This is a genomic window from Deinococcus sp. AJ005, assembly GCF_009017495.1.
In the GTDB taxonomy this organism is placed as follows: Bacteria; Deinococcota; Deinococci; order Deinococcales; family Deinococcaceae; genus Deinococcus.
Window position 1 is genome coordinate 2,168,234 of record NZ_CP044990.1, and the last position, 54,607, is coordinate 2,222,840.

The 54,607-nt window shown below is 64.2% G+C and carries 55 protein-coding genes and 1 pseudogene (2 of these 56 cut by a window edge); 25 read left to right on the forward strand and 31 right to left on the reverse strand.

The genetic code is table 11. The features are described 5' to 3' along the window. From DAAJ005_RS12415 to DAAJ005_RS12445, 7 genes are all read right to left on the reverse strand, one after another. Positions 1–515, reverse strand: the beginning of a protein-coding gene (locus DAAJ005_RS12415; RefSeq protein ID WP_151847381.1) for a phenylacetate--CoA ligase family protein. 640 nt of this gene lie to the left of the window's left edge; the window shows 515 of its 1,155 coding nt (coding positions 1–515); the start codon lies at positions 513–515; its stop codon lies beyond the left edge, outside the window. Positions 516–648: 133 nt separating this feature from the next. Next, entirely contained in the window at positions 649–1,497 is an 849-nt protein-coding gene (locus DAAJ005_RS12420; RefSeq protein ID WP_226342407.1) for an ABC transporter ATP-binding protein, read from the reverse strand. 160 nt (positions 1,498–1,657) lie between these two features. Next, positions 1,658–2,845, reverse strand: coding sequence for an ABC transporter substrate-binding protein (locus DAAJ005_RS12425; protein ID WP_151847382.1), 1,188 nt, complete (start codon positions 2,843–2,845; stop codon positions 1,658–1,660). Positions 2,846–2,933: 88 nt separating this feature from the next. After that, on the reverse strand, positions 2,934–4,007 hold the full coding sequence (locus DAAJ005_RS12430) for a branched-chain amino acid ABC transporter permease (protein WP_151847383.1): 1,074 nt from the start codon (positions 4,005–4,007) through the stop codon (positions 2,934–2,936). Positions 4,008–4,061: 54 nt separating this feature from the next. Further along, entirely contained in the window at positions 4,062–4,958 is an 897-nt protein-coding gene (locus DAAJ005_RS12435) for a branched-chain amino acid ABC transporter permease (RefSeq protein WP_151847384.1), read from the reverse strand. 160 nt (positions 4,959–5,118) lie between these two features. Next, a complete protein-coding gene (locus tag DAAJ005_RS12440) occupies positions 5,119–7,083 on the reverse strand; it encodes an AMP-binding protein (protein ID WP_151847385.1) in 1,965 nt (654 codons plus the stop codon). Further along, positions 7,080–7,880, reverse strand: coding sequence for an ABC transporter ATP-binding protein (locus DAAJ005_RS12445; RefSeq protein WP_151847386.1), 801 nt, complete (start codon positions 7,878–7,880; stop codon positions 7,080–7,082). The genes DAAJ005_RS12440 and DAAJ005_RS12445 overlap by 4 nt, the downstream gene beginning before the upstream one ends. 244 nt (positions 7,881–8,124) lie before the next feature. On the opposite strand from DAAJ005_RS12445, the gene DAAJ005_RS12450 reads away from it, so the two are divergent. Beyond that, positions 8,125–9,678, forward strand: a complete 1,554-nt coding sequence (locus DAAJ005_RS12450; protein ID WP_151847387.1) for an AMP-binding protein — start codon at positions 8,125–8,127, stop codon at positions 9,676–9,678. A gap of 14 nt (positions 9,679–9,692) precedes the next feature. Here DAAJ005_RS12450 and DAAJ005_RS12455 read toward each other — a convergent pair whose 3' ends face one another. After that, positions 9,693–10,352, reverse strand: coding sequence for a 1-acyl-sn-glycerol-3-phosphate acyltransferase (locus DAAJ005_RS12455; protein ID WP_151847388.1), 660 nt, complete (start codon positions 10,350–10,352; stop codon positions 9,693–9,695). 70 nt (positions 10,353–10,422) lie between these two features. On the opposite strand from DAAJ005_RS12455, the gene DAAJ005_RS12460 reads away from it, so the two are divergent. Then, positions 10,423–11,046, forward strand: coding sequence for an SDR family oxidoreductase (locus DAAJ005_RS12460; protein ID WP_151847389.1), 624 nt, complete (start codon positions 10,423–10,425; stop codon positions 11,044–11,046). A gap of 3 nt (positions 11,047–11,049) precedes the next feature. Here DAAJ005_RS12460 and DAAJ005_RS12465 read toward each other — a convergent pair whose 3' ends face one another. Then, on the reverse strand, positions 11,050–12,141 hold the full coding sequence (locus DAAJ005_RS12465) for an alpha/beta hydrolase (RefSeq protein ID WP_151847390.1): 1,092 nt from the start codon (positions 12,139–12,141) through the stop codon (positions 11,050–11,052). Positions 12,142–12,485: 344 nt separating this feature from the next. On the opposite strand from DAAJ005_RS12465, the gene lon reads away from it, so the two are divergent. Further along, the gene (gene lon / locus DAAJ005_RS12470) at positions 12,486–14,957 is read left to right on the forward strand and encodes an endopeptidase La (protein WP_151847391.1); all 2,472 of its coding nucleotides are present in this window, start codon (positions 12,486–12,488) and stop codon (positions 14,955–14,957) included. Between the two features lie 92 nt (positions 14,958–15,049). Next, on the forward strand, positions 15,050–15,577 hold the full coding sequence (locus tag DAAJ005_RS12475; RefSeq protein ID WP_151847392.1) for a YqgE/AlgH family protein: 528 nt from the start codon (positions 15,050–15,052) through the stop codon (positions 15,575–15,577). Positions 15,578–15,689: 112 nt separating this feature from the next. Here the strand turns inward: DAAJ005_RS12475 and murA are convergent, their stop codons facing one another. After that, positions 15,690–16,967, reverse strand: coding sequence for a UDP-N-acetylglucosamine 1-carboxyvinyltransferase (gene murA, locus DAAJ005_RS12480; protein WP_151847393.1), 1,278 nt, complete (start codon positions 16,965–16,967; stop codon positions 15,690–15,692). A gap of 297 nt (positions 16,968–17,264) precedes the next feature. Between murA and DAAJ005_RS12485 the strand changes: the two genes are divergently transcribed. The 3 genes from DAAJ005_RS12485 to DAAJ005_RS12490 all read left to right on the forward strand — a co-directional run bounded on the left by DAAJ005_RS12485 (position 17,265) and on the right by DAAJ005_RS12490 (position 18,238). Beyond that, complete coding sequence (locus tag DAAJ005_RS12485; RefSeq protein WP_151847394.1) at positions 17,265–17,498, forward strand: transcriptional regulator; 234 nt, start codon at positions 17,265–17,267, stop codon at positions 17,496–17,498. 84 nt (positions 17,499–17,582) lie between these two features. Then, a complete protein-coding gene (locus DAAJ005_RS19200) occupies positions 17,583–17,804 on the forward strand; it encodes a hypothetical protein (protein WP_226342408.1) in 222 nt (73 codons plus the stop codon). After that, entirely contained in the window at positions 17,792–18,238 is a 447-nt protein-coding gene (locus DAAJ005_RS12490; protein ID WP_226342409.1) for a hypothetical protein, read from the forward strand. Before DAAJ005_RS19200 ends, DAAJ005_RS12490 begins: the two co-directional genes overlap by 13 nt. Positions 18,239–18,250: 12 nt before the next feature. Here the strand turns inward: DAAJ005_RS12490 and truA are convergent, their stop codons facing one another. Continuing rightward, on the reverse strand, positions 18,251–19,042 hold the full coding sequence (truA, locus tag DAAJ005_RS12495) for a tRNA pseudouridine(38-40) synthase TruA (RefSeq protein ID WP_151847395.1): 792 nt from the start codon (positions 19,040–19,042) through the stop codon (positions 18,251–18,253). A 63-nt stretch (positions 19,043–19,105) separates the two neighbouring features. Between truA and DAAJ005_RS12500 the strand changes: the two genes are divergently transcribed. Both DAAJ005_RS12500 and DAAJ005_RS12505 read left to right on the forward strand, forming a co-directional pair. Beyond that, positions 19,106–19,957 carry a M23 family metallopeptidase gene (locus DAAJ005_RS12500; RefSeq protein ID WP_226342410.1) on the forward strand — a complete coding sequence of 284 codons (852 nt, stop codon included), beginning with the start codon at positions 19,106–19,108 and terminating at the stop codon, positions 19,955–19,957. A gap of 27 nt (positions 19,958–19,984) precedes the next feature. Further along, on the forward strand, positions 19,985–20,230 hold the full coding sequence (locus DAAJ005_RS12505) for a hypothetical protein (protein WP_151847397.1): 246 nt from the start codon (positions 19,985–19,987) through the stop codon (positions 20,228–20,230). Between the two features lie 190 nt (positions 20,231–20,420). Here DAAJ005_RS12505 and surE read toward each other — a convergent pair whose 3' ends face one another. The 7 genes from surE to DAAJ005_RS12540 form a co-directional block, all read right to left on the reverse strand. Continuing rightward, positions 20,421–21,212, reverse strand: coding sequence for a 5'/3'-nucleotidase SurE (surE, locus tag DAAJ005_RS12510; protein WP_151847398.1), 792 nt, complete (start codon positions 21,210–21,212; stop codon positions 20,421–20,423). Positions 21,213–21,601: 389 nt separating this feature from the next. Then, entirely contained in the window at positions 21,602–22,804 is a 1,203-nt protein-coding gene (locus DAAJ005_RS12515; protein ID WP_226342411.1) for a tetratricopeptide repeat protein, read from the reverse strand. 160 nt (positions 22,805–22,964) lie between these two features. Further along, complete coding sequence (locus DAAJ005_RS12520) at positions 22,965–23,567, reverse strand: response regulator transcription factor (RefSeq protein WP_151847399.1); 603 nt, start codon at positions 23,565–23,567, stop codon at positions 22,965–22,967. Next, positions 23,564–24,694 (reverse strand): sensor histidine kinase, encoded by a 1,131-nt coding sequence (locus tag DAAJ005_RS12525; protein WP_151847400.1) that lies wholly within the window; start codon positions 24,692–24,694, stop codon positions 23,564–23,566. The genes DAAJ005_RS12520 and DAAJ005_RS12525 overlap by 4 nt, the downstream gene beginning before the upstream one ends. Then, complete coding sequence (locus tag DAAJ005_RS12530; RefSeq protein WP_151847401.1) at positions 24,691–25,296, reverse strand: DUF1349 domain-containing protein; 606 nt, start codon at positions 25,294–25,296, stop codon at positions 24,691–24,693. The genes DAAJ005_RS12525 and DAAJ005_RS12530 overlap by 4 nt, the downstream gene beginning before the upstream one ends. Positions 25,297–25,316: 20 nt before the next feature. Next, positions 25,317–26,138 (reverse strand): ABC transporter permease, encoded by an 822-nt coding sequence (locus DAAJ005_RS12535; RefSeq protein ID WP_151847402.1) that lies wholly within the window; start codon positions 26,136–26,138, stop codon positions 25,317–25,319. Positions 26,139–26,179: 41 nt separating this feature from the next. Then, positions 26,180–27,085: an ABC transporter ATP-binding protein gene (locus DAAJ005_RS12540; RefSeq protein WP_151847403.1), complete on the reverse strand. Its 906-nt coding sequence runs from the start codon at positions 27,083–27,085 to the stop codon at positions 26,180–26,182. Positions 27,086–27,222: 137 nt separating this feature from the next. On the opposite strand from DAAJ005_RS12540, the gene DAAJ005_RS12545 reads away from it, so the two are divergent. From DAAJ005_RS12545 to DAAJ005_RS12555, 3 genes are all read left to right on the forward strand, one after another. After that, complete coding sequence (locus DAAJ005_RS12545) at positions 27,223–28,014, forward strand: NTP transferase domain-containing protein (protein ID WP_151847404.1); 792 nt, start codon at positions 27,223–27,225, stop codon at positions 28,012–28,014. 119 nt (positions 28,015–28,133) lie between these two features. Next, entirely contained in the window at positions 28,134–28,370 is a 237-nt protein-coding gene (locus DAAJ005_RS12550) for a ferredoxin family protein (protein ID WP_151847405.1), read from the forward strand. A gap of 298 nt (positions 28,371–28,668) precedes the next feature. Continuing rightward, positions 28,669–30,501, forward strand: coding sequence for a DEAD/DEAH box helicase (locus DAAJ005_RS12555; protein WP_151847406.1), 1,833 nt, complete (start codon positions 28,669–28,671; stop codon positions 30,499–30,501). Between the two features lie 47 nt (positions 30,502–30,548). On the opposite strand, the gene DAAJ005_RS12560 is transcribed toward DAAJ005_RS12555, so the two are convergent. Both DAAJ005_RS12560 and DAAJ005_RS12565 read right to left on the reverse strand, forming a co-directional pair. Continuing rightward, the gene (locus DAAJ005_RS12560; protein ID WP_151847407.1) at positions 30,549–30,962 is read right to left on the reverse strand and encodes a type II toxin-antitoxin system VapC family toxin; all 414 of its coding nucleotides are present in this window, start codon (positions 30,960–30,962) and stop codon (positions 30,549–30,551) included. Further along, the gene (locus DAAJ005_RS12565; RefSeq protein ID WP_151847408.1) at positions 30,959–31,246 is read right to left on the reverse strand and encodes an AbrB/MazE/SpoVT family DNA-binding domain-containing protein; all 288 of its coding nucleotides are present in this window, start codon (positions 31,244–31,246) and stop codon (positions 30,959–30,961) included. Before DAAJ005_RS12565 ends, DAAJ005_RS12560 begins: the two co-directional genes overlap by 4 nt. A gap of 186 nt (positions 31,247–31,432) precedes the next feature. Here DAAJ005_RS12565 and ilvB point away from each other — a divergent pair, with 186 nt between their 5' ends. The 3 genes from ilvB (at position 31,433) to ilvC (ending at position 35,106) form a co-directional block, all read left to right on the forward strand. Continuing rightward, positions 31,433–33,205 carry a biosynthetic-type acetolactate synthase large subunit gene (gene ilvB, locus DAAJ005_RS12570; RefSeq protein ID WP_151847409.1) on the forward strand — a complete coding sequence of 591 codons (1,773 nt, stop codon included), beginning with the start codon at positions 31,433–31,435 and terminating at the stop codon, positions 33,203–33,205. Further along, positions 33,202–33,810 carry an acetolactate synthase small subunit gene (gene ilvN / locus DAAJ005_RS12575; protein WP_192930753.1) on the forward strand — a complete coding sequence of 203 codons (609 nt, stop codon included), beginning with the start codon at positions 33,202–33,204 and terminating at the stop codon, positions 33,808–33,810. The genes ilvB and ilvN overlap by 4 nt, the downstream gene beginning before the upstream one ends. 285 nt (positions 33,811–34,095) lie before the next feature. Continuing rightward, on the forward strand, positions 34,096–35,106 hold the full coding sequence (gene ilvC, locus DAAJ005_RS12580; protein WP_151847410.1) for a ketol-acid reductoisomerase: 1,011 nt from the start codon (positions 34,096–34,098) through the stop codon (positions 35,104–35,106). Between the two features lie 56 nt (positions 35,107–35,162). Here the strand turns inward: ilvC and priA are convergent, their stop codons facing one another. After that, positions 35,163–37,706 carry a primosomal protein N' gene (gene priA, locus DAAJ005_RS12585; RefSeq protein WP_151847411.1) on the reverse strand — a complete coding sequence of 848 codons (2,544 nt, stop codon included), beginning with the start codon at positions 37,704–37,706 and terminating at the stop codon, positions 35,163–35,165. Positions 37,707–37,794: 88 nt separating this feature from the next. On the opposite strand from priA, the gene DAAJ005_RS12590 reads away from it, so the two are divergent. After that, on the forward strand, positions 37,795–38,025 hold the full coding sequence (locus DAAJ005_RS12590; protein WP_151847412.1) for a hypothetical protein: 231 nt from the start codon (positions 37,795–37,797) through the stop codon (positions 38,023–38,025). Positions 38,026–38,068: 43 nt separating this feature from the next. Here DAAJ005_RS12590 and DAAJ005_RS12595 read toward each other — a convergent pair whose 3' ends face one another. The 5 genes and pseudogenes from DAAJ005_RS12595 to ligA all read right to left on the reverse strand — a co-directional run bounded on the left by DAAJ005_RS12595 (position 38,069) and on the right by ligA (position 42,637). Further along, on the reverse strand, positions 38,069–38,527 hold the full coding sequence (locus DAAJ005_RS12595; RefSeq protein WP_151847413.1) for a divergent PAP2 family protein: 459 nt from the start codon (positions 38,525–38,527) through the stop codon (positions 38,069–38,071). After that, positions 38,511–39,446, reverse strand: coding sequence for a bifunctional methylenetetrahydrofolate dehydrogenase/methenyltetrahydrofolate cyclohydrolase FolD (gene folD, locus DAAJ005_RS12600; protein ID WP_151847414.1), 936 nt, complete (start codon positions 39,444–39,446; stop codon positions 38,511–38,513). Before folD ends, DAAJ005_RS12595 begins: the two co-directional genes overlap by 17 nt. Positions 39,447–39,604: 158 nt before the next feature. Further along, positions 39,605–40,081 (reverse strand): annotated as a pseudogene (gene nusB / locus DAAJ005_RS12605) (transcription antitermination factor NusB); the annotation flags it as partial. Then, entirely contained in the window at positions 40,078–40,485 is a 408-nt protein-coding gene (locus DAAJ005_RS12610) for an Asp23/Gls24 family envelope stress response protein (RefSeq protein ID WP_151847416.1), read from the reverse strand. The gene DAAJ005_RS12610 and the pseudogene nusB, both read right to left, overlap by 4 nt. Positions 40,486–40,600: 115 nt before the next feature. Next, on the reverse strand, positions 40,601–42,637 hold the full coding sequence (gene ligA, locus DAAJ005_RS12615; protein WP_151847417.1) for an NAD-dependent DNA ligase LigA: 2,037 nt from the start codon (positions 42,635–42,637) through the stop codon (positions 40,601–40,603). A gap of 224 nt (positions 42,638–42,861) precedes the next feature. On the opposite strand from ligA, the gene DAAJ005_RS12620 reads away from it, so the two are divergent. The 5 genes from DAAJ005_RS12620 (at position 42,862) to DAAJ005_RS12640 (ending at position 47,637) form a co-directional block, all read left to right on the forward strand. Next, positions 42,862–43,971, forward strand: coding sequence for a BMP family protein (locus DAAJ005_RS12620; RefSeq protein WP_075830528.1), 1,110 nt, complete (start codon positions 42,862–42,864; stop codon positions 43,969–43,971). A 117-nt stretch (positions 43,972–44,088) separates the two neighbouring features. Continuing rightward, positions 44,089–44,892 carry an N-formylglutamate amidohydrolase gene (locus DAAJ005_RS12625; protein ID WP_151847418.1) on the forward strand — a complete coding sequence of 268 codons (804 nt, stop codon included), beginning with the start codon at positions 44,089–44,091 and terminating at the stop codon, positions 44,890–44,892. Positions 44,893–44,926: 34 nt separating this feature from the next. Beyond that, positions 44,927–46,444, forward strand: a complete 1,518-nt coding sequence (locus DAAJ005_RS12630; RefSeq protein ID WP_151847419.1) for a hypothetical protein — start codon at positions 44,927–44,929, stop codon at positions 46,442–46,444. 33 nt (positions 46,445–46,477) lie between these two features. After that, positions 46,478–46,858, forward strand: coding sequence for a RidA family protein (locus DAAJ005_RS12635; protein WP_151847420.1), 381 nt, complete (start codon positions 46,478–46,480; stop codon positions 46,856–46,858). Then, positions 46,855–47,637 carry a hypothetical protein gene (locus DAAJ005_RS12640; protein WP_151847421.1) on the forward strand — a complete coding sequence of 261 codons (783 nt, stop codon included), beginning with the start codon at positions 46,855–46,857 and terminating at the stop codon, positions 47,635–47,637. Before DAAJ005_RS12635 ends, DAAJ005_RS12640 begins: the two co-directional genes overlap by 4 nt. An 88-nt stretch (positions 47,638–47,725) precedes the next feature. On the opposite strand, the gene DAAJ005_RS12645 is transcribed toward DAAJ005_RS12640, so the two are convergent. Further along, the gene (locus DAAJ005_RS12645) at positions 47,726–47,920 is read right to left on the reverse strand and encodes a hypothetical protein (RefSeq protein ID WP_029483586.1); all 195 of its coding nucleotides are present in this window, start codon (positions 47,918–47,920) and stop codon (positions 47,726–47,728) included. A gap of 187 nt (positions 47,921–48,107) precedes the next feature. On the opposite strand from DAAJ005_RS12645, the gene DAAJ005_RS12650 reads away from it, so the two are divergent. Beyond that, complete coding sequence (locus DAAJ005_RS12650; protein WP_151847422.1) at positions 48,108–49,049, forward strand: aldo/keto reductase; 942 nt, start codon at positions 48,108–48,110, stop codon at positions 49,047–49,049. A 1-nt stretch (position 49,050) separates the two neighbouring features. On the opposite strand, the gene DAAJ005_RS12655 is transcribed toward DAAJ005_RS12650, so the two are convergent. After that, positions 49,051–49,746, reverse strand: coding sequence for a HepT-like ribonuclease domain-containing protein (locus DAAJ005_RS12655; protein WP_151847423.1), 696 nt, complete (start codon positions 49,744–49,746; stop codon positions 49,051–49,053). A 65-nt stretch (positions 49,747–49,811) separates the two neighbouring features. Between DAAJ005_RS12655 and DAAJ005_RS12660 the strand changes: the two genes are divergently transcribed. The 3 genes from DAAJ005_RS12660 to DAAJ005_RS12670 are packed head-to-tail and all read left to right on the forward strand — an operon-like array spanning position 49,812 to position 51,599. Continuing rightward, positions 49,812–50,195 (forward strand): 4'-phosphopantetheinyl transferase superfamily protein, encoded by a 384-nt coding sequence (locus tag DAAJ005_RS12660; protein ID WP_151847424.1) that lies wholly within the window; start codon positions 49,812–49,814, stop codon positions 50,193–50,195. A 10-nt stretch (positions 50,196–50,205) separates the two neighbouring features. Continuing rightward, positions 50,206–51,036, forward strand: a complete 831-nt coding sequence (locus DAAJ005_RS12665; RefSeq protein WP_151847425.1) for a Cof-type HAD-IIB family hydrolase — start codon at positions 50,206–50,208, stop codon at positions 51,034–51,036. A 56-nt stretch (positions 51,037–51,092) separates the two neighbouring features. Next, entirely contained in the window at positions 51,093–51,599 is a 507-nt protein-coding gene (locus tag DAAJ005_RS12670) for a hypothetical protein (protein ID WP_151847426.1), read from the forward strand. Between the two features lie 7 nt (positions 51,600–51,606). On the opposite strand, the gene DAAJ005_RS12675 is transcribed toward DAAJ005_RS12670, so the two are convergent. The 3 genes from DAAJ005_RS12675 to DAAJ005_RS12685 all read right to left on the reverse strand — a co-directional run. Further along, positions 51,607–52,017, reverse strand: coding sequence for a hypothetical protein (locus tag DAAJ005_RS12675; protein ID WP_226342413.1), 411 nt, complete (start codon positions 52,015–52,017; stop codon positions 51,607–51,609). Between the two features lie 93 nt (positions 52,018–52,110). Then, positions 52,111–53,466, reverse strand: a complete 1,356-nt coding sequence (locus DAAJ005_RS12680) for a DUF262 domain-containing protein (protein WP_151847428.1) — start codon at positions 53,464–53,466, stop codon at positions 52,111–52,113. A 126-nt stretch (positions 53,467–53,592) separates the two neighbouring features. Continuing rightward, a protein-coding gene (locus tag DAAJ005_RS12685; protein WP_151847429.1) for a class I SAM-dependent RNA methyltransferase crosses the window boundary here: on the reverse strand, positions 53,593–54,607 show its 3' portion. Its footprint extends 260 nt past the window's final position; the window shows 1,015 of its 1,275 coding nt (coding positions 261–1,275); its start codon lies beyond the right edge, outside the window; the stop codon is at positions 53,593–53,595.

Consider the following 54,607-nt stretch of genomic DNA (forward strand, 5'->3'; position numbering starts at 1 on the left):
TCGCCCAGCTTCTGCGCGAAACTGGGGGCGGACACGAGAACGCGCACACCCAGCTTCTGAATGGCGTCCAGTTGCGCTTCCGATTCACCGGGACCAAAGGGCAGGGTTTTTGCCCCCAATGACTCAAAGCCGTCCTGCATGATCCAGCCGCCCGCGAAACGGTGAAAGCCGAAGGCAATCTGAACGTGGTCTTCAGGGCGAACGCCTGCTCGTGCAAAGGCTGCCGCCGCCGCCTGCCCGTGCGCGTCAATGTCTGCCCGCGTCGCGTACTCAGGCAGCCAGCCCCCGCCCGGATGCGGCGTGAGGTGAACTCGGACGGCATCGGGGTGGGCCAGCTCGCCTGCCTCAAACGCCTCGGTCAGACGTTCACGGGTGAGGAAAGGGACGGCGGCCCAGTCCGTATTTTCAGGGAGATTCTGGAGTGCAGCGCGGTAGAGAGCATGGCCTTTGAGTCGGCCCAGTAACTCGGCGTGACTGGGCGGTGAAGTGGAACCCGGTTGGAGCGTGTCGGTCATTGGATGTCCTTAAAAAGAGGGCATGCGCTGCTTGCCACTCCCCTCTACTTAGTAGCTGTTCCAGTCCCAGCCTCCCATTCAAGGCGGGAGGGGCTAAAAGCTGAAAGCTCCGGCAACTTGCCTCATTCGCAAATCACATCCAGCGTTTGCGCCGCTTGTAACTTTTGACGTCCTTGAAGCTCTTGCGGACGCCGCCCTCGGTGACGCCCAGATAGAACTCCTTGACGTCAGGGTTGCTGGCAAGCTGGGCGCTGAGGCCCTCCATCACGATGCGCCCGCTCTCCATCACATAGCCGTAATCGCTGTTCCGCAGGGCGATATTGGCGTTCTGCTCCACCACCAGTACGCTCAGACCCTCCTCACGATTGATACGGCGCACGTTGTCAAAGATCTCGGCCACCAGCAGCGGCGCGAGGCCCAGGCTAGGTTCGTCCAGCAGTAGCACTTTCGGGTGGGCCATCAACGCGCGGCCAATGGCAATCATCTGCTGCTCGCCGCCGGAGGTGTACCCAGCCTGCTTGTGCCGCAGCGCGGGCAGCTTGGGAAAGTAGGTGTAGATGCGCTCCAGATCATCTTTCCAGTTACCACGGCCCAGAATCGCCCCGGCCCGCAGATTCTCTTCCACCGACAGGTGCTTGAACACGCGGCGGCCCTCCGGCACCTGCACCACGCCGGATTTGACGACATCGGTGCCGTTCAGGGCGCTGAGGGTCTTGCCGGCGAATGAAATGGTACCTTCCCTGATCTTGCCGTTCTCCGGTTTCAGCAAGCCCGAAATAGCCCGCAGCGTCGTCGTTTTCCCCGCGCCGTTGGTGCCGAGCAGCGAGGTGACCTGCCCGGCCCGCACGGTCAGGCTAACGCCGCGCAAGACCTGAATAATATCGTGGTAGACGACTTCCACGTTGTTGACGGTCAAGTCGTCCTTGCTGGCGGCCACCTGGGGCGGCGGGACGTTGGCAGGTTGGGGGGTGGAGAGGGTCATCTCAATTAATCTCCTGATTGCGATGCCGCGAAACACAGGCGAAGCCGCATCTCTTGACCCCTCTCCCGCAAGGGTAGAGGGGCGCTGCGTTGGCAGCGGGTGAGGGGGCCACCGGGCAGGCCACCGCTCTGGCAAGTTGCCCGGCCCCTTCCCACGTCTCTTACTTCATCGGGTGAATGAGCTGGAACAGCGCACTCCGTTGCGCCCCGGTGATCGCCTTGAAGTTGCCCGTCGCGTCGGCTTGCAGCAGGCGCAGGCTTTCGGCACCGATATGGTCCTTGGCGCTGAAGGTCACCGGGCCGACGGCGAACCCGGGGTTAAACGACTTGCTGCCGTTCATGCTGATCAGACCCTTGTAGATCCCGGCGGCGTCCGGGTTGGCCCCGGCGCGTTTCATGGCCTCGATGGCAATGGCCGACGCCAGCATCCCACTGGTGTAATGCACGCTGCGGATGGTGTCCGCATTGCGCTTGTACTGCGCCCCGATCTTCTTCGTCAGGATGATGCCGGGCTGGTTGCCCTCGTCATACAGGTAGTAACTGGTGGCCCAGATGAAGTCCTTGGCGGCGTCTCCAGCCAGCTTGGTCAGGTCCTCGCCCCCGGTGTAGTGCGCGCCCATGAACTGCATCTTGCCCAGCAGGCCCAGCCGCTTGGCATCCTTGAGGATGTTTGCCACCGGCCCGGCGGTGTTCTGGTTGATGATGTACTTTGCGCCCTGCGACTCCAGCCTCTTGAGCAGGGCCGTGTTGTCCAGATTGTTGCCGCCGACTTCCTGTACGTCGGTGATCTTGAGGCCCAGGCGTTCGGCGGCCTTGCGGGCGTCCACCACCGGATCACGACCAAAGGGACTGGGGTTGACGATCAGTGCCACCTTCGCGCCGCGCTCCTTCTTGGCCACGTATTCCAGCAGGGCCACGATGTTCTCGGAGTAGCTGCTGACGGGCAAGAAGGTGTAGGTGTTGTCGGGCGGATCGATGATACCGATGTGGTAGCTGGCCGTCAGCGTGGGAATCTTGGTTTCCTGAATCACGCTCTTGAGTTGTAATGCCCCGCCCGTCGCGTAGCCCAGGAAGACCGGGGCGTTCAGGTTCGCCACGAAATCCTCAAAGTTGCGCTGGGTGTTGGCGTTGTTGTACTGGTCGTCACGGATCACGCAGTTGAGAGTGATGCCCGGCAGCATTTTCTGCGCGTTGGCGTACTTGCAGTAGTCTTCCACGCCCGCCGCGTAGCTGGCCCCGGCGTCACTGGTTGGCCCAGTGATGGCCCCGGACCAGGGCAGCGTCACCGTCTTCTGTGCAGCGGCAAACGACAGGGAAACGAGGGCGGACAACATCAGGGTCTTTTTCATGGGTGGAACCTCCAGTCAGCGAGAGGGCGAGTAAGGATGTGCATTGACGTTGATATTGGAGGGTGGATTCGTTGCACTTCTAGGGCCGCTAGAACTTATAAGGCCACTTCTTGAAATAGAGCCGCGATAATCGCCACCAGTTGGCCAGCCCGCGCGGCTCGAACATCAGAAACAGCACGATGGCGAGGCCGAAGGACAGCGGACGCAGCGCCGTCGCCACATCCACCCCCGCCGGAAAGAGGTTCTGCGTCCCCAGCCACTGGCTGCCGTTGCCCACCAGACGGTCCAGCGTCACGATGAACAGCGGCCCCAGGAACGATCCCGGCAGGCTGCCCAGACCGCCCACAATCGCCATCGCCAGCAGTTGAATGGAGATGTGCAGACCGTAATCCTCGATCACCACGGCTTTCTGGAAGTACGCGAACAGCCCGCCTGCGATGCCGGCGTAGAACGAGCCGATCATGAACGCCATGATCTTGGCGGTGCCGGGGTTGATCCCCATCGCGGCGGCGGCCCGGTCATTGTCCCGCACGGCGATCAGCGAGCGCCCATGTTTGGTCCGCAGCACATTGCGCCACAGCAGCCCCATCACCACCAGCACAGGAAGAATCAGGTAGTACCACACGAAATTGTGGTTAAAGAAGGTGGCCTTGACCCCGAACACCTGCACCTGCGGCAGGCTGATTGCGCCCCCCTGCGCCAGCAGCGGCGTGTGCCCCACGCCCCACTCGAAGATGATCTGGAAGGCGAGGGTGGCAACCGCTAAATACAGGTACTTGAGACGGAGGCTGGGCAACCCGACGAACGTGCCGACGAGCGCCCCCGCCAATCCCCCAATCGGAATAGCAAGGAAGAAGGGGAGGTTGAGCCGCGTGGCCGCCAGCGCCGTGGCATACGCACCCACGCCCATGAACGCCGCCTGCCCGATATTGATCAGCCCCGTGTACCCGGTGGTGATGTTCAGCCCGATCACGGCCACCGCGTAGATCATGATCATGTTCACGTCGCGCAGCATGGTCTTGGGCAGGATCAGGGGCAGCAGCAGCAGCAGACCGATCAGCACGATCAGGCTGAGTTGCTCGGAGTAGGTGGCAAAGATGGTCTGGTCCTGCTGATACTTCGTGCGGTAATTGCCCGTCTGGGTAAAGCGGGAGGCGGGCATCAGCGCACGCCCCATACGGACTTAACCGTCAGGCCATTTGAGATCACGCAGCGATTAAACACGCTCGATCTCCTTCGTCCCGAATAGCCCGTAAGGCCGGATCAGCAGCACGATGATCAGGATGATGAAGGGAAACACTTCGCGGGTACCGCCCCCCGGCACGATGCCGTCCAGATAGCCCGCCGACAGGTTTTCCAGAATGCCGATCAGCATGCCGCCCACGATTGCGCCCACCACGCTGTCCAGGCCGCCCAGGATCACCACTGGAAAGACCTTGAGTCCAATTCCGGCCAGTCCGCCCAGGGTCAGTCCGCTCATCAGGCCCAGGATCACGCCCGCCGCCGCCGCCGTGAGGCCCGCCGCCGCCCAGGCCAGGGCAAACACGCGCTCCACGCTGGTGCCCACGCTCATGGCCGCCATCTGGTCATCGGCCACGGCGCGCATGGTGATGCCCAGGGTGCTTTTGTTGAAGAAGTAGGTAAAGCCTCCCAGCAGGCCCAGCGCCATCAACACGCCCGCGATCTGTGTTTTGGAGAGGGGCAGGCCAAACAGTTCAATGCCCTGTCCGGTCAGCAGCGCAGGCCGCTCAAAGGCGAAGGTTCCTGCGCCGTAGGGCGTCAGATGAATCAGACCGTCAATGACGCTGCTCAGGCCAATCGTGACCATGATGACCGCGATGATCGGCTGGCCCACCATACGCCGCAAAAACACCCGCTCAATCAGCATCCCCAGCAGAAACGTCGCCAGCATGGCGATCAGCCCAGCCAGCCAGAAGTTGACGCCCCGTTGTGTCAGCGCAAAGGCGATAAACGCCCCGGTGGCGATGATCTGCCCGTGTGCGAAGTTAATCACGCGGCTGGATTTGTAGATCAGCACAAAGCCCAGCGCGGCCAGGGCATAGACGCTGCCGATCACGACGCCCGCGATCAGCAGTTGCGGCAGTAATTCCATGTTGGCCTCCTTTGGGGGGTGAATGTTGGGGTGGAGGGCGGAAATAGTTCAATAGGTATATGGGGATGACCGCCAAAAGTGCCACGAAGGAACGGACTTGCAAAACTGCGGAGCAGAAAAATTGACCGTGGAGGCAATCGGCCAATACCGTGTGAAATCCTCACGCCCCTACCCGCGCCGCTGCCACTCCAGATCGCGGCACTTCCCGTTCCATCCCCGGCACCCGATAAACAACCACATCCGTCTCCACACGTTGCGTCTGCCCATCCTGATACTTGAACGTCGCCTCCACCCGCACGGATTCGGAGCCGTCGTAGAGAGCGGCGACAATCGGCGCGTATTTCTCGCGGATCAGCTTGCGCCGGACCTTGCCCGTGCGGGTCAACTCGTCGTCGTCGGCATCCAGCAGCTTGTACAGCAGCACGAAGCGGGCGACGCGCTCATGGGGTTCCAGCCGCCCGTTCGCCTCCTCCACCTCTTTCAGGATCAGTTCGGCCAGTTCCGGCTTGCTGCTCAGGTCCATGTACGTGCTGTACGCGATCTGGCGTTTCTCGGCCCATTGCCCGGCAGTCAGGGGATCGACGTTCAGGAAGGCGGTGACCTGCGTTTCTCCGTCGCCAAAGGCCACCGCCTCCTTGATATAGGGGCTGAACTTCAGGCGGTTCTCAATGAACTGCGGGCTGAAGGTCTCGCCGCCTGCCGTCTTCATCACGTCGCTCAGGCGGTCAATGACCTGAAGGTGGCCCTCGGGAGTCAGGCGTCCGGCGTCGCCGCTGTGCAGCCAGCCGTCGCGGATCGTCTCGGCGCTGGCGTCATCGCGCTTGTAATAGCCCACCACCACGGCGGGGCTGCGGCTGAGGATCTCGCCTTCCTCGGTGATCCTTACCTCGCCACCGGGGAGAATCTTGCCCACGGTGTCGAAGCGCACGTCACCGTCGCGGTGGACGTAGGCGATGCCGATGTTCTCGGTCTGGCCGTAGATCTGCTTCAGATTCACGCCCAGGCCGTGATAGAAGCGGAACACGTCCGGTCCCAGCGCTGCGCCACCGGTATAAGCGCGTTTGAGGCGCAGAAAGCCCAGCCCGTCCAGCAGTGGACGCGTCAGGCCCCAGTACGCCAGCCACTTCTTGAACCCTGCTGTGCCGCCCGCCTTTTTCCCGCTCAGGCTGGCGTCGGCGGCGTCGGTACTCCATTGCAGGAGCTTGCGGTACAGCGCCCGGTTGGGGCCGTAACTTTCCTGCATCCGGATGAACATATTGCTCTGAATGCCCTCCCACACGCGCGGCGGGGCAAACATGAAGTGCGGGCCGATCTCCACCAGATCACTCATGGCCGTCTCGTTGCTTTCGGGAAAGTTGACCGTCACGGCATTGGCGAGGGCCACCGCCACCGTCATCATCTGCTCGCCAATCCACGCCATCGGCAGGAAGGACAGGTAATCGTCGCCAGGATTCAGGGGGTCCACCTCACCCAGCGCCTTGCCCATGTACAACAGGTTGCGGTGAGACAGCATGGCCGCCTTGGGATTCCCGGTGGTGCCAGAGGTGAGGCTGAAGTGGCACACATCGTCGGGCTTGCCGAGTGCGGCCTCGCGGTCAAAAACGGTGACCGCATCTGCCTTCCCAAGTTCCAGCAACTCCGCGAAGGAGATTAACCAGTCGTCGCCCGCGTGCTTGCTCATGCCGCGCGGGTCCTCGTAAATCACCTTGCGGATGTGGGGAAGGCTGGCGCGGTGGTCCAGCAGCTTGTCCACCTGCTCCTCGTCCTCGGCCAGCACCAGCACGGCGTCGGTGTAGTCCAGCACGTAGCGGGCTTCCTCGGACGAACTGCTCTGGTAGACGCCCACGCTGACGGCCCCCAGCGCCTGCGCGCCGATTTCCATGAACACCCAGGCGGGAATGTTGTCGGCCATCACGGCGACTTTCTCCCCGCGCACAATGCCCAGCGCGTGCAACCCGGCAGCCACTTCCCGCGCCCGCATCAGGTACTCGGCATACGTCGTCTCGTTCCAGATGCCGTATTCCTTGTGGCGCAGGGCAACCGCTTTGGGCGTCTGGGCCGCGCGTTTCGCCAGCAGTTGGGGAATGGTCAGGGTGGTCACGTCGCCCACGTCGTAAGCAGTCATGCGCCCACCGCTTGCTGTTCCTCGGCCACACCCGTATACGCCTCAATCACGCGCGGATCGGCGCTGACTTCCTCGGGCCGCCCACCCGCGATCAACTGGCCGAAATCCAGCACGTACACACGGTCACTGATGTCCATGACCACGCCCATGTCGTGTTCAATTAAAACGATGGTGATGCCCTGCTCGCGCTGGATGTCGAGAATGAAGCGCACCATGTCTTCCTTTTCCTCCACATTCATGCCCGCCATCGGCTCGTCCAGCAGCAGCAACTGGGGCGCGAGGGTCAAGGCGCGGGCCACCTCTACCCGCTTCTGAATGCCGTAGGCCAGCGTGCCGACGGGATGCGAGCGGTGTTCCTCCAGCTCCATGAAATCAATGATGCGCTCCACGTAGGCGCGGTTCTCGGCCTCCTGGCGGCTGGCGCGGCCGTAGAAGATCAGGCTGTCCAGCAGGCTGTAACGCAGGTGGGTGTGACGGGCCAGCAGAAGGTTTTCCACAACGCTGAGGCCCCGGAACAGCTCTAGATTCTGAAAGGCGCGGGCGATGCCGTAACTGGTGACCACGTTGGGTGCGGCGCGGCTCAGGTCATGGCTACCGAAGGTAATGCGCCCGCGTGTGGGGTGGTAAAAGCCGCTGATGCAGTTCAGCAGACTGGTCTTTCCTGCCCCGTTCGGCCCGATGATGCTGACGATCTCGCCCGGCGGTACGGTCAGGCTCACGTCGGTCAGCGCGTTGAGGCCGCCGAATGTCAGGGTGACGCCCTGAACTTCGAGTTGGGGAGTTGAAGTCTGAGACATGACACCTCGCGCGAAGGAACCTGAGAACAGCGTCTGACAAAACAGAGAATGAGCAGAACGAAGATTGTCGGTGGATTGATTATGGGGGCATGGCTCAGGCTGTAGATATGAATTTGTCTAGACGCATGTTATCTAAATGAGAGCTTGGAGCTGATTTGTCTAGATCATTTGCAGCACACACCAACGGGCAATCCCCAGACTGGGCTGATTCTCCCCCCGCCCTCCCACTGCCAGAGGCTCCGCCGTGAAAACGCCACTGACCCCTCTCGAACCCGTTTTGCGCGCACTCAATATCTTTGGATCACGTCCGGCTATTCAGGCTGGCGAAGCAGCACTGAGCTACTCAGAGCTGGCAGACCGCACCGCCCGACTCGTCACGCTGCTGCGGGACTGTGACCTGACGTCCGGCGCTCACGTCCTGCTGGTCTCGCCCAACACGCCCGACGCACTGCTGGCCTTCTGCGCCGTCCCGCTGGCCGGAGGCGTCATCGTGCCCCTGAATCCCGCCTTCAACAACGAGGCTCTGAATTTTCTGTCAGGCCACGCCGATCCGGTGGTGGCGTTGGTGGACACGGGCTGTCTAGCGCGTGTGGCCGAGCGGCTGGGCAAACTCAACATTCCCATCATTGAAATCGGAGACGCTTCTGATCTGGGCGCGAGGCTGAGGGCCGTCTCCCCCGCCCCGCTCGAAGTTTCACCCACGCTGGACGAGGATTCGCCCATCAGCATCAATTACACCAGCGGCACTACCAGCGATCCGAAGGGCGTGATGGTCACGCACCGCAACGCCTACATCAACCTATCGAACCTGCTCTATCACCTGAACCTGCGACCCGGTAGCGTGTATCTGCACGCCCTGCCGCTGGCGCACGGCAACGGCTGGGGCAGCGCCTGGGCGGTGACTGCGGCGGGCGGCACGCATGTAATGCCCGGCAGCGACGACCCGCGCGAGCTTCGGCAGGCGCTGCTGACACGCGGAATCACGCACCTGTTCGCCTCGCCCGCGATTCTGACGCCGCTGGCCGACTCCGCCGCGCCCATGACCCTGCCGCGCCCGGTGCGGCTGCTGCTGGCCGGAACGCTTCCGCCGCCGCATCTGCTGGAGCAACTTCAGACGCAGGGTTTTCAGGTGCTGCACGGCTACGGCCTGACGGAAACCAATGCGGTGATGACCGTCAGCGAACTGGACCCAGAGGAAGGCGACACCCGCGTTCTGTCGCGCCAGGGCCACCCAATGATGTTTGGCGGTCAGGTGCGCGTGGTGGCTGAGGACGGGCAACCTGTGCCTGCCGACGGATTCACGCCCGGCGAGATCGTCATCCGGGGCAATCAGGTCATGAAGGGCTATTACAGAAACCGCGCGGCCACCCGGCGCGCGCTGGACGGCGGCTGGCTGCACACCGGCGATCTGGCGGTGGTTCATCCCGATGGACGGGTGGACATTCTGGACCGCGCGGGCGATTTGCTGACCATCGCAGGCCAGAGTGTCTCCAGCGCGCAGATTGAGGCTGTGCTGTACCGCCACCCCAGCGTGCGCGAGGCTGTGGTGGTGGCCGCACACCCGCAGCCGGACCAGACCTGCGCGGTGGCCTTCGTCACCCTGCATCCCGGCGCGGGCGTACGTGGTGAGGAACTGCGGGGCTTTTGCACTCCGCACTTGCCCGAGTACGCCTTGCCCAGCCCTGTCTACCTCGTTGCAAAGCTGCCCAAAACGGCGAGTGGCAAGGTGCTAAAGCATGTGCTGCGGGCGCAGGCGCGGGAAACGCAGATGCGGGAAACACAGACGCGGGAAAAGTAAGTCTGGCCGCGCTGCTAGACCGGCTCTCCCACCGGCTGTGTCAGTTCCCGCAGGCGCTCGCCCAGTTCTGCCGTCACGCCTTTAATGCCGCCCTGCGCCTCGATGGGCGGGCCGAAACGCACGATCCAGCGCTTGCCTTCGCGGCAGATTCCGGCGGGAAGGATCGGGGCGCGGGCCTTGGCTGCAATCAGGGCTACGCCGCCCTGGAGGGCCGGACCGCCGCGCGTTCCCTGCGGAAAGATGCCCACCGTACCATTGTTTTTTAGAATTCGCACCGCCATGCGCACGGCCCCCAGATCGTTGCCCGAGCGATCGATGGGAAAGCTCCCGCCCGTGCTGATGATCCAGCCGATGACCGGGACGAACAACTCCTTTTTAGCCATGAACTGCACGAGTCGGCCCGGCGGCAGGGAGCGGGCCACCATGAACGGATCGAGGTTGGAACGGTGGTTGGCCGCGATCACCAGGGGCGTCCCGGGCGGCGGCACATGCTCGCGCCCGTGGACTTCCAGATGTGCGCCGCTGAGCATGACGGGCAGGTAGGTCACGGCCAGCACGGCGCGGTAGACCCGTGGATCGGCAGCGGGCGGCGCGGCTTCGGGGGTAGCGGTTTGCGGCCCGCCGCCACGTTTGGAACTGGAACCGGAAAGATCGGGACGGGCGGCGTCGCTCATGAGGGCAGGATACGCCCAGACTAAGGGGGCTGGCCCTTTACTTTTGCTGGCCCCGCTCTAGCCTTGGGCCATGAAGATCGCAGTGATCGGTGCGGCGGGCGGTGTGGGCCGCCGGGTGGTGGCGCAGGCCGCCAAAGCAGGACATGACGTGGCCGCCCTAGTGCGCCGCGAGGAACAGGCCGACATGATGTCCCTTTACGGCGCAAAACCCGTGATGGGCGATCTGGAAGGCGACTGGCAAGCGGTGCTGGACGGCGCAGACGCGGTGGTCTGGGCAGCGGGCGGCGGCGCGGGCGGCAATTATCAGGCCATCGACGGCGAGGCCCTGGGGCGCGTGGCCGACACCCTCACAGAGCGAGGCCCCAAACGGCTGATCGTGGTCAGCAGCATGGGCGTGGACCGCCCCGAGCAGATGCCACCCTTTTTGCAACAGGTGCTGAAGGTCAAGGCCGAGTCGGACGGCCATGTGCAGCAAAGCGGTCTGGACTGGACCATCGTGCGCCCCGGCGGCCTGAATGACGAACCCGGCATCGGCAAGATCACGGTGGGCACCCACGCTCCCAGGGGCAGCATCTCGCGCGATGACGTGGCGAGCGTGGTCCTGGCCTGTCTGGGCGACCCGTCCACAGCAGGCAAGACCTTCGAGATGGTAGCCGGAGAGCAGGGCATTTCAGACGCGATAGCCAGCCTGTAAATCCTATTCTCGGGAGGCAGGCGAGCCTTCCAGCCACCAGCGAAGAAAAGCCGGGAAACGCTCCGCCCACGCGGCCTCGTCGTGCCAGTGGTCTGCGCCGATGGTGACGTGGACTTCACGCACTTTCGGGCGGAGTTGCCCTGCCAGAGCGTGGGTCAGCGCCACCATATCCGCCGCGCCCTGCAAAGAATCAGCCTCGTGATCCCCCATGTCCAACCAGACACGGGACTGCGGGGCTTTTTTATCTTCCAGCCAGCGCAGCAGCTCGAAATCGGCGGGGAAGATGGCCGGGCTAAAGACGCCCAGCATGCCGAATTCGGCGGGAGCGCGTAAGCCTCCGTAGAGTGTCACGAGTCCGCCGAACGATGATCCGGCCAAAGCGGTCTGTGCCGTGTCCACCGCGCCAAAGCGCTGAGCCAGCACGGGCTTGAGCGTGTCTGCAATCCAGTCCAGATACTCGTCTGCGCCAGGGTTAAAGGCGTTCATCTCGAAGGGGAACGGCACGTAACGGCGGTTGCGCTCGTCGTTCACGCTCAGGGCAGCGATCAGGCAGGGGTGGCCCTCATCGGCCAGAGCCTGAGCCGCCCCAGCGACATTCCAGCTCTGCCCAGCGAAGGTGGAAGCCTCGTCATACACGTTCTGGCCGTCATGCATGATCAGCAGCGGCAAGGGCAACGTGAACGATTCGGGCCACCACAGCCGCACCAATTGCTCCCCCCAGGGTGCTGCCAGCGTCAGTTCCTCGCGCGGTGGGGCGGAGGCGGAAGGCCGTCCTCTCCCCTGCCGGGCATCCTGCCAGCCTGTCAGATGGAGCTGGATTTCCATATCGCCGTGGACAACGGCTTTATGTGCAGGAGTGCGCCCCCCCCAGGCGTCGCCCTCTTCGATGGTCTGCCCACCATGTAATACGCGGACCTTGACCCCCAGCAACGCGCCCTCGGGCAGATCGGCCTCCAGTACGGCCCTGTTTCCCGAACGCTCAAAGGTCCAGCCTTCCGACTCATTCCCCCACTTCCGGTGATCCCCAGTCAGGAACAGGACGCCGTCCGGCGTGTTCGGCGGCAGCTTGGGAATCACGAAACGGACCTGGGCCATAACTCAGCTTAGGGGCTGAACGGCGGGAGATACGACTGACCCGCCTCCCCCCATCAGGTAAAATATGCGGTATCCCTGGCCTCCCCCCGAGCAGCAGACCCCCGCCCGCGTTAAGCCGCCGTCAGCTTGCGTGAGGTTGGTGTCAGCACACCGGGAGTACGCTCTGGGAGTGACATCCACACGGTAGGCCGCTGGTCCAGACCACCCGGTACAGCTTCGGAAAGCACTTGCCTTGACTTCTTAAACTTGATATACTTGCACTCAAGTTTCCTGGCAGCTCCATCAGTACATGCCACCGGAGACCTCCTCTTTCCACTGACCTGTAAGGGCCAAAGGAGTTCCGCATGCCCACCGACAAGACCCCCAGCACCAAAGCAGCACTGAACCTCCCCAAAATTGTCCCCGTCTGCCCCGTGCGCGGCAGCGTGATCTACCCGACGATGGTGCAGCATATCGACGCGAGCCGTTCGATCTCTATTAACGCCATTGAGGCCGCCATGAACGCCGAGAAGGTCATCCTGATCGTGTCCCAGAAGGACAAAGACGTGGATGATCCCAAGGGCGCGGACCTGTACGACACGGGCACCGCCTGCAACGTGCTGCGCGTCCGCAAGAACCCCGACGGCACCGTGCAGATGCTGGTCAGCGCCGTGGCCCGCGTCAAGGTGGGCAAGTACACCGAGGGCGATTACCTGCGCGCCAGCATCACCGAATTGCCTATTCCTGCCGACGATCCGGTGCAGTTGCAGGCGCTGAGCCGCGAACTACGCGAACGCTTCGAGGTCATTGCCAACAACGGCAAGATCAGCAGCGAGAGCGTGCAGACCATCAACGGCAAGGACGACGTGGGCGAGATGGCCGACCACATCGCCTTCAACCTGGATTTCAAGCTGGAAGACAAGCAGGCGCTGCTGGAAGCCGTGCGCCTCACGGACCGCATCCGCACGCTGCTGACGCTGCTGGACACCGAGCAGGAAGTCCAGGCGGTGCAGGCCAAAATTCGCGCGCAGGTCAAGGAAGAAATTGACAAGAACCAGCGCGAATACTACCTGCGCGAGCAGATGAAGGTGATCCAGAAGGAACTCCAGGGCGGTGAGGACGGCGAGGAAGGCGACGAGGCCGAGCAGTTCCGCGCCAAGATCGACGCGCTGGAGCTGAAGCCCGACGTCAAGAAAGAAATTGACCGCGAGGTCAACCGTCTGGCCCGCATGCACCCCGACGCCGCCGAGGCCAGCGTGATCCGCACCTACCTGACCTGGGTGACCGAGTTGCCGTGGAACACCCGCAGCGAGGACCGTCTGGAGGTCGAGGAAGCCGCGCAGGTGCTGGACGAGGACCACTACGGTCTGGAAAAGGTCAAGGACCGCGTGCTGGAATTCCTGGCCGTGCGCCGATTGCGTAAAGAACGCGCCGAACGCGGCGAGCTGAGCATCGAGGACGTGAACAAGGGACCGATTCTGGTCTTCACCGGGCCTCCCGGCGTGGGCAAGACCAGCATCGCGCAGAGCATCGCCAAGGCACTGGGTCGCCAGTACGTGCGAATCGCCCTGGGCGGCGCACGCGACGAGTCCGATATTCGCGGCCACCGCCGCACCTACATCGGCGCGATGCCGGGCCGATTGATCCAGGGCCTGCGCACCGCCGGGACCAAGAACCCCGTCATCCTGCTGGACGAGGTGGACAAGCTGGGCAGCTCTTATCAGGGCGATCCAAGTGCAGCGCTGCTGGAAGTGCTGGACCCGGCGCAGAACCAGAACTTCACCGATCACTACCTGGGCGTGGCCTTTGACCTGTCTGAGGTCATGTTCATCGCCACCGCCAACTACCCCGAGCAGATTCCCGCCGCGCTTATGGACCGCATGGAAGTGATCGACTTCTCCAGCTACATTGAGCAGGAGAAGCTGGAAATCGCCAAGCGCTACCTGATGCCCCGCCAGCTCACGCAGAACGGCCTGAAGCCCAACCAGATCAGCTTTACCGACGCTGCGCTGGAACGGCTGATCAGCCACTACACCCGTGAAGCCGGGGTCCGCAATCTGGAGCGCGAGATCGGCACGGTGGCCCGCAAGGTGGCCCGCCGGATTGCCACCGGCGACGTCAAGCGCGTCAAGGTGACCGACAAGGAGCTGGAGCGCTACCTGGGGCAGGCCCGTCATACCCCCGAAACCGAGAACCGCGAGGACATGGTGGGCGTGTCCACCGGGATGTTCTACACCCCCGTCGGCGGCGACATCCTGTTCGTGGAAACGAGCATCATGCCCGGCAAGGGGCTGGTCCTGACCGGACAGCTCGGAGACGTGATGAAGGAGTCGGCCCGCGCCGCCCTGACCTACATCAAGAGCAACGCCGAACGCTTCCACATCGACCGCGCCCGCATCGAGGACTCCGAGATTCACGTTCACGTTCCTGCCGGAGCCATTCCCAAGGAAGGCCCCAGCGCAGGCGGCGCAATGGTCACCAGCCTGATCAGCGCCCTGACCGGCATTCCCGCCCGCCACGACGTCGCCATGACCGGCGAGATGACCCTGACCGGGCGCTACCTGCCCATCGGCGGCCTGAAGGAAAAGGTGCTGGGCGCGCGGCGTGCGGGCATCAAGCACATCATCATGCCCAAAGCCAACGAGCCGGACCTGCGCGACATTCCCACCCACCTGCGCTCCTCGGTGCGCTTCCACCCCTGCGAAACGGTGGATCAGGTACTGGACGTGGCCCTGGTGGGCGGCCTGAAGGCGCTGGAAACCCCGCGTGGGAATGAAGCGGCCACCCCGCCAGCCAAACGCCGCACGGCGCGGCGTGGGCCGGGAGCCAGCGCTTAAGCCTTCTCTCTCCATCTTTCTTAGGCCCCTGCTTCGGCGGGGGTTTTTTCATGTCGCGTACTGAAGCCACTCGCCCGCTATCCTGTACGGCAATGAGTGGGCCACTGACTTTCCTGGTCGCCAGTCCTCACCTGCACGGCGAGGTCTTTGGCGGCACCGTCATCCTGTTGCTGGAACACGACGAGAAAGGCGCGATGGGGCTGATCGTCAACGCACCGACGCCCCAGCCCGTCTCCGAGCTGATGGCCGAGGCCGAGGGACAGGACATACCCGCGTGGCTGGGTGGCCCGGTGGACCCCACACTGGGCTGGTGCCTGTACCCGGACGCGCTGGAGCTGGACGGCGAAGTCAGCCTGGTGCCGGGCCTCAACGTGTCCAGCAGCCTGGACGTGCTGCGGGCCGTGATGGAAAGCGGGCAAAGGTACATGCTGGTGCTGGGTTACGCGGGCTGGAGCGCCGGGCAACTCGCGGGGGAAGCGCGGGCCGGAGCCTGGGTCTGGGTGGAGCAGGACACCTCGGAATTGCTGTGGAATATTCCAGCAACAGACCGCTGGAGCGAGGCGCTGCGGCGGCTGGGCGTGATCCCCAGCACCATCATGCCGGGTGGGGCACAGGCTTGAGGCAGGGTTGAGGGCAATCTCTTCTGCATTGCCGGACGCCCCGGCCACCACGCTGCAATTGAAAACGCGCCCGCCTCCAGCTAAGAGACAGGCGCGTTTCTGGTTTGAATCCTCAGTCCATTGCCAGGGCCATGTCGTGCTGCTGCACGTTGGCCCCGATGCCGCGCAGGCGCTCAGCCAGACGCTCGTACCCCCGGTTCAGGTACTGCACGCCGTCGATGACAGTTTCGCCCTCGGTGGTCAGAGCAGCAATAAACAGGGCGGCTCCAGCACGCAGATCGGCAGCCTTGACTGGAGCGGCATGCAATTTTGCGCCCTGAATGACCTGCGTGTAGCCGCTGACAGTGATGTTCGCGCCCATACGGTGCAACTCGGCGACGTGGGTCAGGCGGTCCGGGTACACCGGGTCCTGAACGACGCTGGTGCCAGGAACAGTGGCGAGCAGGGCACTCATCTGCGGTTGCAGGTCGGTGGGAAAACCGGGGAAGCTTTGGGTGGTCACATTCACCGGCTTCAGCTCTGTTCCAGTGGCGTCCACGATCAGGGTGTTGCCGTCCTCGGTGATCTGCACACCCATTTCCTGCAATTTGGCGGTCACGGCGCGCAGGTGATCGGGGCGAACGTTGCGGACCCGCAGCTTGCAGCGGTTGGCAGCGGCCAGCATCATGAACGTTCCGGCCTCGATGCGGTCCGGGATGACCGTGTACGAGCCGCCACGCAGGGCAGCGACGCCGCGGACCGTGATCGTGTTGGTCCCCGCCCCCGTGATATCCGCGCCCAGCGAATTCAGAAATTCCACCATGTCCACCACATCGGTGTCGATACTGGCGTTGTCCAGCACCACCACACCGTCGCCCAGCGCGGCAGCCAGGATGGCGTTGTGGGTGCCACCCACGGTCAGCAGCTCAAAGACGAAATGACCGTTCAGACTGCCTTCCCGCCGCGCGTCGAAGTTGCCGCCGTCCTCGGTCATGGTCACGCCCAGCGCACGGAACGCCTTGACATGCTGGTCTACCGGGCGCGGTCCCCAGGCGCAGCCGCCCGGCATGCTGACGGTGGCCTGCCCGGCGCGGGCCAGGATCGCGCCCATCACGATAAAGCTGGCGCGCATCTTGCTGACCAGCGCGTAGGGCGCGTCGGTGTTGATGATTTCGGGGGTGTACAGTTCCAGGCTGTTGTCGCCCACCCACTTGTGCTGCGTCCCCAGGTGCGCCATCAGGTCCAGGATGGTGTACACGTCGCTCAGACGCGGAATACCGTGCAGGGTCACCGGCTCGCAGCTCAGCAGGGTGGCGACGATCACCGGCAGGGCAGCGTTCTTGCTGTGTTGGACGGTAATTTCGCCGCTGAGCGCGCGGCCACCCTTGATGTGCAGTGGGGTTAATTGCATGGGAGTTAATCCTCTTGGAAGCGGTTGGGGAAGGTCAGATGAAAACAAACCTGGACAGTCTAATGGATTGACGGAAAATTCACCAAACCGGCGTCCACAGGTGTATCTTACACATCTTACTCACTGTACGTCTACTCTCTGTCTGCTTCTACCCTAGTTACACATAGGTCTCCCTTCGTTCCATGAGCATCATGTTGAGGTGAGTGTGCCTCCATGCTACGCTCGGTCCACGGTCCGCCGCATTCCCACCTGACCCGTTTTCATGGTCAGCCCCGCGCGGCCCACACCAGGAGAGGCATGCCCAAAAAGGAACGCAAACGCTTGCAGGTGGTCATCAGCGACGAACAGGATGCGCTGCTGACCCGCACCGCCTACGAGCTGTCCAGTCCCGAGCGCCTGATCAGCAAGAGCGAGGTCGTGCGGCTGGCCATCGAAAAAATTGCCCGCGAACTCGGCGAGGGACCGCAGGCCGGACAGATCGACGAGTACCGCGCCATTCTGGGCAGCGCAGGGCCCAGGGACGAGGACTGAACCATCCGGGCAGGGCAGGCAAGGCGTGAAGGAAACTGTTCCCCACGCCTTTTTTGATGCCATCTTCTTCGATAAGGAGGCATCATGACTGACCCACCCCATTCCCGCGCGTGGTACGCCCGTCTGGCCCGTGAGCTGGGCGGCTACCGTCACCCGTGGACCCGCGTGCTGGACGGCCCGGACCCGGAGTTAACCTTTGACGCCCTGCTGCTGGAACACCTGCGCCCGGAAACCCGCGTGCTGGAGGCGGGCTGTGGTCATGGCCCCGATGCGGCGCGTTCGGCAGTGAATGTATGCGGTGGGTAGCGTATGACCGCCAACCGGAGTTGCTCGAACTGGCCCGCGCCAATGCGTCAGAAGCTGAATTCCACCTGTGGGACGGCAGGGGCGAGGTGCCTACCGAGTTGCGCGGCCCCTTCGATCTGATCGTGTCGCGCCGGGGACCGACTTCGGTGATCGATCATCTGAATGCTGTGACCGCACCAGATGCCCGGTTTCTGTACGTGGGACCACGACTGGATATCCCGCGTGTGCCGGAGCGGCTGAAGTCGGTGGGCTGGGCCAGCCTGGGCGCGTGGCACGTGTCCGTGCGGGCGTGGGCACCGACGTGGGCCGACTGGCAGACCCGCTGCGAGTTTATGGGCGAAGTCCCCAGCAATGAAGACTGGGACGCACACGCTGGCGCACGGGGCATGGCCTACCGGGAAGAACGCTACGTGGTGCTGGCGGGACGGGATTGAGTGTGGCAGACGTCAGCCTCTCCCCTGCCCGCCATAGCTTGCGCCGCTGAAATACAGGCCGTGGGCAGGGACGTTTGCGCCCGCCTGCGCCCGCTGACGGGAGGCCAGGATTTCAATCACCGCGCTGGCCTCCAGTTTGCCCGCGCCGACGAGTAGCAGCGTGCCGACCAGCCCGCGTACCATGTGGCGCAGAAAACTCTGGCCCGCGACGTGGATTTCCCAGATGGAACTGCCTGGCACCACACTCAGGCCACGCAATTCCCGCACCGTCTGGCGGTCCTCCTGGGTGGCGAAGGCGGCGAAGTCGTGGGTGCCGATCAGGCTGGCGGCGGCGGCATTCATGGCCTGCATGTCCAGTTCGCCCCGCACATGCAGGGCGCGGCCCTCCCACAGGGGATGTCGGTGCGGCGTTCGCAGCAGCCGGTATACATAGCGCCGCTCGGCGCAGGAAAAGCGGGCGTGGAAGCCGGGCGGGGCCTGTACAGCTTCCAGCACAGCCAGCGTCGGCGGCAGATGGGCGTTCAGCGCCCGCGCCAGCCGGGGCAGGGGCACCCCAAAGCCCTCGGGCACGTCCATATGCACCGGCATGGCCTCGGCGTGGACGCCAGCGTCAGTGCGTCCGGCGGCGACGGGACGAAACTCGGCAGACGTCAGGTGCTGAAATGCCCCCTGTAACGTGTCCTGCACGCTGGGGGCGCTGGCCTGGGACTGCCATCCGGCGTAGGCCGCGCCGTCCCAGCCCACGGTCAGCCTGAGCCGGACGTGGCCCGCTGGGGGAATATAGCGGCGGCGGGTGTCGGTCATGCCGCACAGGGTAGCGTCAGCACGTCTCACGGAAACTGAATCCCAGCGGGTATGATTTCTGGCGTGAAGAACGTCCTGTGCGCCGCGCTCTGTAGCCTGACACTGAGCGGCCTGCTGCTAACCAGCTGGGCAGGAGCGGCCACCTCGTACCGGGTCAGGCCCGGCGACACCCTGGGCCAGATCGCGGCCCGTGCGGGCCTGAGCGTGAAACAGGTGCAGGCGGCCAATCCAAGATTGCGCGGAAAAACCGTCGTGCAGGCAGGCTGGGTGCTGACCCTCCCAGCGCGGCCCGGCGCGGCCACCCAGTACCGCGTGCGTTCTGGTGACAGCCTAAGCGTGATCGCCAAGCGGTACGACGTCTCGCTGTCGCAACTGTTGCGGGCCAATCCAAAGTACGCGGGCGGCAAACCGGTTCAGGTGGGCGTGCTGGTCAAGATTCCGGCGCGGACGGTGACGGCCAGTTCGTCCCGCTCCTTGTCCCGCACGTCTGCCGCCACGGTCCGCACCGCCAGCACTTCCAGCCGCGCGGGTGGGTGGCTCTGGCCGCTGAGCAGATACAACGCCATCAGCAGTGGCTACGGGGAGCGAACGCTGGAAGGCGACTCCGAGATGCATTACGGCGTGGACATCGTGGCCCCCATTGGCACCCCCGTCCGGGCGGCCCGCAGCGGACGGGTGCTGGAATCACGGCCCGACTTCGAACGCGGCTGGGGCTGGACCGTGGTGATCGAACACCAGGACGGCTGGATCACCCGGTACGCTCACCTGAGCGTCAACTTGATCAGGAAGGGCGAACTGGTGAGCCAGGGACAGACGATAGGCCGGGTGGGCAACACGGGCCGCAGCACCGGACCGCACCTGCATTTCGGCACCTATCTGCGCTGGAATCCGCGCGATCCGCTGGGGCTGTACTGAAGCCAGGCATGTATCGAAAGGTGTGTCATGAGTCATGAGCCGACAAAACGGGTGCATTACGCAGAAGCGCGCGGAGATGGGGCGGAAGCCTTGCTGCGCGGCTTTCTGGCGGGGCTGCCTGCCCGCTCCGGTTTCCTGGGCGCAGAATTGCTGGGCAGCCCTGGGCAGCCGGGCCTGTATCTGGTGGCAAGTCGTTGGGCCGCAGAGGTGCCGGAACTGAGCGTACCAGACGGAGTGAAGGCGTGGAGCTTCGAGGTTCTGGGCGAAGCCTAGCCGTTCGTACGCCTTGCGTGCCAGTGCGCCGCAGATGGGCGTGAACGCCTCCCGAACTGGTCAGCTCCCTGTTCCAACTGCTCCGCGGCCCAACGGCTCCAAGCGACAGCAAAAGGGAAGCGCGCCCTGCTGATCTGCACAACCTGACCTGGACCCCGGTTCGCGCCAGCCAGATCAAGGTCCAGTTTCCTTAAACCTCTGGCAGGTAGCCCTCCACCTGCTCCAGCAAGTCGCGCGCCGTCAGGTCCAGCCGCACTGGGGTCACGCTGATCATGCCGCTCTGCACCGCGCCGTAATCGGTACGCTCGTCCTGGGCGTCCTCGGCCCGGCTGACCCCGGCCACCCAATGGTAATCGCGGCCCTCGGGGTCCTGGCGGGTGACCACGCTGTCTTCCCAGCGGTGATGTCCCACGGCGGTCACGCGCACGCCCGAAGCTGGACGGCTGGGAAAATTGACGTTCAGCAGCGTGCGTGGCGGCAGGCCGTGGGCCAGCACCTGCCGGGCCAGTTTGGCGGCGTAGGCGGCTCCGGCGGCGAAGTCGTACTCTCCATCCGGCCCACTCTGCTGACTGAAAGCAATGCTCGGCAGCCCCAGCGACAGCCCCTCGATGGCCGCCGCCACCGTGCCCGAATGCGTCAGGTCGTCGCCCAGATTGGGGCCGAGGTTGATGCCGCTGACCACCAAATCAGGGCGGCCCAGCAACTGCACGCCCAGCACCACGCAGTCGGCGGGCGTGCCGTCCACCCGGTAGGCGGGAATGTCGCCGAAGCCCGCCGCCGCCGTGTGCTTGAACCGCAGCGGGCGGCGGATGGTGATGCCGTGACCCACGGCGGACTGCTCGACGTCCGGCGCAACCACCGTCACGTCGGCGAATTCGCTCATGGCGAGACCCAGCGCCTTGATGCCCGGCGAGAAGATGCCATCGTCGTTGGAGACCAGAATGCGTGGGCGGGCCGTTGTTGCAGTTGAAGTTTGGCTCATCCCCCGCAGGCTATCGCGGGGGCGGCGGCGTGAAGTTTGAGGGATGACATGAAAGCACCCAGCCCACGGTCAACTGACGCAGTTCAGTTGTTCTTCCTCGAACCCCTGCCAAACCGGGGGAAGCTAAAAAGCCCCACCATCTGGAACGAAACAGCAACCGAAGGCCGTCAGGCGCGTAGCGTACGGGCCGCATTGGGCGTGACAGAGCCAGGCATCAGACCCGGACGCCGCCGCTCTCTTCCACCATCGACATCCATAAACTTATGCCCAGTGCGAAGTTAGCTCCCCCTACCCCCCTGGGGAGGAGGATGGGGGGTGGAGCTACCCGAATCACATTTCAACCCAGAATCGCCCTGCCCATCACTCAGACAACGGGCGAGTTGCGCGAACTACTTCCCCTGCTGCGCCAGTTTCAGGTAGTACGCGCTGGACTTGTCGTTCGGGTCCAGGGCCACAGCGCGGCCATAGGCTTCGGCAGCCCCGGCGTAGTTCTTTGCCTCATAACGGGTGCGGCCCAGCCACGCCCAGGCTTTGGCGTAGTCCGGGTTCTGGGCGGTGGCCTGCTGGAAACCGCTCTCTGCCGCCGCCTTATCGCCGCCCGAATATTTGCTATAGGCGGCGCGGAAGGTCCGCACGGCGTCCAGACCAAACTGACTGCCCTCCTGCGCCAGCGCAAGGTTGAATTTATCGGTGGTGTCGGCTCCGGGCAGGGCCACTGCCCCCTGGTAGGCGGCCAGCGCGGCCTGGGCGTTGCCCATGTCCAGCGCTAGCTTGCCCGCCTGCCGCCACGCCTCGGCAAAGTTGGGGGCGCTCTGTGCAGCAGCCTGGAAGCCTTCCAGCGCCTTGTCCTTACGCCCGGCGTCCAGATCAGCGTAAGCGCGGCTGAACGCCCCGGTGGCGGCGGGGCCGTAATCGGCGGCCTTCTGGGCCAGACCCTGGAAATACTTCAGGGATTTGTCGGCTGGCGTCAGGGCCACGGCCTGGGCGTACAGCGTCTGGGCACGGGCGTAATCGCCGCCTTCCAGCGCGGTGCGGGCGGCCCAGCCCGCGCACTGGGCGCTTTGGGGATCAAGGTTCAGGCATTCTGCAAAGTAGCGGGCGGCAAGGTCCGGCTGGCTGCGAACATAGGCCGAGTACCCCAGGTTGTACTGCGCCGCACCCGCCTGCTGGGCCTCCAGGCTGCCAGGAACGGCAGGGACGGCCTTGAAATACGCTGCCCAGGTCACTTCCGCCTGACGCCAGAAGCCGACTTCGGTATAGATCTGGGCGCGCAGTTTCAGGTAGTCGGCATTGCCAGATTCGGCCAGCACGGCGGCCTCGGCGGCGGCGGCAGCCTGCGTCCACAGCGCCTGATCGATGTTGGCGCTCCCCTTCGGATAAGTCGCGCGGGCCTCGGCAGCAAATTTCTGTGCGGCGGCGGCGGCATCTGCGGCGCTGGCATAGGTCACGGGCTGCGGGGCGAAGGCCGACTGTCCAGCGGGGGCAGGGACAGGCTGGGCAGTGTCCTGGGCCAGGGCGGGGGCAGCGCTCAGCCCCAGCACCAGCAGGGCACGGATAGCCAGAGCGGCAGGCATACGTTTGGGGTTAAACATCTGGAAACCTCCTGAAGTTGAGGGCCGGCTGAACTCAAGGGCCAGGTTGGGGGCGACGAATAGTCCTTCTGACCCTAGACGTGGGCCGTGGGCAGTTCGTGAGAACAGCTTGCACGCGGCCCATCTCCAGTTGAGTCTCCGGGGGGCTTCCAAGAACCGCCTACAACCAGCCCCGTTCCCGCGCCGTCCGGGCGGCCTCGGTGCGGTTCTCTGCGCCCAGCTTGCCCATCGCCTCGGACAGGTAGTTGCGGACGGTGCCTTCGGACAGGTGCAGACGGGCGGCAATGGCAGCGGTACTTGTCCCGCCCTCGGCCTCGGCCAGCACCTGACGCTCACGCTCGGTCAGCGGGGAGGCGTCGGCCCAGGCTTCCCCGGCCAGTTCGGGGTCAATGGCCCGGCCCCCAGCATGCACGCGGCGAATGGCGTCGGCCAGTTGGCTGGCGGGAGCGTCCTTGAGCAGGTAGCCGCGCGCCCCAACTTCCAGCGCCCGCCGCAGGTAGCCGCCCCGCGCGAAGGTGGTCACGATGATCACGCGTATCCCCGGCAGCTCGGCCCGCAGCCGCTCAGCCAGATCAAGGCCGCTCAGGCGGGGCATCTCGATGTCGGTGACCAGCACATCCGGCTTCAACTCGCGCACCGCACCCAGCGCCGCCTCGCCATCTGCCGCCTGCCCCACCACCTCCAGATCGTCCTCCAGCGACAGCAACGCAGAAAGTGCGCCCCGCACCAGCGCCTGATCTTCAGCAAGAAGGACCCGGATCACGCCCGCACCAGTCCGCCCATGCCCAACTCCTGGGCCGCCGGAATCTGCGCTGTCAGGGTCGTGCCGCCCTCGCCCCGGCGTTCCAGCGTGCCGCCGATGGCCCGCAGGCGTTCGCGCATGCCGGTCAGGCCGCTGCCCTCGGCGTTCAGGCCGCCCACGCCGTCGTCGCGCACGGTCAGGCGGTGGCCGCCCACGCTGGGGACCAGAGAAATCCAGACTTCCTTTGCCCGGGCGTGGCGCACGATGTTGGTCACGGCTTCCCGCAGCAGCATGGCGGCGCTGGCCTCGGTATGGGCGGGCAGTTCGGGCAGGCTGGCAGAGACATTCATCTTGACGCCCGCCGCGTCCAGCGCCACCTTCGCGCGGGCCAGTTCCGCGTTCAGGCCGCTGCCCTGGTAGCCGCGTACCGCAGAGCGCACTTCCTGCAATGCCTCGCGGGAAATCCTCTCCACCTCGCGGATTTCTGCGGCGGCGCGGACCGGGTCACGTTCGGCCAGACGGCTGGCCAGTTCGCTTTTCAACACGATCACGCTCAGGGTGTGGCCCAGGATGTCGTGCAGATCGCGGGCGATGCGTTCGCGTTCGGCGTCGGCGGCCAGTTTCTCCTTCTCGGCCTGCACCTGCACCAGTTGCTGATCGATCACGATCCGGCGGTAAGAGGCATGGTTGGCATACGCCGCCACCAGCGTAAAGACCATGTTTGGCCCCAGCCACGCTAGATCTTCCAGTTTGTAGCTGCCATTCCAGAACGGCAGGGCCATGACCATCACGTTGAAGACCGCCAGCCACAGTGCCAGCGACACCCGCCCCTGAAAGCCGATGATGCTGCCACCGTAGATCAGAAAGGCCGTGACGCCGCCGCCCGCCACCGGAAACAGGATGAAATAGGCCAGCAACGAATAACCCCAGCCTGCCAGCGCCCAGCCGGGGCCAGCACTCTTGAGAAAAAATACCTGCGAATAGACGGCCAGAAAACCCGCCAACACGCCCCAGAACAGCAACCACTCGCCGGGCGGACGCGAGTGACCAAAAAATCCGATGATCGGATAGGCCAGGAAGACCAGCCAGAACAGCGGAAAGAAGTTCCAGAAATTAAACTTTTTGCGGGCGGGCGGGGCGGTGGTCATGGATTGCTCAACTCGTGCAGGGGGCGGCGGTCCACGTCAGTCAGTTGAAAATCCTCAAACGAGACATGGAATCCTTCGCGCTGGGGGCTACAGGCCATCACACCCACGCGGGCGCGCAGGCCAGGGGAAAAGGGTGCCACACGCAGCAGCGTCCAGCGCTCGGTGACATCGGCGCGGGCGTGCAGGATCAGGGCATCATCACGGCGAATCATGCGGAAGATCACCTCTGAATGATCGTCGGCGGGCTGCACGCTCCAGTCCGACTTCTCGTGCGTGACCACGGCGCTCCACTGCTGTCTGCCCACGTATTCCACCCCCACCTTGCACCAGTGCTGTGCGTCTGCCCGCAGCATCAACCCGGCCTGATCGTAGAGTTCCCCGTACTCGCCGCGCACCCGCACACTGGCCGTGAATTCCTCCGGGGCCTCGCGCAAAAAGGCGTGGCCGTCGTCGCGGATAAAACCGTACTGCGTTTCGCGCCAGAAGTCGCCCCCTTTCGCGGTGACGACTTCCAGCGTTCCATCGGCATTCACGCTCCAGCTTTGCGGTTCGGCGTGCCACTCGGAGGCTTGCCAGGAGTGAGAGGGCCAAGATTCGGACATACGTTTATTGTCCTCCAGATTTACAGCCCACGCGCTTCATCCTTCTTCAGACCCCAGATTGCCAGCCCACCGAAGACCACCGCGTACAGCGCCAGATACAGCCAGTGCGTCGCCTCGCCGGAGGTATTGCCGGTCACGGTGCCCCAGCCGATCTGCGCCAGATGGTAGGTGGGCATGTATGGCGCGATTTTCTGCATGACGTCGGGCAATTGGTTCAGCGGCACGAACAGCCCACTGGCAAAGGACATCAGGATGCTGACCACGTTGGCGATCACGTTGGCGGCGGTGGGATTCACCAGAAAGCCGATCATGAACCCCAGTGCGATCAGCGGCACACTGCCCAGCAGCAGCTTGCCCAGGATGGTCAACGCCAGCGGGAGCGGCAACGTCACGCCGCCCGCAAAGTGCGCGAAGGTGTATAGCAGCCCCAGGCTCAGGGCGCTGAAGAGCAGCGCGGCCACCACCTTACCCAGAAAGTACAGTGGCGCGGGCATGGGCGAGGCCCGCAGCAGCCGCAGCCAGCCTCCAATACGCTCGGCAGCCACCGCCAGCCCGAACGAGAACATGGCCAGACTGAGCAGCGAGTACGTACCGAAACTGACCATGATGTAGCGCCCGACGTTGGTGCCGTCCGCCATTTGATCGTGGACGTTGGGCAGACCGAACAGCGCGAACCACAGAATGGGAAAGCCCACGGTGCCGATAAAGAACATCGGATTGCGAACCATCTTCCGCAGTTCGGAGAGGATCAGTTGACCCAAGGCGGGTAAGGGTGCGGCCTGACGGGTGGCGGCGGTGGGGGCGGGCAGGGGGATGGCGGTCTGGACGGTGGTCTGGGTCATGGCGGTGGCTCCTTTTCAGATGATTTGCAGTGGAAGGCGGTTCAGGCGCGGATCGTATCTGCTGATTTAGGCGCTGCTGTCAAGCTCAGGAAGGCGTCTTCCAGGCTGGCGCGGCTGACTTCTAACTCTTTGAAGGCGACGTTGCGGGCGTACAGGGCGCGTAACACTTCTTCCGGCTGGCGTGTCCGCAGATCGGCGTGGCCGCGTGAGTCCACAGTGGCGGCCTCCACCCCTGGCAGCGCCTCCAGCTCGGCCAGCACCAGATCGGAAGTGAAGCGCACCCGGCTGGTCAGCACGCTGCCGCGCAGGCTTTCGGGGGTGCCGTCGGCCAGCACAGCCCCGGCGTTCATGACCACCACGCGGTCTGCGGTGCGCTCGGCTTCCTCCAGATAGTGCGTGGTCAGGAGGATGGTGCGCCCAGCCGCCTTCAGACCGTCCACGGCGGCCCAGAACGCCTGTCGGGAACCCGCGTCCATGCCCGTTGTCGGCTCATCTAAAAACAGCACCTGCGGATTGCCTACCACGGCCAGCGCGAAGGCCAGCCGCCGCGCCTGCCCGCCAGAAAGTGCGCCCGCACGGCGTCCGGCCACGTCACCCAGTTGGGCCAGTTCCAGAGCCTTGTTCACTTCCAGCGGCGCAGGGTACAGCCGGGAGAACAGCGTGACTGCCTCACGCACCGTAAGAGCCTGGGGAATCGCACTTTCCTGCGGCATGGAGCCGATGCCTGCGCGCACGGTGTCGTGCTTGGGGTCCTCACCCAGCACGCGCACCGTGCCGTGCGTGGGCTTCGCCAGCCCCAACATCAGCGAGATGGCGGTGGTCTTGCCCGCCCCGTTCGGTCCCAGCAGCGCCGTCAGTTCCCCAGCCCGCACGTCCAGCGTCAACCCCTTGAGCGCTTCTACTTTTCCGAAGGTCTTGTCTACGCCGCTCAGCTCGATTGCGTTCATAAGCCCAGCTTCGGCTTTTCGCGGGCTGGGGCGTAGTGCCGGGTGTCAGGCGGCGGGGGTGACACTTGTCACCTTTGGGAGGCAAGCGAACGCTCGGGCTTAGCCGCCGCCGCTTCCTCTGCTACCCTGAATCCCACATGACTTCACAAGAATCCGTGCGCTACAGCGCCGTGGTGCTGGGTGGCGGCGATCCGGGCGACGAGTTCGCGGCAGCCCACGGCGTGCCAGTCAAGCCGCTAATCCCGGTGAACGGCGAGCCAATGGCGCTGTACGTGTTGCGCGCCCTGCAAGGCAGCGGGCGGGTGGCCCGCATCGCCTACGTCGGCCCCACCACGCCCGAAATCGAGGCCCTGATCCACCTGCGCGTGACCGACAACGGCTCGCTGCTGGGCAACCTGGAAGCCGGGGTGGAAGCATTGGAGGCAGGCGGCATCCGCAAGGGCGAGCGCGTACTGGTGGTCACGGCGGACATTCCCATGCTGACCGCCAGAGAAGTTCAGGATGTGCTGGACAGCGCCTCCACCGACGCTGCACTGGTCTACCCGGTGGTCCGGCGCGAGGTCTGCGAGGCGGCGTATCCAGGCGTGCGGCGCACCTATGCCCGCCTGCGGGGCGGCTCGTTTACCGGGGGCAACCTGTTTATCCTCGATCCGTCGCTGATCGGCCAGTTTCTGCCCCGGCTGCGCGAAGTGCTTGCCGCCCGCAAGGCCCCGCTGAAGCTGGCGGGCCTGATCGGGCCGGGCATCTTTATCAAGCTGCTGACGGGCCGCCTGACCGTGGAAGCGCTGGAGAGCAAGGTTTCAGACATTCTGGGCGTGCAGGCCCGCGCGCTGATCACGCCCCACGCGGCGGTGGGCACAGACGTGGATCAGGACGAGGATCTGGCGCTGGCCGAGGCGTACCTGGGAAGCGAAAAAGAACGGGGCTAAAGGTCAGAAGGGCAGAGGTCTGACGGCGCGCGCTCTCGATCTTTAACCCCCCATGACCCCCAAAAAGCTGTGCCCATTCACTCTTGCGCCGCCCTTCCCTGCTGTGCATACTGTCCTTCATGACCCATATCATCACCAGTCCCTGCATTGGCACCAAGGATCAGGCTTGCACCGAGGTCTGCCCGGTGGAGTGCATCTACGACGCCGGAGAGATGTACCTGATTCACCCCGACGAGTGCATCGACTGCGGCGCGTGCGTCCCCGCCTGCCCGGTCAGCGCCATTTTCCCCGAGGAGGACGTGCCCGCCGGAGAGGAGAGCTTCATCCCCCGCAATTACGAGTTCTTCGCAACCTGATCTGTACCCAATTTTGAACAGCTCCCGGCCATGCGCTGGGAGTTTTGCTTTGTCGTCTGCGGCATAGTTGCCAGAGGTCTGGACACAGCCTCTTTTCCCCACTTGCACTCTCTCCAGACTTCATGTATCATTTTTCTTCGTGCGCTGACCAGGAAGGGCCTGGCAGCCGGAGAGTACCCCCATTTTCAATATCCACGGACATGCTGCTCGTGACGCGCTGATTAGAAGACACGCGCTCGTTGGGACAAAGGCATTTGGTGGTCACTGGGGCAGTTGTGCTTTCCCGAAAGGACTACAAATGAACTTTGACCAACTGATTGCGCCCGAACTCGCGGCGCGTCTCGCCGAGCGCGGTATTATCGAAGCCACTCCCATCCAGGAAGACAGCCTGCCCCAGACCCTGGAAGGCCGCGATCTGATTGGCCGCGCCCGCACCGGCACCGGCAAGACCCTGGCTTTTGCCCTGCCGATCATCAGCAAGCTGGAGGGCAGCCGTGAGCGTGGCCGCCTGCCCCGCGCCATCGTGATCACCCCCACCCGTGAGCTGGCCAAGCAGGTGGCCGAGGAATTCAGCAAGACTGGCGTGGACCTCGTGACCGTCACCGTCTATGGCGGCGCTGCGTATGCACCCCAGGAAAACGCCCTGCGCCGTGGCGTCGACGTGATCGTCGGCACCCCCGGACGCCTGATCGATCACCTGGAACGCGGCAACATCGACCTGAGCGGCGTGCAGTTCGCTGTGCTGGACGAGGCCGACGAGATGCTGTCCGTGGGCTTTGCGGAAGCGATTGAAACCATCCTCCAGAACGCGCCCGCTGACCGCCAGACCATGCTGTTCAGCGCGACCATCAGCCAGGAAGTCAAGCGCCTGAGCCAGAAGTACATGCAAAACCCGATTGTGGTGGACACCGTGGGTTCGGGCAAGAACCAGACCGCGCAGACCGTGGAACACCTCAAGGTGCGCGTGGGCCGCAGCCGCACCCGCGTGCTGGCCGACCTGCTGACCGTTTACAATCCCGAAAAGGCGATTGTCTTCACCCGCACCAAGCGCGAGGCCGATGAACTGGCCAATGAGCTGATCCACCGTGGTCTGGAAGCCGAAGCGCTGCACGGCGATCTGGCCCAGAGCCAGCGTGAGCGTGCGCTGGGAGCCTTCCGCAGCGGGCGTGCAGGCGTGCTGGTGGCCACCGATGTAGCCGCCCGTGGCCTGGACATTCCTGAAGTCGATCTGGTGGTTCAGTTCCACCTGCCCCAGGACCCCGACAGCTACATCCATCGTTCGGGCCGCACCGGGCGCGCAGGCCGCACTGGCACCGCCATCATCATGTACGGTGACCGCGAAAACCGCGAAATGTCCGGCCTGGAGCGCGTGACCGGCGTACGTTTCATTGAGCGTCAGATTCCCACCCCCGCCGAGGTGGCCGCTGCCAGCGCCCGCGCCGGGGCCGACATGATCCGCAAGGTGGACCCCGGCGTGGCCGCCAACTTCCAGGAACAGGCCGAGATGCTGTTCAGCGAACTGGGCCTCGAAGCCTTGGCCCGCGCTCTCGCCAAGATCAGCGGCGTGACCGAGCCGGCCAAGGCGGCCAGCCTGCTGAGCGGTGAGGAAGGATTGACCACCATCATCCTGCACGGCGAGCGCCTGAGCGTGGCCCGCAGCGTGGCCCTGCTGGCCCGCGTCGGCGATGTGGACACCCGCCGCCTGGGCAAACTGCGCCAGTGGCGCGGCGGCACCGTGGCCGACATCCCCAGCGAATTTATCGCCAAGCTGATGGCCGCCAACCCCCTGGAAGGCGAGATTCAGATCGAGATTGCCAAGGAACTGCCTGAACTGTTCGAGGCTCCCACCCGCGAGCGCCGTGACGGCGGCTACCAGGGCGGAGGCCGTGGGCGCGGCAGCCGCGACGAGGGTGGCTACCGTGGACAGGGCGGCGGCTATCAGGGTGGACGCAGCAACCAGGGTCAGGGTGGCGGAGGCTACCAGGGCCAGGGTGGCGGCAACCGTGGCAGCCAGGGCAGCGGTGGACAGGGCGGAGGCCAGGGCCGCTGGAGCCGTGACCGCAACGAGGGTGGCAACAGCCAGCCCCGCCGCGAGGACTTCGCAGACCGCGAGTTCGTGAACAACCGCTAATAGAGATGCAATAGGAAGCGCCCCTGCCGGGAAGGTGGGGGCGTTTTTTACATTGCTGTAGGATCAAGCAAGGTCAGATTCGTAAACACGCTGTCGTACACAGTACGATCGAAACCTATGACATCCAGACCGTGATATTCGGCGTGCGCGGCAATCAGGAAGTCAGGGAGAATCCGGCGAGGCAGTTTCCCTGCGCGGCGCAGTTGTGCGTATTGCCCTTGCCGGAGTCCGGCCAGTTCCCAGACCTCCTGCGGCATGGCCCACAGCACAGAGATTCTGGTCAGACTCAGCCAGTTTTGGTATCGGCTCCATTCTGGCCCGGCCCGCAATTCACTGTACACAGCGGGCGAGATGACGTAACCCTGATGCTGTTCCCGAAGCAACGCCGTCAGCGCTTCCGAGTGTCTGGAATCCGCCGACTCCAGCGCAGAGATGATGACGTTCGTATCCAGTGAGATCATTCCTGCGGCGCTTCGTCTTCATATTCCGTCCAGCCGCGCATTTCCCGGACTTCTTTTGTCGCATCTTGCGCTTGACCGCCAGAGCCAATGTGTTGCCGGGTCAAAGCCTCAAAATCGGTGGCGGTGGGAGTCAGATGCAGTTGACCGTCACGAACCTCGATGGCAACCTTGTCGCCGGGCTGTAGGCGAAGCTGCCTGAATGCTTCGGCAGGAATGGTGATCTGCCGCTTACTGCTCACTGTTCCCTGAAAAATTTGGCTTGGTGGTTTCGACTTGGCAGTCATAACCAAGTTTAACACGCCTATCTAGCCCACCTTGCCCCGGCCCCCCTTAAAGCCGTAAGCTGTATCCATGAGTGCGAATCTCGTGGTAGTAATTCTCAGAGTCGGGGGTTTCCGAGGCTGAGCAACGCGCCATGCCGCACACCCCCGCCCCAGCAGAGGCGGGGGATTTTTTTTACAGGAGGCTTTATGGGACAGTCAGATGGGCAGGATGCAAGCGGGCAGGAAATCAGCAGAGGCGAGATGACCGGCGCGAAGGCGCTGTGGGCCACGCTGGCAAACCACGGCATCAGTACCGTGTTCGGCTATCCCGGCGGCGCGATCATGCCGGTGTACGACGCGCTGACCTATTACCCGGAAGTGCGGCATGTGCTGGGGCGGCACGAACAGGGGTCCATTCACGCCGCTGAAGGCTGGGCCAAGGCAACGGGCGAGATCGGCGTCTGCATCGCCACCTCCGGCCCCGGCGCAACCAACCTGGTCACCGGACTGGCCGACGCCATGATGGACAGCGTGCCGCTGCTGGCGATCACCGGCAACGTGGCCCGGCACCTGATGGGCACCGACGCCTTTCAGGAGGCCGACATCACCGGAATTACCCTGCCCGTCACCAAGCACAATTACGTGGTGCGCGACGTGGAGGAACTGCCCCAGATCATCGCCGAGGCCATCCGTATTGCCCGCACCGGCAGGCCCGGCCCGGTGCTGGTGGACATCCCCAAAGACGTGCAGATGGCCCCTTACACCGGCGAGATTCCCGCACCGCATGCCCGCCCGGAGATTCCCGCGCCGTCCGACGAATCCATTGCGCGGGCGCTAGAGCTGCTGAAAACCGCGAAGAAACCCGTGATCATGGCGGGCGGCGGTTCGCTGGATTCCTCCGCCGAGATCACCGCGCTGGCCCGTGCCTGGGATATTCCGGTGATTACCACGCTGATGGGCCTGGGAGCCTTTCCCGCCAGCGATCCGCTGTGGCTGGGCATGCCGGGGATGCACGGCAGCGTCGCCGCCAACCGCGCCATATCCGAGGCCGACGTGTTGCTGGGCATTGGCCTGCGCTTCGATGACCGCGTGACCGGGCGCGTCAACGGCTTTGCACCCAACGCCGCGATTATTCACATTGAGCTGGACGCCGCCGAGATCGGCAAGATCATCCGCACGCATGTGCCGGTACGCGGGGACGCGAAGGTGGCCGCCGCCAAGCTGACCGAGGGGGCTGTGAAAGGCGAGTGGCCCGAATGGACGGCGCAGATTCAGGAATGGAAAGGCCGCAACGAGACCCCGGATCACTGGGGCGCGGGTTACGCGGTCAAGGCCGTGGTGGATCGCCTGACGCCCGACGACATCCTGAGCAGCGACGTGGGACAGCACCAGATGCTGTGCGCGCAACTGGCCCGCTTTGAAAAGCCCCGGCGCTGGCTCAACTCCGGCGGGCTGGGAACGATGGGCTTCGGCTTTCCGGCGGCCATCGGCGCGGGCATGGCCGAACCCGGTGTGCGCAGCGTGGTCATCGCGGGCGACGGCGGGTTTCAGATGACGGCGCAGGAGCTGGCAACCCTGAAGATGTACGACATCCGCAACGTCAAGATCTGCATCATCAACAACTCGTATCTGGGCATGGTGCGCCAGTGGCAGGAGATGTTCCACGGCAAGCGCTACTCGGAAGTGTGGCTGGGCGACAGCAACCCCGATTTCCTGAAACTGGCCGACGCCTACGACGTGCCGGGCTACCGCGCCAGCAACGCTGAGGAACTGCCCGGTGCGATTGATGCATGGCTGAATGACCCCAAATCCGCCCTGCTGGAAGTGGTGGTGCCGCACGAACACGGCGTCTTCCCGATGGTTCCCGCCGGGGCCGCACTTTACGAGATGATCGAATCTGATCCCAAGCGGGCGGCGGAATTGAAAACGCAACTCGCAGAAGCCCCCATGAACGACGCCGCAGAGGTGAACGACGCATGACCGATCCCATCCTCTCCTACGATCAACTGCTGTCCATCCTGGTGCGCGACGAGCCGCGTGTGCTGACCCGTATCACCGCGCTGTTCGGGCGGCGCGGCTACAACATCAAGAGCCTCAGCGTGGGCAACACCGAGCATCCCGGCGTCTCGCGCATGACCATCGTGGTTCACGGGGACCGGGGCGTGGTGGAGCAGGCCATCCGCCAGCTTGAAAAGCTGCATGACGTGGTAAAGATCATTGACCATAGCCTGGAAAAGTATGTAGACCGCGAGATGGTGCTGGTCAAGGTGGCGATTACCGCCGAGAGCCGCGTGGAAGTGCGCCAGATCGCCGAGGACTTCCGCAGCCGCATCGTGGATGTGGGCCGCCATGCCCTGACCTTTGAAGTCACGGGCGACGAGGGCAAGTTGACCGCCTTTATCGAGCAGATGCGCCCCTTCGGCATTCTGGAAACCATGCGAACGGGCCGCATCGCCCTGACGCGCGGCTCGAATGCCGACATTGCCAGTCATGTCTATGAGGGCGAAACGCAAACGCTGCGGCCCGTGATGGAGGGCCTGGAGGCGCGGGAGGAGCGGGCGCGCGGGGTTCCTAATCTGTTTTAAGCGGTGTGAAGGGGTTGCTCCCACGGTTTAACCCCTCCGGCCCTACGGGCCACTTCCACTGAGAAGGGAGGCAAGAGTTGCAGAATTGCTCGGCCTGTCGAACTCCTTGGCTCTATTTCTAAACGCTTGACGCGCTATGGAAAATTGAGCGTCTGAGACCAGGGCCTTTTGCTCCTCCCTCCTTGCGGGGGAGGCTGGGAGGGGCGTAGCTCGCCCAAAGGATTTTCCTTCCCTCCCCTAGCCCACACGCCCCTCATCCATCCCCACCTGTAGGAGAATCCCCCAATGGCTGCAAAAATGTATTACGACAGAGACGTGGACACCGCCCCCATCGAGAACAAACTGATCGCCATCATTGGCTACGGTTCGCAGGCGCACGCGCACGCGCAGAACTTGCGGGACAGCGGCTTTAATGTCGTGGTGGGCCTGCGCGAGGGCAGCAGCAGCAAGGCCAAGGCCGAACAAGCCGGACTGCGCGTTGCCAGCATTGAGGACGCCACCAAGGAAGCCGACGTGGTCATGCTCCTCATTCCCGACGAGAACCAGCCCAAGACCTATACCGAGAGCATCGAGCCGCACCTGACGGACGGCAAGGCGCTGGCCTTCGGGCACGGCTTCAACGTCCATTTCGGGCGCATCAAGCCGCCCGCAGGCGTGGACGTGTTCCTGGTTGCGCCTAAAGGCCCCGGCCACATGCTGCGCCGCGTCTACGCCGACGGTGCGGGCATGCCCGGCATCTTTGCCGTGGGCCAGGACGCCACGGGTAAGGCGCGCGACATTGCGCTGGCCTACGCACGCGGCATCGGCTGCACCCGCGCGGGCGTGCTGGAAACGACTTTCAAGGAAGAGACCGAAACCGATCTGTTTGGCGAGCAGAGCGTGCTGTGCGGCGGCGTGACCCACCTGATCCAGGCCGGATTTGAGACGCTGGTGGACGCCGGGTATCAGCCCGAAATCGCCTACTTCGAGACGTTGCATGAGGTCAAGCTGATCGTCGATCTGATCTACGAGAAGGGCTTTGAGGGCATGCGCCACAGCATCTCCAACACCGCCGAGTTTGGCGACTACGTGACCGGGCCGCGCATCATCACCGACGAGACCAAAGCCACCATGAAGGATGTGCTGAGCGACATCCAGACGGGCAAGTTTGCCGAGCGTTTCATTGAGGACGCCGAAAACGGCTTCCCGTACATGAACGAGCAGCGCACCAAGATGCGCGATCACAAGCTGGAAACCGTGGGCAAGGAACTGCGCGACATGATGCCCTTTATCAGCAAGAAAGAGCTGGAAGTCTGAGCGTTTAGCCGTTCAAAGAAAAGCCCTCTCCCAGGTGGAGGGGGCTTTTTTGACGTCTACAACCCGCCCCGTGGATTCACGTCCACGCGCACCCGCGCCTTCCACGTCCGGGTATCCAGCACCTTCAACAGTTCGGCCAGTCGGGCATCGTTGCGGGCGCGCAGGAACAGGTGATACGGGTAGACGCCGCGCAGGCGAGCCACCGGGCTGGGCGCGGGGCCGAGAACCTCATGCGTGGTGGCCCCAGCGGCGTACAGCGCTTCGGCCAGTTCCTGCGCCGCCGTCTGGGCACGCTTGGCCTCGCGGGCGGTGATTTCCACCTGGGCCAAGCGGGCGTGGGGCGGGTAGCCCAGCTCCTTGCGGGCGCGTTCCTCGGCTGCCGGGTAAGCCAGGGTGTCACGTCCTTCAGCCAGTACCTTCAGGGCGGGGTGATCGGCCTGGAAGGTCTGCACCACCAGCAGCGGCGCGCGGGCTGGATGCCACTCGGCCAGTTGCCGCAGCAGGCGGTGGTAGCGCTCGGAGGCCCGGAAGTCCGAGACATTCAGCCAGGTGTCGGCCAGTGTGATCGCCACCAGCGCCAGATTCGGCGGCGCATCGTGCGACAGCAACAACTGCGTGCCTACTATCACCCCCGGCTCTCCGTCATACAGCGGGGCAAGGGGGTCCTGTCGGTCCTTATCCATGCGGTAGACAGGCATTCCTGGCAATAGCTTGGTCACCTCCTGCGCGATCCATTCGGTGCCGGGGCCGCGCGCCTTCCACATCTGCTCGCCGCAGTTGTCGCAGCGGTCCGGCATGGATTCGTGGTAGCCGCACTGGTGGCAGGTCATCTGGCGGGTGGCCTGATGGAAGCGCAGCGGCACGTCGCAGTTGCGGCACTGCGGGGTGTATTCGCAGTTGGGACAGCGCAGCAGCGCCGAATAGCCGCGCCGGGGGGCCAGCAGAACAGCCTGCCGTCCGCGTTCCTGCACCTGCCGCAGCAGCCGGGCCAGATCGTGGCTGATCGGATAGCCCATGTCGCCCATGCCCAGGTGCGCGCCGCTGAGGGGACCGAGGGTGGGCTGCTCAGGAGGTGTGGCGTAATCCACGACATGTACGCGGGCGCGCGGCGGCGGCAGCACCGCGCCGGGCCACGGCACGCTCTCGGCGGCGGGCGTGGCTCCCAGGGCAGCCAAAGGGATGTCATGCGCGGCGGCCACCCGCGCGGCGATGTCCGGCACGAAGGCCCGCGAACCGGACAGCAGCTTGTGGGCGTCGCTGCCTTCCTCCAGCACCACGATCAGGGCGAGGTCTTGCAGTGGGGCGGCTAAAGCGTGGGCGCTGCCGATGACCAGCCGCGCCCGACCCTTGCGAATCAGCTCCCAGGTGTGGGAACGCTGAATGTCGCCCAGTTGCCCGCTGAGCTGCACGGCACGGGTTCCGGCGTGGGCGGCCAGTCCCGACAGTCCCTCCCAGGCGCGGCGCAGGGTGGCATGATCGGGAGCGAGGACCAGCACGCTCCGGCCCTGGCCCAGCAGCCGCAGAATGCGCGGCGCGAGAGTGCGGAAGCGCGAAGCTGCCCGTCCACCATGCAATCGCCACAGTGGGGCTTCGGGCAGACGGTCTGGCAAATCGTCATTCACTTCAACAGGGACGGGTTCGGGCAGCGCGGGCGGCGGCGCAAGCACCTGCACAGTATCGGCCCAGCCCCGCGCCAGCAGCGTTCCGGCGGCGGTGGGAGTCAGCGGTATGCCATCTGCACTCGCAGCATTCGCCCAGCCGCTCAGGGTGTCCTGCGGCCCCGCCTCATTCAGCCACTTCCAGGCGGGCGGAGGCGCAGCAACCTCCAAAACGTACTGAGCGCCCCCCGCATTCAGGACGCCATTCACGACGCTGCCACTCACCCCAGCCGCTTTGGCCCAAGCACTTAACGTGTCGTGCGGCCCATAGTCGCTCAACCAGGCGTGGGCGTGGGTTTGCCGGGGCGTCAGCGGTGTGGGAGCGGGGATCACGGCATGTAGGGCCATCACGGCGCGGGCGGCGGCGGGAACATCGGCCAGTTCGCGGGCACGGATGACGGACTTGGTCCGGGGGCGCAGGTCAAAACGTTCTTCCAGAAGCCCCTGTTCGCGCACGGCGTCCAGCAGGGCGGGGTGAAATGCGCCCGCATCCGTCCACAGCGTCGTGGGGGCTTTTCGGGCGAAGGCACTCAAGTCTGCTCCCTCCACCGCGCGAACCGTATGGATGTAGTCCGCCGTCCAGCCCACGCCCAGCAGGTCGCCCCAGATCAGCCCGGCGGGAATGCGGGCGTCCTGCGCCCAGGCACACACGCCCGCCACCGTCTGCGGCATGACCCAGGGGCAGGCAAGAGCGTCCAGCACATGCACGGCCTCGCGCAAACGGTACGCGCCGCGCGGTTCAGTTGCGCCCACCACCAGACCCACCACCAGTTCGCCTCGCCAGGGAATTAGCACCCGGCAACCCGTGGGCACCTCACCCACCCAGCCGTGTGGAGCGCTGAAATCCTGCGCTGGCACGGGCAGATTCACCACCACCAGCCACGGTTGCGGGATGGAAGCGGCGGAGGCAGTCACATCCCGCAGGCTAGCGCGGCGCGGCATTGGGCAAGAGTGAGCGAGTGGACTGACAGCCCAGGTCCCAGCATTGCTTTCTCAGCAACTCTGGGCATGGACATAGCGTAATGGAAGCGTGAAATCCCCACGCACCCGCACCGTCAAGGGCACCCCAAAACAAGGCTCCGGCCTGAGCAAACTGCTGATCTACGCGCCCATCGCCCTGGAACTCCTGAGCCTGATCCGTCGCAGCCAGAAAAAGAAGCGTGGCAAGTACGTCAAGGCACGCAAACGGGACCGCGCGCTGGATTTCCTGCTAGGTCAGGCACGGCGTACGGTAGGCAGCGGGAAACGGGGGCGGCGGTAAGGCAGCGGGCAAGCTCGCCTCATTTCCTTCTCTACCTTGACTCCTACAAAACCCGGAACGCCAGAAAGCCCGCCCCGATCCCCAGCAGAATGCCCATCAGCACCTCTAGATAGGTATGGCCCAGCAGCACGCGCACGGGCAGAGGCGCAAAGCCTGCACGCACCACGTCCTTCAGTTCACTGATCAGCTCGTTGAGAAGTGCGCCCTGCTGGCCGCTGGAGTGGCGAACCCCGGTGGCGTCATACATGACGATCAGGGCAAACACGGAGCTGATGGCGAAGATCGCGCTGCCCACGCCTTCAGACAGCCCGACGCCAGTGGTCAGGGCCGCCACCATCGCGCTGTGGCTGCTGGGCATGCCGCCCGTTTCCATGAAGGCGGTGGGCCGCCAGCGCCGCGTGATCAGCAGGATCAGAAAGACCTTGACCAGTTGAGCCGCTGTGGAGGCCAGAATGGCGGTCCAGAGCCAGCGGTTGCTCAGCAGCTCAGCGAACGAGTTCACCAACAACCCCCGAATTAGTTTGTACAGCGTCAGTTTGTGCGGCGTTAATTGATGCAGCGGTAGGATGCGCGGCGTGTTGCAGTTCGGCAGCCCGCACAGTATTCGCCAGCAACTGAGCCACCGTCATGGGGCCGACACCGCCCGGCACCGGGGTCAGCGCCCCGGCCACCGCCGCCACGTCTGGATGAACGTCGCCTACCAGATGGCCCCTGCCCTCGGCATTCAGCACGCGGTTGATTCCCACGTCGATGACGGTTGCGCCGGGTTTGACCATGTCCGGCGTGATCAGGGCCGGGTGTCCAGCGGCAGCGACCAGAATGTCGGCCTCGCGGGTCACTCCCCCCAGATCGCGGGTGCGGCTGTGGGCCACGGTGACGGTGGCGTCGTCGTTCAGCAGCAGCGCGGCCAGTGGGCGGCCCACCAGATGGCTGCGGCCCACGATCACGGCCCGCGCGCCCGCCACCGGAATCCCGTAATGCTCTAGCAGGTACATGATCCCGGCAGGCGTGCAGGGCGTCAGCGCCGGGCGGCCCGCCCACAGCTCACCCACATTGAGGGGATGAAAGCCGTCCACGTCCTTGCGCGGATCGATGGCGTGCAGCACGGCGGCCTCGGCAATCTGCGCGGGCAACGGCAACTGCACCAGAATGCCGTTCACGTCGGCGTCGCGGTTGAGGGTGTCGATCAGCGCCAGCAATTCGGCCTGGGAAGTGGTTTCTGGCAGCGCGTGGACCGTACTCCGCAGGCCCACCTGCTCAGCCTTGCGCGATTTGCCGCGCACGTAGCTGGCGCTGGCGGGATCGTCGCCTACACGCACGATCACCAGATTGGGGGAAACAGGCAGCCGGGAGGCCCGCACCGCCGCATCCGCCAGCAGCGCCGCCGCGACGGGTGGCCCGGCCAGCACCCGTGCGCTCATTCGCGCTCCTCTGACCCGCGTTCCTCCAGTTCCGCTGGCCGCTGTTCATCCGGCTCCTGCCTATTCAGGGGCTGTGTATGCGACGCCTGCATACCTAGAGCCAGTGCATCCAGCCCAGGCCCATCCAGCTCAGGCTCGTCCAGCTCCTGCTCATCTACTTGCGGCACGGCGGGGGCCGTTTTCATACTGCGGCTCAGGCCCGCCAGGACGCCGTTGACAAACTTGCCAGAGTCGTCGCCGCCGAACTTACGCGCAATCCGCACAGCGCTCTCGATCACCGGGGGGTGAGGCTCGCCGGTATAGCCCATCTCGAAGGTGGCCAGCCGCAGCACGTTCAGGTCCGTCTGGGCCATCTGCCCAAAGCTCCAGCCGCGAATGGTGCGGTGCAACGTCTCGTCGATGGCCGCGCGGTGCGTCTGGAGACCGTCCACCAGTTCGCGGGCAAAGATCAGGGCTTCCTCGTTCAGGCGCGGGAAGGTGTCGTCGCCCTCGCGCATCTGGCCCTCAGCGCGCGTGAAGACGGTTTCCAACGGCAGATCGCCCCGGTCCGCCTCGAACAGCGCCCGGAAGGCGAATTCGCGGGCGGCGCGGCGGGTGCCCACCGGCTGGGCGGCCTTCTCACGGCGGCGGGTCAAGATTGGCCCCTGAGCGCAGGCGCGGTGGGCACGCACACGCCCTGCACAGTCACGTTCACGGCACTGACCTTCAGGCCGGTCATGAGTTCGATGTTCTCGCCCACCGCACGCTGCACCTGCCGCGACACGCTCACCAGATTCTGCCCAAAATCCACGTTCAGGCCCACGTCCACGCTGACGCTGCCGCCGTCACGGGTCACGCGCAGGGCGCGGGGTTTGCGTGCGCCGGTCTGGTTACGCAGCACCTCGCCCACATTCAGGGGGGTGGGCGCGACTTCGGTGCCGTCGATGCCGGTAATGGTGGTGGCGGCGATGTCCATCAGGACGCTCTTGCTGATCTCGACTTCGGGATGCGCCTCGCCGGGTTGCGGCGTTTTTGTTTGCTTTGCAGGTTTGCTTGCCATGTGAATCGTGCCTCCGCGCGCGGGCCGAGTGGTGCGCCGCGCCAGTGGGGAACAGTTTAGAGGGTGGGGCGGGGATGTGGGGTGGGGCAGACTGAGAAGGAGGAGGAAACCCCGTTTACCCCACCCCCTTCTCCGCCAGCAATTCCGCCAGCCCGGCCTCATCCAGCACGGGCACTTCCAGTTCCTGCGCGCGGGTCAGCTTGCTTCCGGCGTCCTCCCCGGCGATCAGATAGGAGGTCTTCCCCGTCACGCTGCCGGTCACGCGGCCACCAGCGGCTTCCAGCTCGGCCTTGATGGCGTCGCGGGGGCGGCCCAGGCTGCCGGTGATGACGAAATTCAGCCCCCTGAGCTGTTCGCCGCGCCGGACCTCTGCTTCCTGCGGGTTGATGCCAGCAGCTTTCAGCTTGTTCAGCAGCTTGACGTAACTCTCTTCCTTGAGGGCCACGGCCACGCTCGCGCCGATGACCTTGCCCAGCCCCGGCACGGCCTCGATCTCTTCCGGCGTGGCGACCATCAGGGCGTCCAGCGTGCCGAAGGCGTTCGCCAGCGCCTGCGCGTTGCGTTCGCCCACATGGTCCAGGCCCAGCGCGTTGACCAGCCGCCACAGCGGGCGGGCCTTGCTGGCTTCCAGTTCGGCCAGCACGTTCTGGGCCTTCTTCTCGCCGCCGCGTTCCAGCCCGGCCAGCGTCCCGGCGCTCAGGGCGTACAGGTCCGCCGCGTCGTGGATCAGCCCCAGCGTCAGCAGTTGCGCGATCAGTTTGCCGCCCACACCCGCGATGTCCATCGCGCCGCGCGAGACGAAATACTCCACCAGCCGGAAGGTCTGCGCCGGGCAGGCCGGGTTAACGCAGTAGGTGTTGGCGTCGTCCTCGGCACGCACCACAGGCTCGCCGCACTCCGGGCAGACGGTGGGGAAGACGAAGGGCTGCGCGTCTGCCGGGCGTTTATCCACCAGCACGCGCATGATCTGCGGGATCACTCCGCCAGATTTGCGGACGACCACCGTATCGCCGATGTGCAAGTCCAGATCGCGCACAAAGTCCTGGTTGTGCAGCGTGGCCTTGCTGACGGTGCTGCCCTCGATCAACCGGGGCGACAGGTGAGCCAGCGGCGTCAGCTTCCCGGTACGGCCCACGTTGACGCTGATGCTCTCCAGCACCGTCTCCACTTCCTCCACCGGAAACTTGTAGGCAATCGCCCAGCGCGGGGCGCGACTGGTAAAGCCCGCCTCTTCCTGAAGACGCAGAGAATCGAGTTTGAATACCGTGCCGTCGGCGTCGAACTCGAAGTCCTGACGCTGGGCGGTCATGCGGGCGTGGTAATCGGCGGCGGCAGAGATGCCAGTCACCTGCTCGCTGTAGCTGCTGACAGAGAAACCCTGGGCCTGCAACCACGCCAGCAGCTCGCCCTGAGACGTGACCGGAACGCCGTCGCGTTTGCCCAGCGCGTAGAAGATGGCCTTGAGATTGCGGGTGCGCGTCACTTCCGGGTCTTTCTGCCGCAATGCGCCCGCCGCACCGTTGCGGGGGTTCTTGAGCAACGGCGTGCCCAGTTCCTCCGCTTGCGCGTTGTAGGCGGCAAAATCGGCCCGGCCCATATAGACCTCGCCGCGCACTTCCAGTTCGCCCGTCAATCCTTGTAAAGAGGTGGGAATGCCCAGCACCGTCGCCACCTGCGCGGTCACAATCTCGCCCGTGGTGCCATTGCCTCGCGTGGCAGCCCACTGAAGCTGACCGTCCTTGTAATAGAGGTTGACGCTCAGGCCGTCGATCTTCAGTTCGCCAGTCAGGACAAATTCATCGTGTTCGGGGGGCAGATTCAGGGAGCGGGCCAGCTTCTCGCGCCACTCGCCCAGCTCGGCGTCGTCGAACACGTTATCCAGGCTGGTCATGCGGGTGGGATGCTGAACGGGTTGAAAAGCCGTGCTGGGTGCGCCGCCTACCGCCTGCGCGGGACTGGTTTCGGTCCCCACCTGCTGTGCCGCCTGCTCGGCCCATTCAGGATTCGCGGCTTCCAGCGCCCGCAGCCGCTTGACCAGCGCGTCGTACTCACTGTCGGCAATAGTGGGCGCGTCCTGCTCGTGGTACGCGCTGTTGTGGCGAGCAATCTCGGCGCTCAATGCAAGGTAGTCGGCGAACTCAGCCTGATCCATGCCAGCAGCGTAGCACCCCCGCCCGGTTCGGCTGGAGGCGGAATGAAGCTGGGGGCGTCAACCTCCTTTACGCGCCACTCCCCCTGTCATCTCACCCCCATCAGATGAACGTCACCCGGATATGATCAGATCGTGTCGCAGTTTTCGTATACTGTGTTCAAGCAAACTACATGCCCGATGTCTAGGCACTTGTCTGGGCACAGCCCCAAACCGGAGGATTCACCATGAAGACCACTGTTAAAAACTGTCTGACCCTGGCCCTGGCCGTTTCCGTTTCTCTCGCAGGCGCGCAGACCGTGCGCGTGGGCCTGGCCTACGACGCGGGCGGCAAGTTCGACAAGAGCTTCAACCAGAGCGCCTATGAAGGCAGCCAGCGCGCCGTTAAGCAACTGGGCGTGCAGGTCAAGGACTTTGAACCCAGCGATCCCAGCCAGACCATCCAGGGCATCCGCTCGTTTGCCAACGAGGGCTTTGACCTGACCATCGGCGTGGGCTTTGCCAACAACGCCAGCATCAGCCAGGTCGCCAAGGAAAACCCGGACCTGTACTTCGGTCTGGTCGATGACGTCTCCCCTGAGAAGAACGTCACCAGCCTGACCTTTTCCGAGCAGGAAGGCAGCTATCTGGTGGGCTACCTGGCCGCCATGAACAGCTCGACGGGCGTGGTGGGCTTCGTGGGCGGCATGGACGTGCCCCTGATCCACAAGTTCGAGGCCGGGTACACGGCAGGCGTCATGGCCGCCAATCCCAAGGCGCGCGTGATCGCACAGTACGTCGGCACCACCCCCGACGCCTGGAACAACCCCGGCAAGGCCAAGGAAATCGCGGGCAGCATGCGGGCCAAGGGCGCGGACATCATCTTCGCCGCAGCGGGCGCGTCGGGCAACGGCGTGATCGACTACGTCAAGCAGACCCAGTGTGTCAAGGCCGCCAACCTGCCCAGCGGCGTGAAGTTCGCCACCGACAACTTCAAGGCCGTCAAGAAGAGCGCGGCCTACACCAAGGCCTGCGCGGGCAACACCCGTCCGATGTTCTTTATCGGCGTGGACAGCAACCAGAACTACCTGGGCGACTTCGACAAGAACCCCGCCACCATGAACCACGGCCTGACCAGCATGACCAAGCGTGTGGACAACGCCGTGTTCGCCCTGATCAAGGCCGTCAAGGACGACAAGTTCAAGGGTGGTCAGCAGATCTTCGGCCTCAAGGACGGCGGCGTGGGTTACGCCGTGGACCAGTACAACAAAGCCCTGATCAGCAGCACCCAGGTCGCCAAGGTGGAGGGCATCAAGGCCCAGATCATCAGCGGCAAGATCAAGGTGCCCAGCAAGTAAGCCTCAACTCTTTCACTGGAGGGCGGTCCCGCGTGGGCCGCCTTCTTCTTTTGTCTTTTATCTCCATTTTTACATTCCGTTTTGCCATGCGCTGGACCCCTGGCCTATGCTGAGGCCATGCCAGACCGCTCCCAGCCCCTGCGCGATCAATTGCTGATCGTTACGCCCCACCCGTCCGGGCAGCTTCCGGCACACATTCTGCGGCAGATGCTGGGCGACGATCTATTCGACACGCCCAAGCGCGAGGCTTTCCTACGGCGCATCTTTCTGGACGGCGACGCCTACACGGACCTGCTGTACTCGCTGCCCGGCGCACGGCACGTTCAGGCCCCCTGGAGCCGCTTTGCCGTGGACCTCAACCGCGACCGGGATGACCGGGTGGACAACGGCGTCATCAAGGCCACCGACTTTGACCGTCAACCACTGTATCCACCCCACACGCAGATTTCGGAGGCTGAGCGCGAGGAACGGCTGCGGCGCATCTGGGACACCTTCGACAATGCCGTGGGTGCGGAGTTGCCCGGCGCGCGCCTGATGATCGTGGGCCACAGCATGGCCTCGCATGGTCCCAAACTGGGAGAGGACACGGGCACGCCCCGCCCCGCCATCTGCCTGATGCCCGGCACAGATGACGCGCCCACCTTTCCCCGCCAGCAATGGGACGCCCTGAAAAGCGCCGCCGAGAACGCCTTCGCGGATGTGATCACCGCCAGTCCCTTCACGCGGGTCACGCTGGGCGAGCCGTGGAGCGTGGATACGCTGAGCCACAACCACAGCCAGCGCAGCGGCGTGCCCGCCTTCGGCATCGAGTTCAACGCGGGCCTGCACCTCAAAAACGGACAGCCGGTGGACGCGGCCATGCGCCAGATGAACGCGGCGTTCGCGGTCTTTGCGGATGCGGCGCTGGAACTGGTGGGCTGAAAGCACCGTCTCTATCTATTTCAGGAGTGATTCCATGCTGAAATCCATCCTCGCCACCGCCGTTCTGACCCTGCCCATCCTGAGTTTCTTCACGCTGGCCGGAGCGCAGCAGGGCACGTCCCAGCCCATCAAGACCACCACCCGGAAGTGCGGCGCGTACACGGTGCAACTGCGGCAGAACGGCTTTGAAGACCCCCAGGACACGGCCAGCCTGATCCTGAACGGCGTCACCCTGGCCAGCGTGGGCGATACCATGGTCAGCCTGGACTTCTGCCGCGACGTGACCGGCGACGGCGTGCCAGAAGCCATGCTGGCGCAGTTCAGTGGCGGCGCGCACTGCTGCTTCACCCACACCCTGTACTCTCTGAGCAACCCGCCCCGGCGCATCCTGCATGTCTTCAGCGCCGATACCGACACACTGCTTCCACAGCAATTGAACGGCAGCGGCCCACTGGAACTGCTGGGCGGCGACTGGAGATTCGCATACGCCTACGATCTGCCCTTCGCCGACAGCCCGGCGCTGTGGCGTATCTACTCGAACATTGGCGGCCAGTACGTGGACAACTCGCGGGCGTATCCAGGTGTCCTGCTGCGCGACGTGGGCCAGCCAGCGGCGGCTGCGCGCCCCGGTCAGGCGCTCTACGATTACGCCTCGCTGCTGGCGGCGGGCCAGCCGGGACGGGCACAGACGTATCTGGACGGCCTGCCTGCGCTGTACCGTAACTGGCTGACCAACTACGGCCCCGACATCCGCCAGGACCTCTCCGACTACGGCATGCGCGACTGGCCCACGCGTGCGGGCGCGGCCCCAGACGCCCCCCGGACCGGGATCGGCGGCTCGTTCAGCGGGCCGGGGCAGGCGGAGTATCTGGCCGTGGTGGGGCAGGGTGGAATGGCAGCGCTGCGCCTGTACCGTCCGCAGTCGGGCGGCATAGTCGCCGGAGACGCGCTGGACACCCGCCCACAACCTGCCCAGGCGTATTTTGGTACAGACTTCCAGGGCTTGAAGTGGTGGCCCGCCTTCACCGTGCGCCGCGCCACGGGCCGCGACGACGCCGTGATCCACGACTCCACTTCCGGCAGTGTGAAATACCCGGTTTACCGCCTGAGCGCCACTTCAGGAACGGTCCTCAAGGACGACGCTCTGAGCGCCGCCGCCACACTGATCGCCCATCTGGAAGCGCTGGCCCAGCACGTTTCCTCTGGATACATGCAGCAACCGCGCACCGCCGCGCAACGGGCAGAAATCGCGCGCCGGATTGACGTGGCCGTGTCGCGTGTGCAGCCTGTGCTGGCCCTGAGCGACTTCAAATTCGATCCGCGCACGCTGGGCAACTTCACCGTCTCGGCCATGGGCATGCCCAGCGATGGGGCAGACACCGCGCAGGTGGTGGCCCCTGTGACCTTTGGGCTGGTGGCGACCAATCAGGACAGCGAATATGTCAGCGGCGAGCGCTACACCCTGACCGTGGATCTGAAAAAAGGTGCGGGCGGCTGGTCCGTGACAAGCTGGGGCCTGGAAAAGCGTCTGGGCGAACCCTACGCCGAATAAATTTGGCCGAATAGCTCAGGCTAAGCTGAGGCCGTGAGACGGAACATCGGCAGTGGCTCGCCCTGGGAAGTGAGCGTAGGGTACTCGCGCGCCGTGCGGGTGGGGAACGTGGTGCATGTGGCGGGAACCACCGCCACGGTGGGCGGCGAGGTGGTGGGCGTGGACGACGCCTACGAGCAGACCCGCGTGGTTCTCGGGATCATCAGGGGCGCACTTGAGGAAGCCGGGGCCACGCTGGAAAACGTGGTGCGGACCCGCATCTTCGTCACTGACATCTCGCGCTGGGAGGAGGTGGGCCGCGCCCACGGCGAGGTCTTTGGGGCCATCCGCCCGGCAGCGACGATGGTGCAGGTGGCCGCCCTGATCGATCCACAACATCTGGTGGAAATCGAGGCGGAGGCCATCATCCCGTGAATCTGGACCGTCATACACAACTGGACGCCCGGTTGCGGGACGCCACGCGCGCCGACAGCCGCATCACACACGCGCTGGCCTACGGCAGTTTCACGCAGGGGACGGCAGACGAATTCAGTGATCTGGAATACTGGCTTTACCTCGAACCAGACGCGGAGTTCGACGTTCATAAGTGGCTCGAAAAGCTCACGCCTGTTTTACATGGCGTCGTCAACGAGTTCGGGGCGTTCAACGCCATCTTGTCGGGGCTGCTGCGGGTAGAGTTGCACGCCGTTCCCAACACGTCGCTGGGCGAGCTGGAAAGCTGGGGCAATGAACACCTCTTCCCCGAACGAATGCTGGTCAAGGATGCGGACGGGCGGCTGGCGGCGGCCCTGGAAAAGCTGACCGCGAAACCCCCGCCCCAGCCAGAGGCACAGGCCACGCTGGACCGTCTGCTGAACTGGCTGACCTTCGGGCTAAACGTGCTGGCGCGCGGCGAACGCATCCGGGCGCACGGCCTGCTGTGGTGGATTCAGGGCGGTCTACTGACGCTGGCTGCTGTGAAATCGGGTCATGCCGAATACCTGCAAAGCCCGGCGCGGCTGGCCGAACGGCGCTTGGATGCAGAAACCCTGAGCCGGTATACAGGCGTCACGGGCGGTGTGGACGATCTGGAACAGGTTTACGCCAATGCCATGGCCTGGACGCTGGAACTGGCCGAAAGTCTGGGACTGACGGTGAATGCGGAGTTGGCTGGAGACTTGCAGGAACGGGCGAGGGTGGGCGGCTCTCCCTGACTGGTCGAGTTGACTGGCTCATACGGATCCCTTCTCGCGTCCACTCGGATTTCCACCGTTTTTGCAAACAGTTCAATCAGAGTCCGTGTCAGGCGATCAGGCGCGTCTGTACCGGGACCGAGTGCAGCGTCAGGAGCCGGTATCCGGCGCTGTCGTGGTGCAGGCGACCCGCACACAGCAGCCGCCAGAGCGTCGGCAGATGGTACAACTCGCCGTCATCGCCCCAGGCCATGCCCTTCGGTTCCACAGCGACAAAATTGAGGGGGGCGTGACGTTCCTTCATGAAGTCCTCCGCTCCGCCTGCGCGGAGAAATGAGTGGCGTCTTGAGCTGATGCCCATTATGCCCACATCATCTTTCGGAAATCTGACGCTTAAGGGTGCTGTCAGGGACACGCTTTCTGTGCCCTCTAAAAGCGGAGCCAGACACCACGGTTGTCCCTGGACGGCTCTAGGTCAACCATACTGACTCATGCCGATTCCCCTTTCCAACACACCCCGCCTGGGTCTGGGTCTGGCCGCGCTGGGACGGCCTGGCTATATCAACCTGGGCCACGGCGAGGATCTGGACAACAAGACGGTGGACGCCATGCGCGCCCACGCCTGGACGGTGTTGGACGCTGCCTGGGCCGCTGGCATCCGCTATTTCGATGCCGCCCGCAGTTATGGACGCGCCGAGAAGTTCCTAGGCGGCTGGTTGGCTGAACGCAGGCATACGGCAACGGTAGGTAGCAAATGGGGCTACACCTACGTGGCCGACTGGCGCACGGACGCCGACACGCACGAGGTCAAGAGCCACGATCTGGACACCCTGGAACGGCAGTGGCCCGAAACCCTGGCAAGCCTGGGCCGCAGACCGGACCTCTACCTGATCCACTCCGCGACGCTGGCTACAGGCGTGCTGGAGGACAGGCGGGTGCTGGCGCGACTGGCCGAACTGGGGGCGGTGGGCGTGCGCGTGGGCCTGTCCACCAGCGGGCCGGGGCAGGCCGACACGTTGCGGCGGGCGCTTGCAGTCATGGTGGACGGCGTGAATCCATTCAGCGCCGTGCAGGCCACCTGGAACCTGCTGGAGCCGTCGGCAGGCGCGGCACTGACGGAGGCACACGCGGCAGGCTGGACTGTGGTGGTCAAGGAGGCGGTGGCGAATGGACGGCTGACCGGACGCGCCCAGATTCCACCCCCTCTGGCCCAGATCTGCCGCGAATTGAACGCCAGTCCCGATGCCGTGGCATTGGCCGCCGCTCTAGCGCAGCCATGGGCCGATGTGGCGCTGAGCGGGGCGACGACGGTGCAGCAGCTAGAGAGCAATCTGCGGGCGCTACGAATACAGGCTGATTTCTCAGCGCTGGCGGGCCTTGCCGAATCGCCGGGGGAGTACTGGCAGACGCGGGCGGGGTTGAGTTGGAATTGAGCTAGTCCTCTCCCCCACTCGCCAGTTCCTTCAAGGCGGGGCGGATGTTGACCAGTTCCGAAGTCGCCGTGTGCCACACCAGCACCGGATCGATGCCGAAATAATCGTGGGCCACCAGATTGCGGATATCGCGCAGGTAGGCCCACGGCACCTGTGGATTGCGGTCCTCCACGCTCTGCGGAATAAATTTGGTGGTCTCGCCCAACCGCGCGAGGTTTCGCAGCACGGCGTCGCGGGTCAATTCATCGTCGATAAAGCTGTCCAGCGTGTGGCCCGCCGTGTAGTCGCGCACACGGTCCAGGGCGTCCAGCAGGTCATGCACGCGCCAAAGCCAGCGCTTGCGCCGGAAAGTGGTCTGCGGGTGGCGCGGCACCTTCATCACGTCCACGGCGTCACTCAGAATCTCGCGGCGCAGTTGCGGTTTCAGGCCGCCCTCGGTCAGCACGTCAATGCGGCGGCGCAGGGTGTCCTCGAACAGATCCTTGACGTTCATCAGGTCCAACAGACCCGCCTCGCCCACGAAATCCACCAGCAGGTCCACATCCGACAGATCGTTGGCCTCACCACGCGCCACCGAGCCGAAAATCCGCACGCGGGACGCGCCCATACTGCGCCACTGGGATTCCACCGAGCGGATGATGCGGGCCACCTCTTGCAGGCTGGTGTCGGGAAAGAGAGTGGGCGAGGGTTCATTCACCCCCAGAAGATAACGGCTGAGCCAGGCGCGCAGGCACAGGCGGCGCAGGCACTAGCATCACGGGCATGATCGTCGCTGTGGGCCATGACCTGATCGAGATTTCGCGTATCCGCACCATGTTGGAGCGCGAGGGGCCGCGCGCCGAGCGACTGTTTGCCCCTGAGGAACTGGCGTACTGTGCCCGCCTGAGCGACCCGGCCCCCAGTCTGGCCGCCCGCTTTGCCGCCAAGGAAGCCTTTCAGAAAGTCTGGCCCAGACCCCACGGCTGGCGCGACGTGTGGGTGGTCCGCACGCCCACACCGGACGGTCCCTTTGGGTTTACGCGGCCTTTCCTGGCCTTCGCCCCCAATATCGGGGCAGAGATGACGGAGCGCGGCTGGGTGGCCCACCTGACGCTGACCCACACCAAGGAACACGCCTCGGCGGTGGTGGTGCTGGAGGAACGCTAAGCTACCCGCCATGCCTATTCGCCTGATTGCCACCGATCTGGATGGCACTCTGCTACGCCCCGATCTGAGCGTCAGCCCGCGCACCCGCCGGGCGCTGGAGGCAGCGCGGGCGGTAGGGATTCAGGTTGTTCCCGTCACAGCGCGGCAACCACATGGAGTGCAGTGGATCGCGGAGGCGGCGGGCTTTTCGGAGTGGGCGCTGTGCAGCAACGGCGCACACGGCGTTCACCTGACCACTGGGGAAGTGCTGTTTGAGGCGCATGTGAAGGCGGCAACGCAACGCGCTCTGGCAACGGCGTTGGCCGAGCGTGTTCCCGGCGTGCTGTTCGTCAGCGTGCGGCGCGGCGGCACCGTGTTCGTGGCTCAGACCGGATACGCCGACATTGCCCACTTTGACGACCACAAGCGCGAGCCGGGCGAGATGGGGTGTCATCTGCTGGACGACGTGCTGGCCGAACCCAGCCTGAAATTCATCGTGCGGCACCCCGAACTGACACCGCGTGAATTGCTGGCCGAGTTGCGCGCCCTGAATCTGGGAGGCTACGCCGTGACCCACAGCGGCGCACCGTTTCTGGAAGTGCTGGCCGAGGGCGTGAGCAAGGCGTGGGGACTGGCAAAATTGTGCGAGAAGCTGGGGATCGCCCAGTCTGAGGTTCTGGCCTTCGGGGACGCCCCCAACGACGCCGAGATGCTGGCCTGGGCCGGGCGCGGCGTGGCAATGGCGAACGCCGAGGCCGAAGCGCTGGAGGTGGCCGACGAGGTGACCCTGAGCAACGCGCAGGACGGCGTGGCGCTGGTAATCGAGAAACTTCTGGGCCAGCCCTGTTCAACTGCGCTCTAGCTTTCGATGGTCTCTCATCTGACAGCCCGACCAACCCGGGCCATGTACGCTTAGGCATGAATGCCAATGTGCCGATGAAAGGGTTGACGGTGGCCCTCGCCTTGCTGGTCCTGAATCCGTCAGCGCTGGCACAGGGCAGCCCTGAGGTCCCGGCCAGGCCCCCGGCTACTGCCCCAGCCGCCACACGCACCCCCGCCGAACAAGCCGCGTTCACGCGTGGGCAGGCGCTGATGGCCGAGTTTCTGGCGCTCAAAGTGGAACGACTGTGGAACACCTTCTCGCCGGACGTGCAGGCACAGTACGGCACGCTGGACGGCTTCACGGCCTTCCGCAAAACGGGCATTGAGCAGTACGGCAAGGAAACCAGGCTGGTGCGCGAGCGGACCTTTATGCAGGGCGGCGAGGCGATGTATGTCCGCAGTTCCATCTACGAGAAGTACCCCGATCAGGTCTGGGCCTTCGTGATGGGCTTCACGGGCCAGAAAGTCACCTCTTTCGGCGTGCTGCTGGAAGACGAGCGCACGAACGATCCGGTGGCGCTGCGCCGATCAATGGCCCAGTAACGCCCGCTTACGGCTCACTCTGCTGCGCCAGCACCTGCCCGTCCCCGTTGGTTACGGCAAAGGTGTACTGCTGGGCCTCCAGCTTTTGCCAGCCCACGCGCTGGTCCTCGCAGGCGTCGGGCAGGTCCACCTGAGACGGCGTGGGGTAACGGCTTTCCAGGCTGCCCTGCCGGAACAGTTCCAGCGCGCGGGCCAGCGCAATCGCGCAGTTCTGGGCGGCGGCGCGGGCGGTCACGTCGTCTGAATTGGCCAGATTGCTGTCGCGCTGTCCAGCTTTCAGTTCGGCCACCTCGGTTTCCAGCGTGCCGATGCGGGCGCTGAGAGCCGCGATCTGCGGCGCGGCCTGTGGGTCCGGTTGCGGGGGCCGGCAGGCACCCAGGAGCAGCAGAAGCGCGAGCAGAAGAAGGCCGACTTTCATGCCGGACACGCTAGCGCCTGCACTTCAAGAAGCCAAGAGTGGTTTTCCACCGGAGATGTTTCGGAAATTCAGGCAACATACAAACGTCAATGACTAGTTTCCACCTTTTGCTCGATTACAGTACCGATGTGTCAATTGAGCATTCTCTGGGATTGTCTGACCACCCCTCCAGTAATGCTTAATGTGATCAACCTCGGCATCATCGATGGCATGAATATGCTGCTTGCAAAGGGCGCAAGTAGGGTCGGTATCAAAAAGCTCTTGCTTCAGCTTATATGTAAAGGTACGTGAATCGCTGCGGGGTGGACCAATGACTTCTTTGAGCCGTGCCTGCCATACATCAGCGCGGTATTTGAGACGCTCGGCCTTGTCACCCGTACTGGCGACATATTCAACGAAGGTAGAGTCATTAGTCATCAGGTCAAGAAATTCTTCACGGATACGATCTGCATTGGGAACAATATCCGATTTTCCGTAGAAACTGAACCCGTACATAATCGTATCCCAAAGGGCGAAATTGAGGCGCTTATCCCAGGAGCCGTCAGGATTCTGCTCACTGCCAGGCTGAAACCGACGGAAAGCTTTGTCACCAAAAACTGTCCAGGCCATATCAATACAATTTTCAAAAAGATCTCGCAGCTTTTTAAGATCGCTTTCTGAGGGATCACGACGTTCCTCAAGTTCGCGATTCATCACTTGCTTCATATTGCCTTTATAATGTAAATGTGTCAGGCGATATAGCGCCAAAAATCTGAGAATGAGTTGACGATCAGCCATCCGCGAGTGAGGCTCTCTCAGACCTTGTATTTTAAGAAAATTTGAGTTTTCGGAGAGTGATTGGAGGAGATTGTTATAGCTACCCCTATAGACGCAGTTTCTCAACTCCTGGTCATTGAGTCTTTCTGCACCCAAATTCAAACGCTCAAATACCTCGAATTTTACATCCGGGTGAGATTCTGACTTAATCACAATAAAACGGAGAGTGGCATTCTCAAGATCGCCCTGTGTCGCCTCATCGAGATCAGCGAATTTCTTACCATTGAGTTCATGAAGGACTTGCAGACCAGTCAGCTTGAAGTCCTGTTTCAGACCGCTACTTGCTGGGAAACTCCCCGTCAAAAAAGCGTGAGGGCTGGTTAGTCGCTGTTGACCATCCACAACTTCCTGTTTTCCTCCAGCCGACTCAGCAACATAGACCACTGGAATGGGAATATTCAGAAGAATAGACTCGATCAGACGACTCGCTTTCGACGTACTCCACACGAACTTCCGCTGGAACTCTGGTTGAAGAATGATCTTTCCTCTGGTGATTTGACCGCTCAGATAATCGATTGCGATGTCCTGAATTCCAGTGCTAACGCGACGGGCGTCGGTCGGAATGTCCAAAGGCGGCAGTTCCGACTCCGCAGAATCACTGTTTAAACCAGCATCTAGCTCCACTTGAGTCATGCCTCAGTTTAAGGGCAATCAGGCAGAGGCACACCTCTAAATCTTTTCCGTATAAGGCGGAAAAATCACGTTGCTTTTCAACCATAGACCGTCTTACTCGGCCCACGCCTTCAACCCTTCGAAGAATCAGCGGTTCAACACGCTGACGATTTCAATGTGGCTGGTCTGCGGGTAGAAGTCGTGCGGCGTGACCTCGCCCAGCTTCCAGCCGCGCCGCACCATGTCGCCCACGTCGCGCGCCCAAGTGGCCGGATCGCAGGAGATATACACCAGACGGTCCGCCGTGCTGGAATCAATGTGAACGCGTGCCCCCTCCTCCAACCCGGCGCGCGGGGGGTCCACCACGATCACGTCGGTTCCCAGTTCGCTGAAACGGGCGGCGTCACCGTCACGGTAGGTCACGTTGCCCTCCGGCTTCCCTGCCGCCACGCTCTCGGCCACGTCCTGCCGCCCACGGGCCAGCGCTTCGGGAGAGGCGTCCAGCACGGTCACGCGGCGGAAGTTGGGGGCCAGATGGCGGCCAATCGCACCCGCGCCGCCGTAGAGGTCCACAGCATGTTCGCCGTTTCCAGCCAGCTCGGCGGCCCGTTCGTAGGCCAGCCCCGCCGCCGCCGGATTGACCTGCGCGAAGCCGGTGGCACTCACGCTGACCTGCACGCGCCCAAATTGCTCGCGCACGTCCATCTCACCGGCGATCAGGCGCACGCCCGCGCTGAAGCGGCGTCCGGCAGGCTGGGCCAGGGAGACGCCCACCGCCCCGGCTTCCATCAGATGTTCGCTGGCACGCATAAAGGCGCGGGGTTCCCCGGCCCCGATCAGGGCGGCCACCACTTCCCCAGTCAGGGCGCTGGCCCGGAAGGCAATTTCAGTGGCGGGAGCCAGTTGGGCCGGGTCAATTCGGGCGACGATGGCCGAGATGGCTTCCATCACCAGCGGGTCTTCGGACACCACCAGCGGATCGTTGCCGCGCCGCTCACGGTAAGCCAGCCCGTCCGGCGTCACCAGATACTGCGCGGTGTTGCGGTAGTGCCACTCGCTGGGGCTGGGCACGGTCTCGTTGACTTCGTGCTTCAGTTTGGCGATGCGGGTCAGCGCCTCCTGCACGAAGTCGCGTTTGTAGCGCAGTTGGGCGGCGTAGCTG

Excerpts from the sequence above, each read along its gene's own strand:
- DAAJ005_RS12420 (WP_226342407.1), bottom strand. The coding sequence starts at position 1,497 with ATGACCCTCTCCACCCCCCAACCTGCCAACGTCCCGCCGCCCCAGGTG.
- DAAJ005_RS12425 (WP_151847382.1), bottom strand. The coding sequence starts at position 2,845 with ATGAAAAAGACCCTGATGTTGTCCGCCCTCGTTTCCCTGTCGTTTGCC.
- DAAJ005_RS12430 (WP_151847383.1), bottom strand. The coding sequence starts at position 4,007 with ATGCCCGCCTCCCGCTTTACCCAGACGGGCAATTACCGCACGAAGTAT.
- DAAJ005_RS12435 (WP_151847384.1), bottom strand. The coding sequence starts at position 4,958 with ATGGAATTACTGCCGCAACTGCTGATCGCGGGCGTCGTGATCGGCAGC.
- DAAJ005_RS12440 (WP_151847385.1), bottom strand. The coding sequence starts at position 7,083 with ATGACTGCTTACGACGTGGGCGACGTGACCACCCTGACCATTCCCCAA.
- DAAJ005_RS12445 (WP_151847386.1), bottom strand. The coding sequence starts at position 7,880 with ATGTCTCAGACTTCAACTCCCCAACTCGAAGTTCAGGGCGTCACCCTG.
- DAAJ005_RS12455 (WP_151847388.1), bottom strand. The coding sequence starts at position 10,352 with ATGAGCGACGCCGCCCGTCCCGATCTTTCCGGTTCCAGTTCCAAACGT.
- DAAJ005_RS12460 (WP_151847389.1), top strand. The coding sequence starts at position 10,423 with ATGAAGATCGCAGTGATCGGTGCGGCGGGCGGTGTGGGCCGCCGGGTG.
- DAAJ005_RS12465 (WP_151847390.1), bottom strand. The coding sequence starts at position 12,141 with ATGGCCCAGGTCCGTTTCGTGATTCCCAAGCTGCCGCCGAACACGCCG.
- lon (WP_151847391.1), top strand. The coding sequence starts at position 12,486 with ATGCCCACCGACAAGACCCCCAGCACCAAAGCAGCACTGAACCTCCCC.
- DAAJ005_RS12475 (WP_151847392.1), top strand. The coding sequence starts at position 15,050 with ATGAGTGGGCCACTGACTTTCCTGGTCGCCAGTCCTCACCTGCACGGC.
- murA (WP_151847393.1), bottom strand. The coding sequence starts at position 16,967 with ATGCAATTAACCCCACTGCACATCAAGGGTGGCCGCGCGCTCAGCGGC.
- DAAJ005_RS12485 (WP_151847394.1), top strand. The coding sequence starts at position 17,265 with ATGCCCAAAAAGGAACGCAAACGCTTGCAGGTGGTCATCAGCGACGAA.
- DAAJ005_RS19200 (WP_226342408.1), top strand. The coding sequence starts at position 17,583 with ATGACTGACCCACCCCATTCCCGCGCGTGGTACGCCCGTCTGGCCCGT.
- DAAJ005_RS12490 (WP_226342409.1), top strand. The coding sequence starts at position 17,792 with ATGCGGTGGGTAGCGTATGACCGCCAACCGGAGTTGCTCGAACTGGCC.
- truA (WP_151847395.1), bottom strand. The coding sequence starts at position 19,042 with ATGACCGACACCCGCCGCCGCTATATTCCCCCAGCGGGCCACGTCCGG.
- DAAJ005_RS12505 (WP_151847397.1), top strand. The coding sequence starts at position 19,985 with ATGAGTCATGAGCCGACAAAACGGGTGCATTACGCAGAAGCGCGCGGA.
- surE (WP_151847398.1), bottom strand. The coding sequence starts at position 21,212 with ATGAGCCAAACTTCAACTGCAACAACGGCCCGCCCACGCATTCTGGTC.
- DAAJ005_RS12515 (WP_226342411.1), bottom strand. The coding sequence starts at position 22,804 with ATGTTTAACCCCAAACGTATGCCTGCCGCTCTGGCTATCCGTGCCCTG.
- DAAJ005_RS12525 (WP_151847400.1), bottom strand. The coding sequence starts at position 24,694 with ATGACCACCGCCCCGCCCGCCCGCAAAAAGTTTAATTTCTGGAACTTC.
- DAAJ005_RS12530 (WP_151847401.1), bottom strand. The coding sequence starts at position 25,296 with ATGTCCGAATCTTGGCCCTCTCACTCCTGGCAAGCCTCCGAGTGGCAC.
- DAAJ005_RS12535 (WP_151847402.1), bottom strand. The coding sequence starts at position 26,138 with ATGACCCAGACCACCGTCCAGACCGCCATCCCCCTGCCCGCCCCCACC.
- DAAJ005_RS12540 (WP_151847403.1), bottom strand. The coding sequence starts at position 27,085 with ATGAACGCAATCGAGCTGAGCGGCGTAGACAAGACCTTCGGAAAAGTA.
- DAAJ005_RS12545 (WP_151847404.1), top strand. The coding sequence starts at position 27,223 with ATGACTTCACAAGAATCCGTGCGCTACAGCGCCGTGGTGCTGGGTGGC.
- DAAJ005_RS12550 (WP_151847405.1), top strand. The coding sequence starts at position 28,134 with ATGACCCATATCATCACCAGTCCCTGCATTGGCACCAAGGATCAGGCT.
- DAAJ005_RS12555 (WP_151847406.1), top strand. The coding sequence starts at position 28,669 with ATGAACTTTGACCAACTGATTGCGCCCGAACTCGCGGCGCGTCTCGCC.
- DAAJ005_RS12560 (WP_151847407.1), bottom strand. The coding sequence starts at position 30,962 with ATGATCTCACTGGATACGAACGTCATCATCTCTGCGCTGGAGTCGGCG.
- DAAJ005_RS12565 (WP_151847408.1), bottom strand. The coding sequence starts at position 31,246 with ATGACTGCCAAGTCGAAACCACCAAGCCAAATTTTTCAGGGAACAGTG.
- ilvB (WP_151847409.1), top strand. The coding sequence starts at position 31,433 with ATGGGACAGTCAGATGGGCAGGATGCAAGCGGGCAGGAAATCAGCAGA.
- ilvN (WP_192930753.1), top strand. The coding sequence starts at position 33,202 with ATGACCGATCCCATCCTCTCCTACGATCAACTGCTGTCCATCCTGGTG.
- ilvC (WP_151847410.1), top strand. The coding sequence starts at position 34,096 with ATGGCTGCAAAAATGTATTACGACAGAGACGTGGACACCGCCCCCATC.
- priA (WP_151847411.1), bottom strand. The coding sequence starts at position 37,706 with ATGCCGCGCCGCGCTAGCCTGCGGGATGTGACTGCCTCCGCCGCTTCC.
- folD (WP_151847414.1), bottom strand. The coding sequence starts at position 39,446 with ATGAGCGCACGGGTGCTGGCCGGGCCACCCGTCGCGGCGGCGCTGCTG.
- DAAJ005_RS12610 (WP_151847416.1), bottom strand. The coding sequence starts at position 40,485 with ATGGCAAGCAAACCTGCAAAGCAAACAAAAACGCCGCAACCCGGCGAG.
- ligA (WP_151847417.1), bottom strand. The coding sequence starts at position 42,637 with ATGGATCAGGCTGAGTTCGCCGACTACCTTGCATTGAGCGCCGAGATT.
- DAAJ005_RS12620 (WP_075830528.1), top strand. The coding sequence starts at position 42,862 with ATGAAGACCACTGTTAAAAACTGTCTGACCCTGGCCCTGGCCGTTTCC.
- DAAJ005_RS12625 (WP_151847418.1), top strand. The coding sequence starts at position 44,089 with ATGCCAGACCGCTCCCAGCCCCTGCGCGATCAATTGCTGATCGTTACG.
- DAAJ005_RS12630 (WP_151847419.1), top strand. The coding sequence starts at position 44,927 with ATGCTGAAATCCATCCTCGCCACCGCCGTTCTGACCCTGCCCATCCTG.
- DAAJ005_RS12645 (WP_029483586.1), bottom strand. The coding sequence starts at position 47,920 with ATGAAGGAACGTCACGCCCCCCTCAATTTTGTCGCTGTGGAACCGAAG.
- DAAJ005_RS12650 (WP_151847422.1), top strand. The coding sequence starts at position 48,108 with ATGCCGATTCCCCTTTCCAACACACCCCGCCTGGGTCTGGGTCTGGCC.
- DAAJ005_RS12660 (WP_151847424.1), top strand. The coding sequence starts at position 49,812 with ATGATCGTCGCTGTGGGCCATGACCTGATCGAGATTTCGCGTATCCGC.
- DAAJ005_RS12665 (WP_151847425.1), top strand. The coding sequence starts at position 50,206 with ATGCCTATTCGCCTGATTGCCACCGATCTGGATGGCACTCTGCTACGC.
- DAAJ005_RS12670 (WP_151847426.1), top strand. The coding sequence starts at position 51,093 with ATGAATGCCAATGTGCCGATGAAAGGGTTGACGGTGGCCCTCGCCTTG.
- DAAJ005_RS12675 (WP_226342413.1), bottom strand. The coding sequence starts at position 52,017 with ATGAAAGTCGGCCTTCTTCTGCTCGCGCTTCTGCTGCTCCTGGGTGCC.
- DAAJ005_RS12680 (WP_151847428.1), bottom strand. The coding sequence starts at position 53,466 with ATGACTCAAGTGGAGCTAGATGCTGGTTTAAACAGTGATTCTGCGGAG.